The following is a 56135-nucleotide window of genomic DNA, read 5'->3' as shown; positions in this document are numbered from 1 at the left end:
AATAATTCAAGTGAATTTGTTTGAAAGAAGAACTTTAAAAGCTTTATTTTCACCCGATAAAATACCCATAAAACAAGAGGAAGCACAAATGAGCTTCCTCTTGTGAAAAATTGTGGGACAGCAATGGCTTCAGCTTCCTTTTTTATTGACTGCAAAGTTAGTAAAAGATAGATGCCAGTACATGACAGTAAAGCTGAAAGTAGATAGTCTGTAAAACAGGAAATAAAACGATAAACAGTATAAGGACAACCGAATGCTTGCCTACGATGCCGATCTAGAATTATTCCGCGACAATTTTAAACGCTTTATGAATGAACATGTCGCACCGTATTATCAACAATGGGAGCACGAAGGCCTGATGCCACGTTCAGTCTGGAATGCACTTGGTGAAAATGGTTTCTTGTGTGTCGATGTTCCGGAGGAATATGGCGGCTATGGGGTGCCAACCGATTATTCATTGATGCTGATTGAAGAGTCTGCACGTGCCGGATACAGTGCCATTTCTACAGGATTGTCCTGTCATTCGGATATTGCTGCACCCTATATCTTGCACATTGGAACTGAAGAGCAGAAGAAACACTGGTTGCCGAAAATGGTGAGCGGTGAAGTGGTCGGTGCGATTGGTATGACCGAGCCAGGTGCCGGCTCAGACTTGCAAGCCATGCGTACCAGTGCCATCTTGCAGGATGATTACTATGTATTAAATGGCTCAAAAACCTTTATTTCCAATGGTCAGCATGCCGACCTGGTGGTACTGGCAGTCAAAACTGATCCGCAAGCGCGTGCCAAAGGCGTTTCTTTGTTACTGGCCGACACGCATCTGGAAGGCTTTAAAAAAGGCACTAATCTGGACAAGATTGGCCTGCATGCGCAAGATACTTCGGAACTGTTCTTTGACAATGTCAAGGTGCCGAAAGACCAGTTACTCGGTCAACCGGGGCAGGGTTTTGCTTATTTGATGCAGGAATTACCGCGTGAGCGTACCGCCATCGCAGCAACAGCCTTGGGTGCAATTCGTGGTTCTATTGATGTGACCACGCAATATGTGAAAGAGCGTCAGGCTTTTGGTCAGGCCATCGGTCAATTCCAGAATACTCGTTTTGTTTTGGCACAAGCGAAAATTGATGAATTGGCGACCGCAGCTTTTTATAACCAGAATCTTGAGCTTTATATGCAAGGGAAACTGGATGTCGAAACTGCAGCGGCATTGAAAAGTTTTTCTACCGATATGCAGATGAAGATTGCTGACAATCTGCTTCAGCTCTTTGGTGGTTATGGCTACATGACTGAATATCCAATTTCACGCTTCTTTGTCGATGCCCGTATTCAACGGATTTATGGTGGTACCAATGAAATCATGAAAGAAATTGTAGCGCGTGGTCTGTTAGGACGTTAATTTATTGATAAAAAAAAGAGTCCTGTTAAGGACTCTTTTTTTACAGGCAAAGTATAGCAAAGAGACAGTGATTCTGTTTTAAATTTTATGATTTTAAGACATTCAAACATTCATGAATAAAAATGGGCAAATCGTTGGGCAGGCGCGATGAGATCAACTGGTTATTATCATTCACCAGTTCTACATCATAATAGGTTCCACCCGCATGCTGTACGCGACTCGCATGCGCCCGGATACTGGTAATAATCCGATTTTTCAGCACATCTGCTTCACACAGTAATAAGGATGCATCACATAAACTGAAAATAGCTTTTTTGGCCTGATTGAAGGCATGGATGAACTGTAGCACCCGAACATCGGTAGAGAGAGAAACCGCAGATTCGCCCCCTGGAATCAGCAAGGCATCAAAGTCATCAATACTGATTTGTTCGATGCCACGGTCGATGGTCACGGCAGAACAGCCATGCAGCCCATAGACCACTTTGCCTGCGTTAAGTTCGATATTGCAGACGCTATGATGGGCAGCCAGCAAGGCAGCCACTGGCTCTAGGTATTCTTGGTCTTCAAAATTATTTGTTATAAGTACTGCTATTCTTTTTGGCATGATTGATCCCGCCAACTCATGATTTAAATTAGACTAGCTGTTAAAGGTTGAAAAAACGTCTCTGCTTTGTAACAGAGTAGTAATTTCATGTAAAAAATTTAGGAAAATCAATATTAAATAAGAAAAATGAGCGTGAGGAGCGTGCATTTTATTGTGAAAGATATCTCAGATTTTAATAGGTCAAAAAAGACATGTACAAAGCTATTATTTTAATTTTCTTATGCTTAAAACCGCTATATAGATTAAGAAATAGTGATATTTCATATTCATTAAAATCAGTTAAGATGGACAGGCTAAGTTTACAATTTGATAATGTAAATCAAGCCAAAATGCTGAACTAAATGTTACCAGATATGACTAAAAGCGATGAGTGGTTAAAACCAACTGTCTGTTTTTAAGACTTAATCTAGCAATGTCATATTGCGTAACATTTTAAAGCTCACTATTGTTATACTGAACAGATAAGGTTTATGAAGGGCGACATAACAATGATCAACGACGATCAAAACACCACGACTTCTCTTGATTTGGCAAAAATTCGTGAGGATATCGATTCTGTTGATCAGCAAATCCAGCAATTGATTAACCGCCGGGCACGTTTGGCTGAAGCAGTTGCAAAAGCAAAGTTTGCTTCAGAAGAAAGTCCGCTGTTTTACCGCCCAGAACGTGAAGCACAGGTGTTGCGCAATGTCATGGAGCGTAATGAAGGGCCATTGTCCGACACCACCATGGCACGTCTGTTCCGTGAAATTATGTCCGCTTGTCTTGCGCTTGAAGCTCCGCAAAGTATTGCGTTTCTAGGGCCAGTCGGAACCTATACCCATTCTGCGGTACTCAAGCACTTTGGTCATGATGCGGTGGTTCGACCTTTACCGACGATTGATGAAGTCTTCCGTGAAGTCGAGGCGGGCAGTGCCCATTATGGTTTGGTGCCGGTGGAAAATTCCTCTGAAGGTGTAGTCAATCATACCCTGGACTGTTTTAAAACTTCGAACCTGAATGTGATTGGCGAAGTTGAATTGCCGATTCATCATCAATTTCTGATTTCTGAAAATACCCGTAAAGACAGTATTAAACAGATTTATGCACATCAGCAGACTTTGGCGCAATGTCGTAAATGGCTAGACGCGCATTATCCGGGTGTAGAACGTGTGGCTTTAAATTCTAATGCTGAGGCTGCGCGCCGTATTCAAAATGAATGGCATTCTGCTGCGATTGCTTCTGAAATTGCATCAAGTATTTATAATCTTGAAATTATGCATGGCAATATTGAGGACAATCCGGAAAATACCACACGTTTCTTGGTGATTGGCCGTGAAAAAGTGCCTCAAAGTGGCAATGATAAAACCTCATTACTGATTTCTGCACATGACCGTGCTGGTGCATTGCTGGAAATTCTGGCGCCATTTGCCAAGCACAATATCAGCTTGACCAGTATTGAAACGCGTCCAGCACTTCCGGAAAAATGGGCTTATGTGTTCTTCATTGATCTTGAAGGTCATATTGAGCAGGAACATGTCAAAGCTGCAATTGCAGAAATTCGTCCTTTAGTTAAAGAAGTTCGCGTGCTCGGTTCATATCCTGCAGCTGTACTTTAAGTCAGCTATCCGTGGTCAGGGCGAGGGTGCTGACCACTGTTTTATACCTAAAATTGGAAGTCTAAAATGTCGTTTGTTCCAGCCAATTCAGGCATCTCAAAATTAAAGCCATATCAGCCAGGTAAACCGATCAGTGAGCTTGAGCGTGAGTTGGGTCTTACCGATATCGTCAAGCTGGCATCCAATGAAAACCCGCTGGGTTGTTCAGATAAAGTCAAAGAAGCAGTCGCTGCGGAAATTGCTGAAATTGGCCGTTATCCAGATGGAGGTGGCTTTATCCTGAAAGATCAGATTAAAACTCAGTTTGGTTTTAATCATGATCAGATTACGCTGGGCAATGGTTCAAACGACTTGCTAGAAATGTTTGCCCGTGCCTTCGTTTCTTCAAGCGATTCTGTGGTATATAGCCAGCACGCATTTGCGGTTTATGCACTGGTCACTCAAGCCATTAATGCACAAGCGATTGAAGTACCTGCCAAAGGTTTTTCACATGACCTTGAAGCGATGGCAGCAGCAATTCAGGACAATACCAAACTCGTCTTCATTGCCAATCCGAACAATCCGACCGGAACCTGGTTCGAAGAAGCCGAATTTGAAGCTTTCATGCAAAAAGTCCCTGCAAATGTAATTGTGGTGCTAGACGAAGCGTATGTGGAATATTTCCCGGAAAATTTCAATAGCCTGAAATTCCTGCAACAATATCCAAACTTAATTGTTAGCCGTACTTTATCGAAGTGCTATGGTCTGGCTGCACTGCGTGTCGGTTTTGCCTTGGCATCGGTTGAAGTGACCGATTATTTAAACCGTATTCGTCAGCCATTTAACGTCAATCATTTGGCCATGGTCGCTGCGGTGGCTGCACTGAAAGATGAAGACTTTATCGCGCGTTCTCGCGAAGTAAATAAAGCCGGTATGGCGCAACTTGAAGCAGGTTTTAAGGCTTTGGGTCTGAACTATGTGCCTTCTCGTGCTAACTTTATTCTGGTTGATGTACAGGCAGACCCCGCAGCAACCTTTAACGGTTTGCTGAAACAAGGGGTCATTGTACGTCCGGTCGGTATTTCCAGCCACATTCGTGTATCGATTGGTACTGAAGCAGAAAACGCGAAATTCTTAAGCGCGCTTGCTACAGTATTGGGTTTAGAGGCAAAAGCTTAATTCATGTCGCAGCCATTGTTTGAAAAAGTTGCATTTATCGGGCTTGGACTGATTGGTTCAAGTCTGGCGCGTGTCATTCAAGCCGAGCACTTGGCCAATGACATTGTGGCATCGACACGTTCGTCCAAAACTTTGGAAGATGCCAAGGCACTTGGTCTGATTTCTGAAGGCTATGCCGATCCTGTAGATGCAGTCAAAGGTGCAGATCTGATTGTTCTGGCTTTGCCGGTACGTGCCACACAAAAAGTACTTGAGCTGATTCAGCCGTATTTGACAGAAAATGTCATTATTACTGATGTGGGAAGTACCAAAGGTAATGTGGTCGATGCGGCTAAAGCGGTCTTTGGTGACCAGCTTCCAGCAGGTTTTGTGCCGGGTCATCCGATTGCAGGTGCAGAGCATACCGGTGTACATGCAGGAAAAGTCGATCTATTTGCCAATCACAAGGTAATTTTGACGCCACTGCCAAGCAGTAGCGATTGGGCCGTGGAGAAGCTGATTCAACTGTGGCAAGCGGCCAAAGCCGAAGTGATTTGCATGGATGTGGACAAGCACGATGAAGTGCTGGCACATACCAGTCATCTTCCGCATTTAATGGCGTTTAATCTGGTCGAACAACTGGCCAAACGTGAAGACAACTTAGACATATTTCGTTATGCTGCCGGTGGCTTCCGTGATTTCTCGCGGATTGCCGCCAGTGATCCACAAATGTGGCATGACATCTTTTTTGCCAACAAAAAAGCAGTTCTGAATGCCGTAGATGGCTTTGAACAGCAGCTCGCGATTATTCGCAAATTGATCGAAGATGAAGATTCCCAAGCATTGATGGGCTTATTGGGTCATGCGCAGGCAGCTCGCCAGCATTTCAACCATATGCTCGCCAAGAAACCTTTCATGGAGAAAAATAAAGTGACACAACAATTTACCATTCAGCCGGGTGCCAAGACATTTCAAGGTAAATTTACCGTGCCAGGTGACAAATCTGTGTCACATCGCTCGATCATGTTTGGTGCCATCGCTGAAGGTACAACACACGTGACTGGTTTCCTTGAAGGTGAAGATGCACTGGCAACTTTGCAGGCTTTTCGTGACATGGGCGTCAGCATCGAAGGCCCTAAAAATGGTGAAGTCACCATTCATGGCGTCGGTATGCATGGTCTTAAAGCGCCACAGTCTGCCATTTATATGGGCAACTCAGGCACTTCAATGCGTTTGCTGTCCGGTATGCTGGCAGCGCAGAAATTTGATTCAGTGATGACCGGTGATGCATCCCTATCTAAACGCCCAATGGAACGTATTGCCAAGCCTTTACGTGAAATGGGTGCACTGATTCAGACCACGGGTGAACGTGGAACTCCGCCTGTCTCGATTACAGGCAACCAGCAACTACAAGGCATTCAGTACGATTTGCCAATGGCATCAGCGCAGGTAAAATCAGGTATTTTGCTGGCGGGCCTATGGGCAAATGGCGAAACCGCAGTGACTGAACCTGAACCAACCCGTGACCATACTGAGCGTATGTTGCGTGCATTTGGTTATGAGGTGAAAACCGAAGGCAATCGTATTTCATTACAAGGTGGTGGAAAGCTGGTCGGAACCAATATCCAGGTGCCATCTGATATTTCTTCTGCGGCCTTCTTTATGGTCGGCGCTGCGATTACTGAAAATTCGGATGTGACCTTAGAGGCTGTTGGTATCAACCCGACCCGTACTGGCGTGATCGAAATCCTGAAACAGATGGGTGCGGACATTACCGTTGAAAATGAACGCATTGCTGGCGGTGAACCGATTGCAGATATCCGTATTCGTGGTACGCGTACGCTTAAAGGCATTCATATGCCTGAAGATCAGGTGCCATTGGCGATTGATGAATTCCCGGCGCTGTTTATTGCTGCTGCCTGTGCCGAAGGTCAGACGATTTTGACCGGTGCTGCCGAGCTTCGCGTAAAAGAATCGGACCGTATTCAGGTGATGGCAGATGGCCTGCAAACCATGGGCATTGACTGTACCCCAACTGAAGATGGCATTATTATCGAAGGGAAGGGCAAATCAGGTGACTGGTCGCCAATCTTTACCGGTGGTGAAATTGAATCGCATCATGATCATCGCATTGCAATGAGTTTTTCGATTGCCGGTTTACGTAATTCGGAGCAGATCAAGATTGTCGGTACGGAAACGGTAGCCACCAGTTTCCCGACCTTTACAGAACTGACCTCAATTGCAGGTTTGCCTATTCAAGTTTCAGAATAATTTTTAAAATTATGTGAAACAGCCAAGCTTTTGCTTGGCTGTTTTGTTTATATTGCTTATGCTAAACCCATACAAGAAAAAAGCCATTAGGATGTAGCGATGCGAAAATTAAAATTCATGGCCAATACACAAAGCCAGCAACCCCGGGATGGTCAGGAAACCCAGGAATATGTAGCGCATTTTCTTGCCGAAACATTAGGTAAACATGGCTTTCAGACCTTAAGTCAAAGTGGTGCTCAGGTTGCGGTGAGCGTGGATGAACATGCATTGCCCTTATCTGTGAGTTGTGAAACCAGAGATGAACAAGGGCATCTGGTCTGTGAAATTGCCTCATATCCTGAAGAAGAACAGGACTGGCTGGATCGTATCACCGAAAGAAGTTTGCTTAATCAGCTTGCACAGGCAGTGGAAACCTCTCTAAAAGAGCAGGAAAGCTTTAGCGAGTTTGAATGGAAGAGCTAATTCAACAGACTCAATCAGCTTTGCCTACATTGCAAAGTAAACGCCTGATCCTGAATTGTTTTAAATCAGCCGATGCCAAAGAAACTTATGCTTCAATTACGCCGAGTCTGACACGTTTTATGGCGTGGGACCCACCAGAATCTGAACAGGAATTTGCAACAGTCTGGCAAAATTGGCTGGAAAATATGACCGATTATAAAGAATATGTATTTGTGATCCGTCATATTGAAACACAAGAATTTATTGGACTATGTGGTTTACATCGACTTCATGATGAAATACCTGAAGTCGGTATTTGGATCCGTGAAAATGCGCATGGTCATCATTATGGACATGAAGCAGTGCATTGTATTGTGGCCTATGCTTTCAATACATTAGGGCTTCAAGTCTTAAGCTATCCGGTAGCAGAAGAAAACTGGGCTAGCCGTAAAATTGCAGACCGCTTGGGCGGAAAAATTATCCGTTACATCGATAAGCCTAAATATCGGGCTGTGATGTATGAAATTTTTGCAGACGATTTTGTCTTTTAATAAAAAACCCATCATCTGACGGGTTTTATTATCTAGCCAAGCGCTAAGTAGCGAGTCATTGCAATCCGCAATTGCTTTAAATAGCCAGTAAAGAAATGATTGGCACCAGGCAATACGGTCACTAAATGACGCTGTGGTTTTGCCCATTCAATCATATCCGACAGCAGGGTTACTTCATCACCCTCACCATGAATGAACAGAATATCACCTTTAATTGCTGGCGTAACATAATGGCGAATACCGGCAACTGTTGCAGTTGGCAGTCCACATAAAATAGTTTGTTTGGGTTGCAGTTCTACAGGTAAGGCTGCATAGCTCTTTGCCATGACATGCGCACCAAAACTAAAACCGCCCGCATAAAAAGACAGCCCAATATGCTGACTGCGAGCAAACCGAATGATTTCTAATACATCATCCGTCTCACCGAAGCCCTCGTCGTGTATACCTTCACTTTGACCAGAACCGCGAAAACTCGGACGATACACAACACAGCCACGTTCCATATACATTTGTGCCAATAGAACGGGAACCTTGTGTTGGGGCGTACCACCTTGCAAGGGATGGGGGTGACAAACTACCGCGAATCCTTTCACTTCACCCTGAGGATAATCCACAAAAACTTCAATCTGACCCGCAGGTCCTTGAAGGAAAATTTGCTCGGACATATAAATACCGATGATTAACAGGAGAATCGCGCATTTTAACGATTATGGTGAATAAAAACATGAATTGGAATTAAAATAAGCAGACTGATATAGTTTGATTAATCATTTTTTGACCAGGTTGCCATGCTCGCTTTAATTTCTCCAGCCAAAACGCTCGATTACGATACCCCATTACCCACTGACCAATTTACTCAAGCCAGATTATTAGAACATTCGCAGGATTTGATCAAAGCTTGTCGCACACTTTCTGCAACAGAAATTTCCAGTTTGATGAGTGTCAGTGAAAAAATTGCCAATTTAAATACAGCACGTTTCCAGGACTGGCAACCAGATTTTAATTTAGCCAATGCACGTCAGGCTATTTTTGCCTTTAAAGGAGATGTCTATACCGGTCTGGATGCTTATAGCTTAAAGCAGGAAGATCTGCACTTTGCACAACAGCATTTGCGTATGTTGTCTGGTTTATATGGGCTTTTGCGTCCCTTGGATCTGATGATGCCCTATCGTCTGGAAATGGGAACCAAATTGGCCAATTCTCGCGGGCATAACTTATACGACTTCTGGGCACATCACATCACTGATCTGATCAATCAAGATTTAGCCGCAGCCCAGTCTGAGATCTTGGTGAATATTGCTTCTGATGAATATTATAAATCGGTGAACGAGCGCAAAATTCAGGCAGAGATTATTAAGCCAGTATTTCTGGATCAGAAAAATGGCAAATATAAAGTGATTAGTTTCTATGCTAAAAAAGCACGTGGTTTGATGGCACGTTTTATTGTTGAAAATAGAATTGAACATGCCGAAGAACTCAAAGCATTCAATACCGATGGCTATTATTTTGATGCCGATAGTTCACTTAAAGGTGAATTGGTATTTAAACGTGATGAACAAATCAGTGCATAAATAACGTTATTCCGCTACCGCATAGAATAATTGGTTTCTAGGCGGTATTGGGAGCTATGAGTATTGAAATTTTATTTATCCAGCTTTAATCGTTTTTTAAATATTGAGTGCCAGGGGAGTTGATTGGCTGCACTTCGGTACAAATGTGGTTTTTAGCGTCTTTCCCAAATTTTAAGTTAGATAAAAAATTAGAATTATCGCTGAACTCATTGAAATAATGCGTAAAATCTCATCTATTGAATTGTTTTTTACAGAAAATTGAAACTGATATTTCTGGGAAAAGCTGAATAAAATAGCTCAAGTTAATATATTTTAAATCAGGGAATTTTCATTAATTTTTATATTTTTCTTTCCAATAGAAATTTTTATTTAAATAAATAAGTATTTAATATTCAAATATTTAATTTATTAACTTTAGGGAGTATTTAGCGCAAGAGATTTTTTGAGAAAGAATGAAAAATTAATTAAGTAATAATAAATAAAACGATAGAAAAATATCGCTAAACGGTTTAAGAAGTGCATTCTATCGGGTTAAATGTAAAGTAAGTCACAAGTTTATTAGGTTTTTTGTTAGCATAATTGCACAGTGTTACAAAGCAGAATAATAAAAATGAAAATACATGCTATTCCTGTTTTTGTGTTAATGGTCAGTGTATTAGGATTCTGCGTGCATAAACAGGCAGAAATCAGAAAATACGAAAAAATCCGTCATGTCTTGAATGAAGCGCGTGACTCCAGCAAATTGTTAGACTCTAATCGGCATCGACATTAACACATGCATCAATTTTCTTTTTTTTCAATTTAGCGTAATTAATAAAATTAACTCAATAATAAATATAATAAAATATTAAAAATATTCGAATTAAATAGATTGATTTTAAATAAAGTATAAAATCAAAGAAGCAATCAGAAATCAATGTGTTATAATTTGCCACCTATAAAGATGAAGCAAACTTCATCTTTCTAAGCATTTGATTTATATCATTAAATAGAGCTGCATAAAAGTTATGCAGCTTTTTTGTTTAGATTTTTTGGGGTTTTTATAGCATAGCCCTGGGGCTGTAAGCTGTTCAAACATTTGAACCCGTCAAATGGCTATACTGGCATATTCGTTGCTAACACATCCTCAAAATAAATGAATTTTTTGTGAAATTTCATTTATTTGACGGCGTGCTTGAAGCATAAAGTTTACTCAATAGGGGCTAGGTCATGACGACTCCTAATCCATCTTCAGAAAATATGCTTGAACGTCTGTTTAAACTGAGTGAAAACAAAACCAGTTTCCGTACAGAAGTTCTGGCTGGTGTAACTACATTCTTAACCATGTGTTACATCATTATTGTCAATCCAATGATCTTGTCCGAAACAGGGATGGATCATGGGGCTGTCTTTGTAGCAACCTGTCTTGCAGCTGCGATTGGCTGTTTAGTCATGGGCCTGATTGCGAATTATCCAATTGCGCTGGCACCAGGCATGGGCTTAAATGCCTTCTTTACCTATTCTGTATGTCTGGGAATGGGGGTGCCTTGGCAAACCGCCTTGGGTGCAGTTTTTGTTTCAGGTCTGGTCTTTATTGCCATTAGCCTGTTTAAAATACGTGAAGCCATTGTCAATGCAATTCCAATGTCGCTCAAGCTCGCGATTGGTGGTGGTATTGGCTTGTTCCTGGCATTGGTTGCACTGAAAAATGCCGGAATTATTGTGGATAATCCAGCCACACTGGTGGGCTTGGGTGATCTGAAACAACCTTCTGTATTATTAGCACTTTTTGGCTTTTTGTTGGTTGTGGTAATGCACCAGTTTAAAGTCCGTGGTGCGATTATCATCAGTATTCTGGTGGTGACTGCCATTGCAACGGCACTAGGTTATAACGAATTCCAAGGTGTAGTGGGTCATATTCCATCGCTGGCTCCAACATTCATGCAAATGGATTTTGAAGGCCTCTTTACTGCCAGTTTAATTGGAGTGATTTTTGTTTTCTTCCTGGTCGATCTGTTTGACTCTACCGGGACGTTGGTCGGTGTTTCGCATCGTGCAGGTCTGTTAAAAGACGGGAAATTACCACGTTTGAAGAAAGCCTTATTTGCTGACTCATCAGCGATTGTTGCTGGTGCGGCACTGGGTACTTCTTCAACTACGCCTTATATTGAATCTTCTGCGGGTGTGGCAGCAGGTGGCCGTACCGGTCTAACCGCCGTGGTGGTTGGATTGCTGTTTATTGCCTGTTTATTCCTGGCACCGCTTGCACAATCAGTTCCGAGTTTTGCCACTGCGCCAGCATTGTTATTTGTTGGTGTGTTGATGATTCAGGGTATCGTCCATATTGACTGGGAAGATATTACTGAGGCAGTACCGGCATTTTTAACCATCGTATTTATGCCATTTACCTATTCGATTGCGGATGGTATTGCGATGGGCTTTATCAGCTATGCACTGATCAAGTTGTTGACTGGTAAGGCTGCGACTGTACCGTATATGGTCTGGATTATTGCTGTTCTGTGGACGCTTAAATTCGCACTGTTTGGTGGCTAATTTTTCTACATTCAGAAAGGGTGTAAACTGAGTTTGCGCCCTTTTTTATTATTTAAAGGTTTCACGAGGAGAAGTGATGAACCGTCTTGAGTTGATTCGCGCTTTGCCAAAAGCCGAGCTTCATGTTCATATTGAAGGCACTTTTGAGCCTGAGCTAATGTTTGCAATCGCTCAGCGTAATCAGATTGACATCCCGTATAAATCTGTCGAGGAAGTTAAGCAGGCTTATAATTTCCATAATCTTCAGTCCTTCCTGGATATTTATTATGCCGGGGCCAATGTACTGATCCATGAACAGGACTTTTATGACCTGGCTTGGGCCTATTTTGAAAAATGTGCCGAAGACAATGTGGTGCATACAGAAATGTTCTTCGATCCGCAAACGCATACCGACCGTGGAATTGCTTTTGCGACCGTCATCAATGGCCTGCAAAAAGCCTGCGATGATGCCAAGGCCAAGCTTGGAATCAGCTCACATTTGATCATGTGTTTCCTGCGTCATTTAAGTGAAGAGGCGGCCTTTGAAACGCTGGAGCAGGCATTGCCCTATAAAGACCAGATTATTGCGATTGGTCTGGATTCAAGTGAAGTCGGGCATCCACCTTCTAAATTTGAACGTGTCTTTGCCAAAGCGCGTGAAGTAGGGTTTTTGGTCGTAGCACATGCGGGCGAAGAAGGCCCGGCAGAATATGTCTGGGAAGCTCTGGATTTACTGAAAGTTAATCGTATTGATCATGGGGTGCGTTCAGAAGAAGATTCTGAGTTAATGCAACGGTTGATTCGCGAAAAAATGCCCTTAACGGTGTGCCCGCTGTCAAATCTGAAGCTTTGTGTGGTCGAGGATATGCAGCAGCATAATATCCGTCGTCTCTTGCAGCAGGGTGTCCATGTTACAGTCAACTCAGATGATCCATCCTATTTTGGTGGCTATATGAATGACAACTTTATTGCCATTGCTGAAGCGCTAGACTTGAGTAACGAGGAATTAAAGCAGTTGGCAACGCACTCCTTTGAAGCGTCGTTTATTCCAGAGGCTGAAAAAGAGAAATGGATCAACCAGATCCGTGCCTTGGTTTAAGTTTTTACAAAAGGCAGAGTTCGCTCTGCCTTTATCATTTTTATAGGCCAATATGAAATTGAAAAGTTTACTTCTGATCCTCAGCATATTGTTGATTTCTGCCTGTTCTAGTGCGGATATGACATTGACACAGCGTACTTTAAAACCTTTGATTGAATATCAATGCAGTAAAGAGCTGCAAAATTCCAAAGTTTGGAAAGTTTCGACCTACTTAATGCAGGACACCAGTAAAGTTGAACTTGAGAAAAATGTGTGTTCATGTGTAGGTGAGCATGCGTTAAAAGATGTGCCTGCCAAAACTTTGTTAAAAGCCACAGTTGATGAAGCAGCCAAAAAAGAACTGACGCAAAAAGCGATTGCAAACAGTCTCAGAAGTTGTCTCAAGGAATTTATTTAATGAAACAGCCTGCAAGCACAGACTGGGAACATTATTTAGCCCATATTAATGGTCTAACTATTTATCCTGTTGGGTCATACTTTTTAATACATGATCTTTATCGATAAAATGATGTTTAAAGGCTGCGGCAATATGGCCAACCAGTAGAATGCCGACTGCCCAGGAAAGCCAGATATGCAAGGGCTTAACAATAGCGGTCACAGCCGAGTTTTCGGCAATGAGGGGTGGCAGGTTAAATAAATACAGCACCGGTGCTGGATAACCCAAACTCCAACTATACAAACAACCTGTAAGGGGTAGGGCAATCAGCATGAAATACAGCGCCAGATGACCAGCATGTGCCAACGTTTTCATCCGCGGTGACATACTCTCAGGCAGTGACGGCGCCGGATGGGTATAGCGCCAGAAAATTCGAACAACGAGCAGGAAAATAATGGTGGTTGCAATATTTTTATGCAGTGAAATCACATCACCCTTAAAGCTGCCATCAACCTCATAACTTAAAAAATTACCACTATAAAAACCGATGAGCCAGGCCGCAATAAAAATAACCGCCATGATCCAATGCAGCCATTGCGCTGTTCGTGTGTAATACAGTGATTTATTCATCTAGATATTCCGTTGCTCTTCAATAAGGCCGAACCTTAGCAAAGGGTGAATCAATTCAGCAATTCCAAATCTGCAACGCTATGGTGGCTTTCATGCAACATCTATTAAATTGGTTGGCTGTAGATTAAACATGCTTAGTGATTTTTAGATTTCTTATTCAGGTGAATTTCGGCACAATAGCGACAGTCTTCATCTATGAGTGAATAAGGAATATATCTGTGAAAAAATTATTGGCTGTACTTGCGCCACTGACTCTGGTTTTATCAGCGTGTACAGCGACAGGCACTTCTGATGCGCCAAGTACCACTCAACAACTGGGCGGCACTGCGCTTAAAATCGCGATCAATGCAAAATGCACCACTGAACTGAATAATATTCCAGCGTGGCAAACGGCAACACGTCTAATGACCACAACACAAAAGCAAAATATCCAGTCTGAAATTTGTGGCTGTGTCAGCGAAAAAGCACCGCAAAATGTGACAGCGGTTGATTTGGCGACTGCTGCGATTGATCCGGTGGCACGTACCACAATCGTGGGCAATGTGGTTGCAAAAACCATTAACGCTTGTGTGGCTGAAGCTGTAAACTAAGCCAAGATTAAATTGAAATAGGCTGACAGGTTCAGCCTATTTTTTATGGGAAATGACATGAAAATTGCTGGTGTAGATGAAGCAGGGCGTGGACCGCTGGTCGGTTCAGTGGTGGCGGCCGCGGTAATTTTAGATCCAAATAACCCGATTGAAGGTTTAAATGACTCTAAAAAACTGACTGAAAAGAAACGTGAAAAACTTTTTATCGAAATTCAGGAAAAAGCGCTGGCTTGGGCAATTGCTGAGGCGTCAGCAGCAGAAATTGATGAGCATAATATTCTGCAGGCATCCTTACTGGCAATGCGCCGTGCTGTAGAAGCTTTAGCGATTCAACCTGAGCATGTGCTGGTCGATGGCAATAAAGTCCCTCAGGGGCTAACGATGAGCTGTGACGCGATCATTGGTGGCGATGCTTTGCATGCAGAAATTTCTGCTGCTAGTATTCTGGCCAAAGTTACCCGTGATCATCAAATGATTGAGATGGATCTAAAGCATCCACAATTTGGTTTTGCCAAGCACAAGGGCTATCCAACCAAAGCACATTTTGAAGCGATTGCCTTGCATGGGGTGATTGATGAGCACCGTCGTAGTTTTGGGCCGGTAAAAAAGGTAGTTGCAGCATTGCTGGAACAGCAGGGCGCAGAACTTTAATTCTTATTTAATTTAAAGGTTCTGAATATTGAAATGTGTATTCATTAAAGTATAGATCAATTAAAAGCGGCTTCAAAGCCGCTTTATGATTTACACAAAAATTAACGGTTAAAGTTATTTTGTGTTTGGTTTTCATCTTCATACGAAGGTTGGAAATCCTGATCGATATGCTGAAGATGTTCATGCATTGCACGTTCATGCTGGATACGCTGGTAAATCTCTTCACGGTGCACAGAGACTTCTTTCGGAGCATTGACCCCAATACGAACCTGATTACCTTTTACACCAAGCACAGTCACGCTGACTTGGTCTCCAATCATTAAAGTTTCCCCGACACGTCGAGTCAAAATCAGCATGTTTCTCTCCTTGCAAAATGCAAAACCTGCAATCTATTGAATATAAAACAAAAACACAACCAAAAATTAAAAAATAAAATCTGGATAGAAATTCTGTCATCTGGGTGAAAGATTTTAATCTATCTCAGTTTTTTAAAAATCCTCAGGCTTAATATAACAGAGCCACTATAAAAAAAACTATAGTGGCTCTGAATTTTTGTAGAGATTTATAGAATACTGTCAAACAATGACAATATTTTGTCATTCCTCTTAAGCGCGTACGCTTGATTCACCTTGTTCGCGGTCTAGACCGAAGGCGGTATGCAGTGAACGAACTGCAAGTTCCAGATAGTTTTCTTCAATAATCACTGAAATTTTGATTTCAGAAGTAGAGATCATCAGGATGTTAATACCTTCAGCTGCCAGTGCGGTAAACATTTTGCTTGCAACACCTGCATGTGAACGCATGCCTACACCGACGATAGAAACTTTGACGATATCTGAACGGGTAGCGACTTCACGTGCACCAATTTCCTGAGCGGTTGCTTCGAGAATGGCTTTGGCCTTGTTCAATTCGCTGCGGTTGACTGTAAAAGTAAAATCAGTCGTACCATCTTCTTCAACGTTCTGGATAATCATATCCACTTCAACATTGGCATCACCAATCGGGCACAAAATTTTAGAGGCGATGCCCGGTTCATCAGGTACACCTAAAATCGTTAATTTTGCTTCGTCACGGTTAAATGCGATACCGGAGATAATTGGCTGTTCCATATTGTCTTCCAATTCAGTCGTAATAAGTGTACCCACGTTTTGCTTAAATTCTTCGTCGAATGCGCCATCATTGTCATTGTCGAAGCTGGATAATACGCGTAAAGGTACTTGATATTTACCGGCAAATTCAACTGCACGAATTTGCAGGACTTTTGAACCCAGTGACGCCATTTCAAGCATTTCTTCAAAGGAAATACGGTCAACTTTCTTGGCTTTGGGTGCAACACGTGGATCAGTGGTATATACGCCATCAACGTCTGTATAAATCTGGCATTCATCGGCTTTTAGTGCAGCAGCAATCGCGACACCTGAAGTATCAGAACCGCCGCGGCCTAAAGTGGTGGTATTGCCATGCTCGTCAAAACCCTGGAAACCTGCAACTACAAGTACACGGCCAGCATCCAGATTCGAGTTCAGGACTTCAGTATCAATTGATTCGATACGTGCCTTATTGAATGAGCTGTCGGTTTTCATGCCAACCTGGCGACCTGTCAGTGATTTTGCTTCAACGCCAATAGAGTTGAGCGCCATCGCTAACATAGAAATCGTAACCTGCTCACCCGTAGAGACCATCTGGTCTAGTTCACGTGGGTCAGGGGTTTCGGTAATGGCTTTCGCGAGAGCAAGCAGACGATTGGTTTCGCCACTCATCGCTGATACAACCACAACCACCTTGTGGCCATGGTCATGCCAGCGTTTCACACGACGAGCAACATTTAAAATGCGCTCGGGAGTACCCATAGAGGTACCGCCATATTTTTGAACGATTAGTGCCATAGTTGTTCCATATAAGCCATGACCCTGATAGTCCTATCAGGGTCAGTTACACAAAATTGAAGTTTTATTTTGCTGCCAGCCAGGCAGTTAAATCTGCCATCACCGGAGCAAACTTCTCGTTAAGTGGCGCGCCACCTTGTGCCAAGTCAGGTTTACCACCACCTTTACCACCCAGCTCGGTTGCCAGATGTTTGATGATGTCACCCGCTTTTATAGATGCAGTAAAGTCTTTTGCTACAGATGCGATCAAGCTCACCTTGTCACCCTCTACACCTGCAAGCACAATGACTGCATTTTCTAATTTTGATTTCACACCGTCATGCAGGTTGCGTAGTGCTTTCGCATCCATATTTTCAACGGTTGTAATCAAGGTTGCACGACCTGCAATGGTTTGAACTTGGCTTAGAAGTTCACCGGCTTGCAGGCTAGCAAGTTTCTGATTCAGTTGTTCGATCTGTTTTTGCAAGCTCGATGCAGTATCAACTAACGCTTCAACTTTTTCTAAAGTCTGGTCTTTTTGCGCTTTGAGCAAACCGTTAATCGTATTGATGTCACGATCGGCTTTTTGTGCAACTTCAACTGCTTTGGTGCCTGTCACTGCTTCAATACGACGTATACCTGCTGCAACACCACCTTCAGAAGTGATCTTGAACAGACCGATGTCACCGGTACGTTTTACGTGAATACCACCGCAAAGCTCGATGGAGAAATTTTTCTCTTCAATCACTGAACCCATCGACAATACACGGACTTCGTCACCGTATTTTTCGCCGAACAGCATCATCGCGCCTTTGGCTTTGGCAGATTCAATATCCAGCAGTTCAGTAGACACCGCAGTATTGGCAATTACTTCAGCATTGACCAGACGTTCAATTTCTTGCAGCTGTTCAAAGCTAACCGGTTGATCATTGGCAAAGTCAAAACGTAACACATCAGATGCGACCAATGAACCCTTTTGTTGTACATGTGAGCCCAGAATTTGACGCAGCGCAGCATGTAGTAGGTGAGTTGCAGAGTGGTTGCGTGCAGTTGCTGCACGAATCTCGGCTTGCACTGTTGCTTCTACATTTTGAGTAACTTTCAAGTTACCCATGGTCACGATGCCTTGATGTACAAATGCACCACCAGATTTTTTCGTGTCCTGAACTTCGAAAATCCCGGTATAGTTTTTGAAAATACCTGTATCACCGATTTGACCACCGCTTTCTGCATAGAAAGGAGTCTGGTTGAGTACGATTAAAGCTTCGTCGCCTTCAACGACTTCATCTACTTGCTCGCCATCTTTATAGATTGCGATGATTTGGCCTTCGCCTGCAGTTGCATCATAACCATCAAATTGAGTTTCGCCTTCAACTTTGACAACACTGTTGTAATCGATCGCGAATTTACCTGCATCACGCGCACGTTGACGCTGTGCTGCCATTTCAACTTCAAAGCCAGCTTCGTCAATGCTTAAGTCACGTTCACGTGCGATATCCGCAGTTAAGTCCGTCGGGAAACCGTAAGTGTCGTAAAGTTTGAAAACCACTTCACCCGGAATCACAGAACCTTTTAATTGTGCCAATTCGCCTTCAAGCAATTTCAAACCTTGCTCAAGTGTTTTGGCAAATTGTTCTTCTTCTTTGAGCAGTTGAGCTTCGATACGTGCTTGTTGTGCTGCAAGTTCTGGATATGCTTCGCCCATCACTTCAATAAGCGGCTGCAACATTTTATGGAAGAATGAACCGGTCGCACCCAGTTTGTTACCGTGACGCACTGCACGGCGGATGATACGACGCAGTACATAACCACGACCTTCATTTGAAGGATTAACACCATCAGCGATTAAAAATGAACATGAACGTGCATGGTCAGCAACCACTTTAAGTGAAGCAGGGTATTGTACAGGTGTGCCTTTTTCAGCCGCTTCAGCTTCAAGTGCAGTAGTGTCTAGACCAATAATCTCAGCCGCAGATTTGAGTAAGTGCTGGAACAAATCAATTTCGTAGTTTGAGTTGACATGCTGTAAAACTGCAGAAATACGCTCAAGACCCATACCAGTATCTACGGAAGGCGCTGGAAGCGGATGAAGTACGCCATCACTCGTGCGGTTAAACTGCATGAAAACGTTGTTCCAGATTTCAATGAAACGGTCGCCATCTTCTTCAGGTGTGCCCGGCAGGCCACCCCAGATGTGATCGCCATGGTCAAAGAAAATTTCAGAACATGGGCCGCAAGGACCGGTGTCGCCCATCGCCCAGAAGTTATCTGATGCGTATTGACCACCTTTGTTGTCACCAATACGGATAATGCGAGATGCATCTAGGCCGATTTCTTTGTTCCAGATGTCGAATGCTTCGTCATCGGTATGATAAACAGTGGCATAAAGCTTATCTTTAGGTAGCGCTAACCAGTCATCGCCCGTCAAAAAATCCCAGGCAAATTTGATCGCATCACGTTTGAAGTAATCACCAAATGAAAAGTTACCTAACATTTCAAAGAAGGTATGGTGACGCGCGGTATAACCGACATTATCCAAGTCGTTGTGTTTACCACCTGCACGTACGCATTTTTGTGATGATACGGCACGGACATAATCGCGTTTTTCTAGACCTAAGAAGCAATCTTTAAACTGGTTCATACCCGCATTGGTGAACAGTAAAGTTGGATCATTGGCGGGTACTAGTGAACTCGACGCGACACGTGTATGCCCTTGCGATTCAAAGTAACGCAAAAATGCTTCACGAATTTCAGCTGATGTCATAAAACGAGTACTCACAACCAAGTCACTCCATAATTTCCGATTTGGCTAAAACACCACAGTCTGACAAGCACATGAGAGCTCTGCTGCAATGCGGGGCTTAAAAATTTAAAACGCCAAATTATAACGGAAAAAGCGGTATGCACCAATCATTTTAAAACCAATTGCCAAGGAATTATTGACTCGGGTTTAGTGCTGAATTCATAAAATGAATTTTCTATTCAGAACAATTCGGTTATATCCATCTATTTACACAGCATCAGAATTTTAAAAGATCTGAATATTGGGCGATGTATCAGAAATAAAATAATCGAAAATCAGTATTTTCACTGAAGTTTTTCATGTACTGCGCAAGAAATCCTTTAACATAGAGGAGTTTTAAAATAGGCATATAAAAGGTTGAGTCATGCAACGAGTGGCAATCAATGGATTTGGGCGTATTGGACGTAATGTATTGCGTGCCTGGTTTGAAAATCCGAAAGATTTTAAATTTGAAATCGTTGCCATTAACGATATTGCTGATGTTGAAACCTTAATTCATCTGTTTAAATATGACTCAACCCATGGCCGTTTTCCGGGACAGGTAGACGTCAGCTATGATGCCGAACATATTTATCTGCATATCAGCTATCAGGATGCCAGCTTAAAAGTTCAGGTTTTGTGTGAAGCCAACCCGGCGCAGCTTCCTTGGCAAAAACTTGAAGTAGATGTAGTGCTGGAATGTACCGGGCTGTTCCGTTCCCGTGCAGCTGCGACCCAGCATATTGAGGCAGGGGCGAAACGGGTGATTATTGGAGCAGCACCCTTTGATACTGTCGATGCTGCGATTGTGTATGGTGTCAATCATCACGAAGTTAAAGCCACCGACCAGATCATTTCCAGTGTGTCCTGTACCACTCAGGCCCTAGTACCGCTGGTCAAAATTCTCGATGATGCTTTTGGCATCAGCAGTGCGTTAATGACCGAAATCCATGCGGTGACCGCAGATCAATCTGTGCTGGATCAGGCGCATCGCGATCTGCGTCGTGCACGGGCAGCAGGACACAATATTATTCCCACCACATCCAGTGCGCTGGGTGCATTAAAGCGGGTTATGCCAAAAATGGAAGATCGGATTGACGGTTATTCAATTCGGGTGCCGACCATTAATGTCGCAGCAATTGACCTGACCTTTGTTTCCCAGTCACCGATTACCGATCATAAACTGAATGAAGTGTTAATTAAGGCGGCGCGACAGGATTTTGCCGAAATCATGTCAGTGACGGATGAACCTTTGGTGTCGAGTGATTTTAATCATTCTCCTTATTCCTTGATCGTTGACCTGACCCAAACCCTAGTGGTGGGACAACAGGCCAAGGTCTTTGCCTGGTATGACAATGAATGGGGTTATGCCAACCGCTTGCTGGATTTATGTGAATCTTTTCATTAAGTTTGACTTTGCTAAGCCTGAAAAGTGCCGATATACGGTGCTTTTTTTGCTTTAAACATTCTTGATATGCGTTGTTTTAATAGAATTTGCGCGTAATTGATCGAAAAGCAGCGTGAGTGCTTGAATTATTTGCATCATCTGCATGATTTTTCGTTAAGATAAAGCCAATAAAATGAAATAAGAGCAAGCATATGATGTTGGTTTGGGGATTTATTATACTGCTCACATTGGCAGTGATTTTTCTAATCTGGCTGCAGTTCAATCAGAATGATGGTTCAGGTGTCGTGGAGGGCGTGCCGGTAGAAGAGAAAGTCGCGCATCTGGAAGAAAATTTAAAAAAGACCCTGGAAATTATGCAGGACTTGGCTAAAAAAATGCATGTACAGCAGGAAGTGCTGGATCAGACCACAATCAAACTGCAGCAGGTCGAGTTGCAAAATGCAGAGCTGGTCAGCCTGCTCACCAAGGTCGTAGACCCACAGAAATAAACAGAATCCCTTTAGAAATCATATAAAGAATTCTGTTTGAGGGCTAGACGAGAAGAGTTCTTAAGACGGCTGCAGACACCATGCTGATGGCAACTGTGGGGAGCAAGCCAAAACGCGTAGCGGCAAACAGAGTTAAAGCCAAAGCGATCAGATCTGCAGGGTTGTCGCGTACAAAATACGGTGCGATGACTGAAATCAGGACACAGCCGGGTACAACGTCCATGATTTTACGCTGACGTTGTGTCAGCGTCTTATTTTTTAATAAGACATAGCCCAGAATCCGGGTCAGATAGGTGGTTGCCGCAATCAGCAGGATGGCCAGCAATGTACTCATCTCAATCATGCTTCCTCCTCACCAATCAAGAAAAAAGCAGACACAATGCCGGCTAGGGCACCCATCGGCACATACCAGCCAGCAGGCAAATATAAATAAGCCAGAGCAGCACAGATCAGGCTTACTAGCCATGGCCGGGCTGCATTCAAGCCTTTCCACATGCTTCGCATCAACACCAGAAATACAGCAGGAAAGGCCATATCAAAGCCCCAGCGGTTGATATCGCCTAAAACAGGTCCAAGCATCGCGCCCAGTGTGGTAAAACCGACCCACATCAGATAAAGACAGAAACATAAACCGGCATAGTAGGGCATGCTAAAAGCAGCCCGATAACCCCACTGCGCCTGTTTTCTTTGCGCATCCGCCAGACTTAAGGCCCAGCTTTCATCAACCATAAAAAACAGGGCCGGCAATACTTTGCGATTCGGGAGATGTTTTAAATACGGGACTAGGCTTGCACCCATCAGCAAATGCCGGCTATTCACCAAAAAGGTAATAAACAGCAGCATGAATAAATTGGGTGGACTGGTCCAGACTTCCAGAATGGCAAATTCAGAACCGCCGGCAAAATTGAGTCCAGTCAGCAAAGGCACTTCCAGCACACTGAAATTTTTCTGAATCGCAGTCGCACCTAGCACCAAAGCAAAGGGAATAATTCCTAAAAGCATAGGAATAGAATCTTTCATACCGCGCTGAAATTCGCTGAAATCTGTATGCGCGAGCGCGGGCGTGCTGCTTTGTCTGAGCAAAAGCATGTCAGTGACCTGAGGACTTCAATATTGAACCGTATTTTATAGCGATAATCGGGCTATTTGCTGTTGTAGTGCATACAATTTAAATTTGATTTGGAATTAAATTGCGCTAAATTGGCTTAAAGGGGTTTTAAATACTAAAGTAACAAGATGGATCAAATTGATAAACGCATTTTGCATGAACTGCAAAAGAACGGAAAATTGCAAAATAATGAACTGGCTCAATTAATTGGCTTGTCGCCGTCCCCCTGTTTAAGAAGAGTCAAGCAACTAGAAGATGATGGGGTCATTGAGCAGTATGTCGCCTTACTCAATCCGCAAAAAGTCAATCTGGCAATGAGTGTATTTGCACGGGTTTGGCTTAAATCTCAAGAAGCCGCCGTGGTCGATCAATTTGTTGAAGCCATCAAGGAGATGCCGGAAGTGGTGGAATGCCAGTTAATGGCGGGAGATTGTGATTTCTTTTTAAGAATTGTGGTGGCCGATCTGGATGCCTATCGTAAATTTCAGATTCATCATTTGACTCAAATTCCCTGCATCCAAAGTGTAAAAACCGAAATTCCATTGCAAACGGTAAAAAGTACCACCGCATTGCCATTGGTCTAAAATGATTTTTTGTTTATAGCGCGTGTTGGTCATACACGATAAAACGCTGATAGTTGACGCAATTGTGGCTCATTGCATAAGAGAGTAAAAATTATAAAATTTTGCGATGCACAGCCAAAACTATCGTGCTAGACTAGGAGAAATCGGGTGTGCTCCCGATTTTTTTATGCGGATTCGTTCCGCGCTGACAAGAATTTAGGTTTACAACATGCCCATTTCAGAGACATGGTTATTACCTGATGGTGTAGCTGATGTATTACCAGAACAAGCGCAAGTCATTGAAAGTTTGCGCCGTAAATCACTGGATTTCCTTGCATCTCGAGGTTATCAGTTGGTGTACACGCCATTCATTGAGTACATCGAATCTCTCTCTTCTCTCTCAGAATCGAATCAAGATTTAGACTTAGCCACTTTTAAAGTCATCGATCAGCTTTCTGGTCGTTTGCTTGGTGTGCGTGCCGATATGACACCACAAGTGGCGCGTATTGATGCACATGTACATCCAGTGGAAGGTGTGGCGCGTTACTGCTATGCAGGTACCGTTCTGCATACCAAACCACGCGGTTTTAATACCTCGCGTGCGCCTTTGCAGTTAGGCGCCGAACTGTTTGGTTCAGACAGCATCGATGCCGATGTAGAAATGGTCGATTTAATGATCAGTCTGATTCAGGAAACAGGTCTGGCAGACGGAATCCATCTGGACTTGGGTCATGTCGGCTTATTCCGCAGTCTGGTGGCTCAAGCAGGTTTGAACAAAGTTGCTGAACGTAAACTGTCTGATTTATACCAACGTAAGGCCTTGCCAGAGTTGGAAGAATTTACGGCAGAACTGAAATTTGGTCAGGACTTTTATGCACTGGGCCGCTATGCCAGCGATCTGGACGCATTACAGGCAAATTTAAGTGCTGAAGTGTTGGCGAATCCAGCCTTCAAGCAAGCTTTTGATGCCTTACAAATTACCAAAGATCAGGTTCAAGCCCGTTGGCCAAACTTGAGTATTGGGATTGATGTGGTTGAATTGCGTTCATACCATTATCATACTGGTCTGATGTATGCAGTCTATGCACCGAACCGTGCAGCAGCACTGGCACAAGGCGGTCGTTATGATGGCATTGGTGAACATTTCGGTCGTGCGCGTCCTGCCACAGGTTTCTCTTGTGACTTATATGCGTTAAGCGCAGGTCAGTTTGACGCAGTACAGGTTGTGGTTGCACCTAAAGGCACTGATGCAGAACTTCTGAATGCGATTCAGAACATTCGTGCACAAGGCTTAAGTGTAATTCAGTTACTGGGTAATGATGATTTAAACTCGATTCCATATGCGACGCACCAGCTGGTGAATGCGAATGGTGAGTGGACAGTCAAAACGATTTAACTGCTTGGCTCAGTGTTCATGTCGCTGAGCGGGGCTTTCAACTTTAACAGCATGATGTAATGAGGCTATTATGGGCAAGAATGTTGTGGTACTTGGTACCCAATGGGGCGACGAAGGTAAAGGTAAAATCGTCGACCTGCTCACAGATCAAGCGGCAGCGGTAGTTCGTTATCAAGGCGGACATAACGCAGGTCACACTCTTGTGGTTGGTGGTAAGAAAACTGTCTTACACCTCATTCCATCAGGTATTTTACGTGAAAACGTATTGTGCTTAATTGGTAACGGTGTTGTTCTTTCTCCTGAAGCGCTCATCAAAGAGATGGATATTCTTGAAAAAGAAGGCGTTCCTGTTAAAGAACGTTTACGCATTTCTCCAAACTGTCCATTGATTCTTCCGAACCACATCGCACTTGATCAGGCGCGTGAGAAAAAACGTGGTAATGCGAAGATTGGTACGACAGGTCGTGGTATCGGTCCTGCATACGAAGACAAAGTAGCGCGTCGCGCAGTACGTGTTGCTGACCTGGTACGTGGTGGTGAACATCTTACTGCTCAGTTAACTGAACTTCTGGATTACCATAACTTCCAGCTTACTCAATACTATGGTGTTGAAGCAGTTAAGCTAGAAGACGTACTGGCACTTTGCGACGAATGGCGTAAGGTTGTTGCGCCGTTGGTTGTAGACGTAACAACTGAACTGCATAACTACCGTAAAAACGGTGACAACATCATGTTTGAAGGCGCGCAAGGTTCACTTCTTGACGTTGACCATGGTACATACCCGTATGTGACATCTTCAAACACCACTGCTGGTGGCGTAAGCTCAGGTTCAGGTCTGGGTCCTTTGCACCTTGATTATGTACTGGGTATTACCAAAGCGTACACTACGCGTGTCGGTGCAGGCCCATTCCCAACGGAATTGGTTTATGACGCTGCAAACGATGTGGGTGATGCGGTTGGTAAACACCTGGGTACCATTGGTAATGAATTTGGTGCGTCTACTGGCCGTCAACGTCGTTGTGGCTGGTTCGATGCTGAAATTCTACGTCGTTCAGTAGATGTAAACTCACTGTCTGGTATTTGCCTGACTAAACTTGATGTTCTTGATGGTTTAGAAGAAGTGAAAATCTGTGTCGGTTATGAAGCTGCAGATTCTGGTTGTGTCGGTTCTTCCGATGCGCTTGCATTCGAAACTTTAAAACCAATTTACGAAACAATGCCAGGCTGGTCTGAGTCAACTTTCGGTGCAAAATCGCTGGATCAGTTGCCACAAGCTGCATTGAACTATGTAAAACGTCTTGAGCAACTGATTGAATGTCCAATCGACATCATTTCAACCGGTCCAGACCGTGAAGAAACTATCGTTCTTCGCCACCCGTTTGATGCTTGATCTTCATTTGATTAAAGCTTGAATGATAAAACCCATCTCCGGATGGGTTTTTTATATCCAAAAACTATAAATTTGGCTCAAGACTAAAGTTGCATCGGTGCTGTGACAAAATGTGCTTTAACATAGCCATATATAAAGAAAGAAAAAATGAGTGAAAGGATGCAAAAAAATATATCGGCGACCATGTTTTATTCATTGTTATTCGCGATGGGCGGGGCGCCAACAATTGCCATGATGATTATTCGCGCGCAAACCCAAAATCCTGAGGTGATTTATGCGGCGCTGATTGGTCTGAGTGTCATTATCGCCTGTATATTAGTGCCTATTATTTTATTGCAAAACGCCTATTTATTTTTTAAACGTAAAGATGAAATTCTGGAACAAAAAATAAAACCCTTAAGTCAGGTTTATCTGGGCTTGAACATTATCTGTCTGATTTATTGGCTGGCGATACAGTACTTGGCTTAAAAATTACAGAATTTATAAGAAGATGGAGTAATTAAGCGTTTAGCTCCTGTATGCTTTCACTTATAATTTTTACAATGTAAATTAAGCTTGGGCTAAGGTAGAGTTGATTATAATGAAGAATAAATTTTTATTGGGTATGGCGGCTGCCGCAGCCGTGACATTGTCGGGTTGTACCACTATTGCGGATATTGCTGGGGCTGATTCTGCGACCTTAAATGCATCTGCGACACAAAGCTATAATGCCATGGTGACTGATGCCAGAAATAAAGGTCAACTGGACACCAGTTCAGCGACCTATAAACGTATTAATACCGTATTTAACCGTTTAAAGCCGATTGCGAACCAAATGAACCAGACTGGTACAGCATTCCAGTGGCAATTGGCTGTGCTCAAGTCCGATCAGGTTAATGCCTTTGTTGCACCGGGTGGTAAAGTGGTATTTTATACCGGTATTGTGAATAAGCTGAATCTGACCGATGCTGAAATTGCAGCAATTATGGGTCATGAAATGGTACATGCCTTAGAAGAGCATTCTAAGCAGAAAATTGGTGCCCAGGCGCTCACCGACCTGGCTTTAGGCATTGGTCTGAATGCAGCTGGTGTGGGCCAGGGTGGCGCAGCAGCAGCGCAATTAGGAAGTCAGATCGGGATTGGCCTGCCATACTCGCGTAATCTGGAAAGCCGTGCTGACCAGGGTGGCTTGATGCTGATGGCACGTGCAGGTTATAACCCGAATGCAGCGATTACCTTGTGGGAAAAAATGAACAAACTCGGTGGCAGCAATGGCGCAACCTTCCTGTCTACGCATCCATCGAACAGCCAGCGTATTGGACAAATGCGTCAACAGTTACCAGCAGCCATGCAGATTTATAATCAACGCAAATAATCCAGCGATTATTCTCTAAAGGGATCTCTTGATCGGATTGAAACAGCAGGGCCATGGTCCTGCTTTTTTATTCTCCATTTTAAAATGAATATTTTGGCGGCAATAAAAAAGGCAAAGTTTTCACTTTGCCTTTTTTACACTCGATCAGAAGATCTTAGTGCTGGTGACCACCTGCACCGTGTACATGACCGTGATCTAATTCTTCTTGAGAAGCTTCACGAATCGATACAATTTCAACTTCGAAAGTCAGGTCTTGACCAGCAAGCGGGAAGTTCGCATCTACAACAACATTGTCGCCTTCAACTGCTTTAACAGTTACGATTTGCACGCCGTCATCAGTTTGAGCTTGGAACTGCATACCTGCTTGAATGTTGTCTACGCCTTGGAACATTTGCGCAGGAACTTCTTGTACGAGGTCAGGGTTATATTCGCCATAACCTTCAGCAGCAGGAACATTAACAGTGAATTTTTCACCCACAGTTTTGCCTTCTAACGCGTTTTCTAAACCTGGGATGATGTTACCTGCACCGTGCAAATAGGCAAGTGGTTCACCTTGAGATTGGTCGAGAGTTTCACCCTCTGCGTTAGTCAATGTGTAGTGGAAAGAAACCACGAGGTTATTTGCAATAGCAGTCATGTGAATTGATCCATTCAATTTTTTAAGGGTACATCATAAAGTGAAATTGCATTTTTGTAGACTAAAATTAGCAAAAAAACGCAATTTGACAATTTTATTGACGATTTTTTCATTGATTGGGCCAAATTCTGGAATTTCAATGCAATTTCAGCTTTGGAGAGATTTTTCGTGTAACTAAATCTTTTGCAGTCAAAATACCGGCATGGGCATAACCATGAATGGCCGCCTGATGAATCCGGTATAAAGAGACATACATGGTTTTGGCGACAAAGCCTTGCACATTGACCTGACCCAGCAATTCCCCCACAGCTTTATTCTGACTTAAGGAAATCAGTGAGCCCTTGTCAGAAAATTTAAACATCGGCAAATAGCTATCTCCATTGACATGGGCTTTTAAAGCATTGGCCAGAAAGCTGGCTTGCTGGCTGGCCACTTGAGCTCGTGGGCCCAAGACGGGTTGATCTGCCGCAGGCTGGCAATGCGCACAATCACCAAATGCAAAAATACTTGGATCAGATTTGGTTTGCAGGGTGGCATAAACTTTGAGCCGATGAATATGGTCTTTTTCCATATCGTCGAGTTGTGCCAAGACTTCCGGCGCTTTGATCCCTGCGGCCCAGACTTTGATTTCAGCATCCAGACTGGAACCATCGGCAAAATAAATCTTGTCTTCATCGACCTTGGCCACTCGATGACTGGTCAGGACTTCAATACCGAACTGTTCTAACTGTTTCATGGTATTTGCAGCAACTTTAGGCGAGAGTGCAGTCAGAATACGATCCGCGGCTTCAATCAAGGTGATTTTGACTTTGTTGGGATCGACCTTGTTTAAGCCATATTGAAAGAAATTCTGTTTGGCTTCTACCAGCTCCGCTGCCAGTTCTACCCCAGTCGCACCGGCACCAATAATAGCAATATTCAGCTCACGACTTGAAGTCTCATGTTGAGCATTTAAATACAGGTGCAGCAGATCCTGCTGAAAGATATCTGCCTGCTGACGGCTGTCGAGAAAATGACAGAACTGTTTGACCCCTTCGGTATTAAAGTCATTTGAGGTTGAACCTAAAGCCAGTACCAGTGTGTCATAGCCAATACGCTGATTTTTCTTGGGCTCACTTTTTTTAGAGAAATATTCTGTTTCGACGATGATCTGTTTCGCTTCGCGATCCAGACCTGTGAATGTCCCCAAAACAAACTCATAATGATGTGCGGCAGAATGGGCAAAATAATTGGTTTCTTGCTGATGTGGATTTAAGGTACCTGCGGCGACTTCATGTAGCAGCGGTTTCCAGAGATGTGTCAGTTTTTGATCAATCAAAATAATTTGGGCTTTGCCGTTTTTACCCAGGCTATCACCCAGTTGTGTCGCCAGTTCCAGACCACCAGCGCCACCACCCACAATCACGATTTTATGTACTGTCATGCGTTCTTAACCTGTTTATTTTTTTAATAAAAATAAGAGAAATAGAGAGAAAATATACTATGGCATGTGCTAAATCGCGTCTTGATTAAAATTGTTATACACATTACAAAACGTAGCAATTCTGTGAGAGCGGGTAATAATTGCTGCGTTTCGGGCGGGGTGCCTCATTTGGGATAGATCATGAATCAGCTAGAAGGCTACATCAGCGCTTCTAGCTTGAAGAATTACTTGATATTGAGAGGATTATTGATCTAGAGGATACAGTTTTACGCCGGGTGTTGAGTCTGAAAAGAAACTGAATAAACCTTGCAGCCAGCTAAAGAACTTCTGCAACGGGTTGGCTTCTTCAATTTCGACATGATCTTCAATTTGAATGGTGCGAATTAACTGATTATTTTGATAAATCTGAATCGTGGCCAAAGGCATCATGCTGGCTAAAGGCGCAATGAGTTCAGATGCCTTCATTTCAACATTGATATGGGTCTGGGTTTCTTGAAGTGGCTCGATACTTTTTAAAGCGCCATCACCTGTATTTAGCATGACACGCTGATGCGCCTGATCAAACTGATTCAGGTCAATGCTATAGCTCTGATCATAAAGCGAGGTAGTAATAATCTGCGGCTGCTTGGTTTGCACTTTAAACATTTTTAAAGTGGATTTAATCACAGGCAACTCAGCCAACAGTTGCTGATCTTTGATCGCGACTTCATTGCGGGTATAGGTATAAGCCAGATTCATCAGTTTATGCGATATCTCAGCGCGCTTTGTGGCGCTTTTAGTGCCTAGCACTACCACAATCAGACGGCGCTTCGGCATTTCAAAGTCTGCTGTAACACGATTGGCTGTCAGCGCCAGGTTATAACCGGCCGCACGGGTAAAACCGGTTTTTAAACCATCTACGCTTGGGTCGACCTGAAGTACACGGTTGGTGGCACGATGAAAATGCTGGTTATAAGTGAAACTTGGCTGTTTGGAATAATACAGATAATCCGGGGTTTCATTCACCACCGCCATAGAGAGTCGGGCCAAATCGGCAGCAGTCGAATAATGCTCGGGCATGGTAATGCCGGCCGGATTCTGGAAATTGCTATGCTGCATGCCCAGTGCTTTGGCTTCCTGATTCATCCGCTCTACAAACTGGGGAACACTCCCCGAGATTTTCTCAGCCAGCGTCAACGCTGCATCATTGGCAGACATGATAATCAAACCCGCCAGAAGCTGATCGACTGTAATCAGATCACCTTCTTTCAGATACATCTGTGACTCATCCCACATGACATTTTTAACCACAGATGTGGCAGTTAAAACTTCATTTTTATCTAATTTTCCGGCCTCAATTTCCTTTAAGGCAATATAAGCCACCATCATTTTGGTCAGCGAAGCCGGCGCACGTTGCACATCGGCATTGTGTTCTGCAATGACTTGACCAGACTGTGAATCCAGAATAGTCCAGGCTTCAGCTTCAACGCTTTCAGGCAGAATATTGAGTAAGGCAGCATGTGAAAATGCAGAAATAAATAAGCTGAATACCGCAATCAGTGAGATGATGTATTTCAAGGATGTTCCTTAATAACCCGTCGGGCGTTGAACGATTAAATTTTCAGGCATGCTATGCCTTTTTTATACAGATAGCTAGTCGTAAATGTAGACAAATAAGACAGCTAAACCATCTTGGCTTAAAAAATGCTAAGCTAAGCTATACCTCATTTATTTTCATTTTATATCGCCCATTATGTTGCATTATCAAATCGAATTTGACGATTATCGTCAGCACCTTATTCACGTGACTGTTCGCTTTCTGGCAGACCCGACGCAGATCTTATCATTACCGACCTGGATTCCGGGAAGTTATTTGATTCGAGAGTTTTCCAAACACATTGAGGCGGTCAAAGCTTATGATGAAGATGGACGTCAACTGCAAATCCAGAAATTTGAAAAGAACAAATGGCGTTTATTCAATACCGATCATGAGCTGATTACGGTTGAATATGATGTCTATGCCTACGACCTGTCTGTTCGTGGTGCATATGTGGATCAAAACCGTCTCTATGTCAACCCGGCCTGTGCATGCTTGGGGCTAGAAGGTCAGGAAAATAAAGAGATTGAATTAGAAATCTTCCTGCCAGATGAGTTAAAGCATTTCCAACTGGCAACCGGCATGCAATCCAAAAGTCTGGTCAAGGGCCGTTTCACCCTGAAAGCCAAAAACTATGCTGAATTGATTGATGCACCGTTTGAACTGGCAGAGCAAACCCGTTTCAGTTTTGAAGCGAATGGTATTCCGCATGAGTTTGTGGTGTCCGGCAAGCATGCGATGAATGCAGCACGTATGCAGCAGGACATTGAGAAAATCTGTAGCACAGAAATCTCCATGTTCGGTTCAGCGCCATTTGCTGACTATACTTTTATGACCATGGCAACCGGAAATAGTTATGGTGGTCTGGAACATCCAAACTCGACCAGCCTGATTTCACCGCGCGATGACTTGCCGAAGGCCAATGAGCCTGAAGAACCTTCCAAAGATTATCAGCGTTTCCTCGGCCTATGTAGCCATGAATATTTCCATTCTTGGTTGGTGAAATTTATTCGCCCTGAAAATTTTGTCAATTATGATTTGAACCGTGAAGGCTATACGTCTTTGCTGTGGATCTTTGAAGGCTTCACTTCTTATTATGATGATTTGATTTTGCTACGCAGTGGCGTGATTAACCAGAAATCATATATTGCTTTATTAAAAGCGCAGATTGATCGTTACTTGCAGAATCCGGGTCGTGCGATTCAGTCGGTGTCTGAATCCAGTTTTGATGCCTGGGTGAAATTCTACCGTCAGGATGAAAACTCGAATAATGCCGGCACCAGCTATTACAACAAAGGTTGTTTGGTTGCATTGTGCCTAGACTTAGGTTTGCGTTTACGCGGTTCAAGTCTGGATGCCTTGATGCGCCGTTTGTATGAAAATGCACAAAAGGGTGTTCAGGTACATGAGCGGACGATCTTTGAATTATGCAAAGAGCTGACCGGTGATGATTGGTCAGAGCAGATTAATCACTTGATTAATACCACAGATGAATTGCCACTGGATCAGTTATTGCCTGAGTTTGGTATCGGTTATAACCTGAAAAATGACAAGTCATTGCCTTTCGGTTTAAAACTGGTAGATAAGCCGGAAGGTGTACTGGTTCAGTCGGCGCGTCGTGATAGTACTGCTGTAGTAGCTGGCCTTTCTGCCAATGATGTGATTATTGCCGTTGATGGTTTAAAAGCAACGATGAAGTTAATAGAAAGTTATGCAAAACAGGAAGGTGTTTATACCATGCATGCTTTTCGTCGTGACGAGCTAATGAGTTTTGACGTTCAGGCAGGCGGTTCTGAACTGACCGAAGTTGAATTGAAAATTGAAGATCAGGCTAAAGCTGAACAATGGTTGAAAGCCTGATTAAGAGTGACTCACTTAAACGACCGGTGTTGATACACCGGTTTTTTATTGTATCAAGTTTTGAAAATTATCTGATGATCAGTCGAGAGGTACCGCGGAACTCTGCCACAATTTGATCATGCTGATTTATCACCTGAATATCGTAAATTCCGCTACGGCCACTGCTGGCCCTATGTTCTGCTACAGCAGTCAATGTATCGCCAAGAACTGCCGGTTTTAAGTAATGAATTCCACAATGCTGACCAACAGCCGGATGTTCACCTGTATTACAGGCAATGGCAAATGCCGCATCTGCAAGCGCGAAAATCACTGCGCCGTTACAGGTCTGGTGACCCTGTAAATGTTGTTCAGTGACTTTCAGCGAAATTTTTGCGTGATTGTGACTATAAGCAACAAGGTGTGCACCAAGATGCTGGATTAATCGATCCTGATTAAACATCTGGTTGACTTGCTGATCCATTGCAAAGCTCCTTGTTTGAGATACGTTTTATTTTTAAATTCATTTAATATGAGTCATGAATAGCATTTCAGCATAAGAATAACAAGTAAAAGAATAAGGCCCAATAAGATGGGCCTTAAGTGAAAGAGCTTAGTTACCGCGATAAGTCGAATAACCATAAGAGCTCAATAACAGTGGAATATGATAATGCTCTAAAGCACCATCAATCATAAAGACCACCGGTACTTCAGGGAAGAATGTCCGCTGATTATTGGCCTTAAACCAGTCACCCGTTTTAAAGGTCACTTTATAAATACCCTTTTGCAGATTGGTATCTTTTGGATATAGCTCTTTAATACGGCCATTTTGATCTGTTTCAGCTTCATTCAGCTTGACCCATTTCTCACCTTGCTGTGCTTCCAAAGTAACTGCAATATTTGCGGAAGGTAAACCTGTTTCCTGATTCAGAACATGCACACTAAGTGGATTCTGTGCAAAGGAAAGCGTGGCTGCGGTGCTCGCAAGGGTTGCTAGCAGGATTTTTTTCATGTTGTATTCCTCAGTAGATAGAATAAAAGAAACCAATAAGACTTATTTAAATAGATTAAAGCTGTTTTAAAGTGCTTTGAATGCCGCTATTGGCACATTGATGATCCTGTTCCGAACCGCCTGCACCCGCAACACCTACAGCACCTAAAATATGATTCTGGTACATAACAGGTACACCGCCGCCGAGTAATAGCAGTTCAGGTAGGCTATTCAGGTTCTGTGCGTCCGGATTGTTCTGGGCATTGCGCATAAAATCCAGCGTGCTGGTTTTCGTTGAATACGCGGTAAAGGCTTTGCGTTCTGCTGCGATCAGGTTGTGAATGCCGACAGATTCATGGCGTTGACTAGCCAGCAGATTACCACCCTGATCCAGAACCACGACTGCTGCGGGCTTGGCCTGTTTCTGGCAGGCCAACATGACATTGCTGGCCATAAGCTTTGCTGCTTCTAGCGACATGACTGGTGCTGTTTTTAATTCTGCATGTGCCAGTGAGCTGAGTAGTAATGAGCTGCTGAACAAGGCTAGGGTTGTTTTGGCGATTGAATTTTTCATACTTGTCATTCATGCAATTGAATACTGTTGCTATTGTAGAAAGAAATACGCCAGTGCAGCATGACAATCAGATTACCAATTTGTAATCTAGGCATAGCTAAAAACAGCTAAACTACTGACATGCATATTTTAATTGTAGAAGATGAAGTCAAGATTGCTGAATATCTGGCAAAAGGACTGAGTGAGTCAGGTTATAGCACGGCCATTGCTGAAAATGGCGTGTTGGCATTGGCCTGTTTGCAGCAACAGTCATTTGATCTGGTACTGCTGGATGTAATGCTGCCAGATCTGGACGGCTGGCAGGTATTACAAACCTTGCGAACTTTTAGCCAGATTCCGGTATTGATGCTCACTGCACGCGATCATGTGCTAGATCGGGTAAAAGGCCTGGAGCTTGGCGCCGATGATTATCTGACCAAGCCTTTTTCCTATATTGAGTTACTGGCCCGGATCAAAAGTCTGTTGCGCCGTGTGCCGCGACTGGAGCAGGAGGCCTATCAGGTTGCAGGTCTGGTATTGAACCGCCTAAGGCATGAAGTATATCGTAATGAACAAAAGATCGAATTAAGCCAGAAAGAATTTGCGCTGTTGCAACTGTTGATGGAGCATCAGGGGCAGGTGATGACCCGGAGCCAGATTGCCTCCATGGTCTGGAATATCAATTTTAATACCGATACCAATGTGGTGGATGTGGCCATTCGCAGGCTGCGGAGCAAAATTGATGATCATTACACGCCAAAACTGATTCATACCGTACGCGGTATGGGTTATAAACTTGATGAATACCCATGAACAATCCTATCTTATTACCGCTGGCAACACGCTTGAGTATTGCGTTTGCATTGGTGTCCTGCGTGGTTTTTTTGAGTGTGGCGTTACTGTCTTATCAAAATATGCAACAGATGATTCAGGCTCAGCAGGATCAGGCACTGGCTGCACGTATTTCCCGAATTGAAATATTTCTTGAAGATGCCCAGAGTTTTGAGCTTTTGGTTCAGCATCCCAAATTATATGAAAACATGCTGGGGCAAGAAGATAATCTACTGCTGCTGCAACATCAGAATAATCGCTTGATTGAAATCAATCCTTTGCAGATTCATATTCCGGCATTGCACTATACCTCTGCCTTACAGTTTCAGAATAATCAGGCTGAACAGCCTTCGACACGACTGGCTTTTAAACAGGTGCAGTTTGATGGTCGCAGTTATCAACTGGTGGCTGGTAAGCAGCTGGCAGAGGGACAAAGGATACTGGCAAGCTATTTATCAAAACTGGTGCTCTATAGTCTGCTTGGCATACTGCTCTCGACCTTGATGGCCTGGCTGGCAGGACGCTATATTCTCAAGTCCATGCGCCAGTTGATGCTGGCTACAGCACAGGTCAATATTCAGCAGCCCAATCAGCACATCGATGTTCAGAGTAATACGCTTGAGGTTCAAGAGCTGCGTCAGGCCATGAACGATATGCTCGCTAATATTCAGGCTGCGTATCAGCAGCTGGCACGTTTTTCTGAGGATATTTCACACGAACTTCGCACCCCATTAAACAATTTAATCGGGCAGACACAGATTCTGTTATCGCGGTCGCGCGAACCTGCTGAGCTGGAAAATCTGCTCTATTCCAACTTGGAAGAATACGAACGCCTGAGCCAGATGATTGAAAGTATGCTGTTTATCGCCCGGGTAGAACATGGCGGATATGCGATTGAAAAACAGCGTTTCAATCTAAATGACATGCTGCAAGAATTGCTTGAGTACTTCAGCTTTCTGGCCGAAGAGAAGCAGATGCATTTAAAAGTGGATGTTCCACCAGATTTAAGTCTGACAGCCAGCACCGTATTGTTACAGCGCGCAGTCGCCAATCTGATCAGCAATGCCATTACTTATGGTCAGCCTGGGAGTGAGATTATTGTGTCTGCACAGCGACTCAACCACAGGATTAAAATATCAGTGTTGACGCCAGAAGTCTGGATTGCAGAGCAGCACCATCCGCATTTATTTGAGCGTTTTTATCAGATCGATGACAGCCGGCACGAAAAAGCCCAGACGGGTGGTCTGGGCCTTGCCATTGTACAGTCGATCATGCAGCTCCATCAGGGGCAGACAACTGTAGAAAATACACCGTCTGGCGTGATCTTTAGCCTGTCCCTACCTGATGAGCAGACTGGGTTTTAACCACGACCGCGTCCGCGACCACGAGGTGCTTTGGTATTTGGACGAGTTGTACCATTGGTACGACGTTTCGGCTTTTCGCTTTCGTCCATTTGCCAGATACGTTTGGTACCTGATTTTTTCACTGAACCATCTTTGTTCTTGCGAACCATTGGCTTACCACCCGTACCACCCGGTTTTTTCACATAAGAACGTGAACGGTATGGCTCTTCAGCAGGAACATTCTGGAAATCTGGATAAAGTAAAGGTTCAATTTCTTTGGTTTCACCCGGTTTAATATCCATACGTACAAGGTCAATATCACCAATTTTAGTACGGATTAAACGCAGTGTAGGGAAGCCCACCGCAGAGGTCATACGACGAACCTGACGGTTACGGCCTTCACAAATTGAAATCTCAACCCAAGACGTTGGGACAGATGCACGGAAACGTACAGGAGGATTACGCTCCCACAACCATTCCGGTTCAGATACTTTTTCAGCTTTGGCTGGAAGGGTCATGCCATCTTTAAGTTCCACACCTTTACGAAGCTGCTCAAGTGCTTCTTCGGTGACATCACCATCAACCTGCACCATATAGGTTTTAAACTTTTTATTGGCAGGATTGGTGATGTACTGGTTCAGACCACCGTGATCTGTTAAAAAAACCAGACCTTCTGAGTCCATGTCCAGACGACCAGCAAGACGTAAATCTTTGTCGTCGATGAAATCAGCCATGGTTTGGTGTTTTTCATCTGGGCGGAATTGGGAGAGGACGTCATAGGGTTTGTTTAAAATGACGATTTTCATAGGAAATAACTTCTATAATTACATAAACTTAAAAAATGTAGAGGCTTATTTTAAAGGGAAATTTGGTTATTTCCCGTATAAATCTCAAAAACAACGAATCTGGATTAGAATATTATGCGTTAAGAACAGTTGAAAGTATTGCCTAATTGGCAATTATTTTTAGGTTTGTCAGTAGCATTCGGAAAAATATGAAGAATAGAATATCAAAAGATCGTAGTACCTGCGGATGGTGCCAAATTACCGTTAATGCAAACCTGTCCCTCAACCTAGCAAATAATCCAATTGTCCCATGTATCAAAGGGAATGAAATTGGTGCTGATATTACACCAACGATGCAGGCTGTGGTAGATGTTGCAGTTTAAAAGCATAGAGTAGTAAGCCCTCAAATGCTTGGATCAGATAGATATCGAATCTGTCAGAAGTAAAAAAGGTTATCAAGTTAATCAAAGAGAAAAAATGGACATGACTAGAATCACCTTGAACTAAATTGTGCGTTAAACATGAACTACTAGAAAGAAGTCCTGACCTGATCATAAAGAAGATTTTAGCTATAAAAATAGCCAAAGAGCGAACATTCACGCAGTCTTGCGCTGGAGGTCAAGCGCAAGACTGCGAGCTTTTTTTGAATTTGATCATCCTACTATTGCAGATATACTTAACTCATTAAAGCCTGATTCTCCTAATTAAAACCTATATTAATCGCAGGTTTCTCAGGGGGGATTAAATTTTCTTAAATTCTGATTGATAAACGCCCAAAAGTTAAAATGAGTATCAAGCTGCAACTTTGCGTAAAGATTGTAGTGAGCCAGAACAGGATTTGTTCTGAGTTGAATCACTTAGCCAACCTATTATTACATTGACGTATTTGGATACAGCTCGATGATTGGCATATTTTCCAAAAACGTTAGAGTGATCAATGGAACTTCCAGTGATAGAGACGTTTCTCCGAAGGAGTACATAATATGGCCAAATCTAAAGCGAAACATAAGCAGGTCCAACAAAAGGACAAGCAGGACAGCGCTCAGAATGAAGAGCAACAACAGCAACAACCAGCCAAACCCTCCCGTGCAAAAAAACGTAAGTAATTCCTAGCTACCTTCCATAACAACGCCCTTACATAAGGGCGTTGTTATATCATTGATTTTATAAAAATATCATTCAAAAAATTACAAGATTACGACTTTAAATTGTGCTGTTCTGCTTAAGATAAAAACCATCTTTCTAAAATAAATGCGAATAATATTGGTGAAATTTTTTCGGATTTTAAGCTTAATTTTATCTGTATGCTTTGTCTTGACCGCCTGTCAGCCACCACCTTCAGGTGAAGCAGCAGGATGGAAAAGTCCTTATCTTTATTGGCAACTGAAAAAGACTCAATTAGAAGCACCGTTACAGATTCCGGTCGAAGGTATTACAGTCCGTCAAATTAATGATACGTGGGGAGCCGCGCGCAGTGCAGGCCGTAAACATGAAGGGACAGATATTTTTGCTCGACGTGGCACACCTGTCTTAAGTGCCACCCAAGGGATTGTACGTAAAATTGGCACCAATAATCTGGGTGGGAAAGTTATCTGGGTGACAGGGCCTGATATGAGTCAGCATTACTATGCGCATCTGAATGATTATGCTGAGCATATTCAGGAAGGCGACTGGGTGGAAGCGGGCGAAGTGATTGCCTATGTCGGCAATACTGGAAATGCCAAAAATACTCCGCCACATCTACATTACGGGATTTATCTGAGCGGGCAAGGGGCGACCAATCCATATCCTTATTTCGTGCCTTCTCCTTGAGCAGAAACTGGATGGGGTTGTGTTTCAGGAGTGAATCTGGCAGGACGGGTACACCAGAATAATTGCAATGTTCCTAATAAAAGAACAAATGCAGCTAATATGAACTGTTGATGATAGCTCAAACCAAAATATTGCAGCGCACTAAAACTGAGTCCGCCAATCAGCTGAACAGAGGCGAAACACAAGGTGGCAATGCTCCAGAGTTTTTTATACGCCAGCCCATACAGTTGCAAAATGGTATAAGAGGTCAGGAAGACCACAGCAGGGTTTAGCATGCCGGTCAAAAAGGAAGAGCTCAACGTGAGCAATGCTTGGCCCTCTAGAGTCGCAATAAAAATAGCCACAATATAAAGACTATAAAGAATTTTTAGGGCAGCAAAATTACCGAATTTTCTGGCCAGTGCATAAGCACTGAAGGCACCTAAAGCACTACCAAATCCATAAAGAATCCAGTTGAAGTTAATCCAGAACAAGCTCAATTCCAACTGCTGGCTTAAATAATCAATCCAGAAGAGCGAATGCGGTATATAGGCAAAGGCGCTACACGCGTAGACAGCCAGTAAGCTATAAAAGACGCTACTCAAAGATATCTTGGAGGTAGTCGAAGGTACTTGTACGGACAAATAAGGCTTAAATTTTTGGATAAGTCCACTTAAACATAGACAAATGAGCAGGGCAAAGCCACATAAGATCAGCCAGGCAGTCTGTATGGAAATCTGATCAAGATAAGGCAGAAACAGGGTTGCAATTAATACACCTAATCCGATTCCGCTAAAACCGATAAAGTTGATTTTAAGACGATCCTGAAGCTCACAGCACTGCGCGACTACACTCGGCGATAAGATCATCATCAGCCCGCCGCTGATTCCTGAAATCACGCGCCAGACGATATACCAAACTTCAGAGAAACCAGAAAATGCACAGCACATCAGACTGAACATACCGGCAAAAGCTGAAATTTGAATATACCTGCTCATACTGCGGTCTTGAGGCAGACGCATGGCGGTATAGGCACCGATTAAATAGCCCAGTAAATTGGCACTGCCCAAAAGCCCGGCAAAATCTGTACTCCAGCCAAAGGCTTCTCGTGTACCCGGTAACAGCGCAGTATAAGAGAAACGAAGAATGCCAATCCCCAAGCACATACTAAGGCAGAGAAACAGGCTGAGTTTAATTGTGTGTGAGGACATCCGTGTACTCATAAAGTTTTATATTTGGTTAAAAAATAACATGAATCTTCGTGATTAAGGAGAAATCACTTGATAAGAAACCATTGAGTGCAGGAATTTGTGCTTCAGGAAGTCTTTGTACTTTTTAAAATGTTATAAGTCGAAACTTTGAATATGGAGAGAAATAAAAAACCGCATTCAGAAATGCGATTTTTTTATGTTGTCTATTTCAGGAATTAACGCATCTTGGCCAGGAAACGGCCAACACGGGTAAGGGCTTCACGCAGTTCATTTTCAGCCGGCAGGAACACCACACGAAAATGATCCGGTGTCGGCCAGTTAAAGCCTGTACCTTGAACCAGAAGTACTTTCTCGGCACGTAACAAGTCCAGCATCAGCTTTTCATCGTCCTGAATTGGATAAACGTTCGGATCCAGTTTCGGGAAGCAGTACATCGCACCCTCAGGCTTGACACAGGACACCCCAGGAATCTCATTCAGCATTTCCCAGGCGATATTGCGCTGTTCATACAAACGGCCACCCGGACGAATCAGGTCATTAATGGACTGATAGCCGCCCAGCGCAGTCTGAATTGCATATTGCGCCTGATGGTTGGCACACAGGCGCATAGATGCCAGCATGTCCAGACCTTCGATATAGTCTGCTGCACGTGTTTTATTGCCGGTAATGGCCATCCAGCCAGAACGGAAGCCAGCAATACGATAAGCCTTTGATAAACCGTTAAATGATACACAAATCTGATCACCTGCCAAGGCAGCTACAGCGACATGCTCGATACCGTCATAGATGATTTTGTCATAGATTTCGTCAGCAAATAAAATCAGGTCATACTTCTTGGCCAAGTCCACGATCTGTTGCAAGACATGACGCGGATAAACCGAACCGGTCGGGTTGTTTGGATTAATAATCACAATACCACGGGTATTTGGCGTGATTTTGCTTTCCATATCGACAATGTCTGGATACCAGTGATTTTCTTCATCACATTTATAATGAATCGCCGTACCGCCAGACAGATTGACTGCCGCAGTCCAGAGTGGATAATCTGGCATTGGAATCAGCATTTCATCGCCATCATCCAATAGACCCTGCATGGCCATGACAATCAGTTCAGAGACACCATTACCGATATACACATCATTGACGTGCATATCCAGAATGCCTTTTTGCTGGTAATACTGGCAGATCGCCTTACGTGCCGGGAAAATCCCTTTAGAATCTGTATAGCCAATGGCATTTGGCAGATTTAAAGCCACATCATTGATGATTTCTTGTGGTGCTTCAAAACCGAATGGGGCGGGGTTGCCGATATTCAGTTTGATAATCTTATGACCCGCTTCTTCCATCTCGATGGCCGCTCGTAACACAGGCCCGCGAATGTCGTAGCAAACATGCTCGAGCTTAGACGATTTCTTAATTTCGCGAGGGGTTTGGAGAGTGTTCGGCATTTTGATGTTCTCGGAAAGAGTGGAGGTCACTTTTGCATAACGGTATAAATAACTTTTAAATGTCTCAGTTGTTACCAGATCGAGATGATGTTCATCTCTGAGTAAAGCAACAATTCTTTCATGGGTAAATCCTAGCTGTTGATACTGTTTGATCACAGGAAGTAAATTCTGAAAAATTACGCTCTTTTTTTGCGACATTTTTTAATCCTGAGCAAGAATATGACTAAGCTTAACACTAAATTTGCTCACTAAAAAACATTTAATGTAAGAATTGCTTACTTTTATTTTTATATTTGCTTTCTTTTTGCTTTTTTAGGCATTATATGTCTTTTGTAAAATGTTGAATAAAGACTAGAATTTTTAAAATGAATCACGTAAATATAGGATTATCCTATTTTAAATAGCAAGATAAAAAGGTATGTGATCATGGGAAAACTCAATAAATCAGACCGGGAATGGCAAAGAGAGTTATCACCTGAGGAGTTTCGCATTACGCGCGAGAAGGGAACCGAGCCGGCATTTACTGGAAAATACTGGAATACCAAGCAAGATGGCACCTATGTATGCCGTTGCTGCGGCACGCCACTGTTCTCGTCTGAGACCAAGTATGACAGCGGCTGTGGCTGGCCAAGTTTCTACCGTCCCGTCAGCAGTTCGGTGGTAGAAGAATTACCTGATACTTCACACGGAATGGTCAGAACTGAGATTGTTTGTCATCATTGTGACGCACATTTAGGGCATGTTTTCCCGGATGGTCCAGAGCCGACGGGCTTACGTTATTGTGTCAACTCGGCTTCTTTGGACTTAGAAACACAAGAAAAAAATGATGAGGAAACCTATCCATGACCAGCATTTATCAGTTTGAAGCTGAATTGTTAGATGGTAAAAGCAAACAGCTTGCAGATTATGAAGGCAAGGTACTTTTAATCGTGAATACAGCAAGTAAATGTGGCTTTACCCCACAATTCTCAGGATTAGAGAAGCTTTACGAGAAATATAAAGATCAAGGTCTGGAAATTTTGGGATTTCCATGCAATCAGTTTGGTGGTCAAGATCCGGGTTCCAATGAACAGATTGGTGAATTTTGCCAGAAGAATTACGGGGTATCTTTCCCGATGTTTTCCAAGGTGGATGTCAAAGGCCCTGAAGCGCACGCCATTTTTCGCTATTTAACCAATAATTCCAAAGGTATTTTAGGCAATGGAATTAAATGGAATTTTACCAAATTCCTGATCGGCCGTGATGGCAAGGTATTGAACCGTTTTGCTCCGACCACCAAGCCTGAAGAGCTTGAAGATGAAATTGCAAAAGTGTTGTAAGACTCTGTGTTATTTTCTCAGTATGAGATAAAAATAGAACTCATCTGATTTCAAGTAAAAAACCCACTTTAAACCAGTGGGTTTTTTAGTTTTGATTAAAACTTAGAGGATGGCTTTCAGGCGTTGAATGACTTCTTCACATTGCGCCAGATCGGCCACAAGTGCTAGACGTACATGATTTTCACCCGGATTACCCTGTTCAGTATCGCGGGATAAATAACGACCCGGAAGTACTTTAATATGTGCTTCTTCCATCAGGCGTTTAGCAAAGGCTTCATCATTGTCAACTTTTAACCAGTAATAGAAACCTGCATCCGGTTTTTTGAGTGGCAATAAATGTCCGAGTTCCTGTTGAAATAAATCAAACTTGGCACGGTATTGCACCCGGTTTTCTTCCACATGCGCTTCATCATCCCAGGCAGCGATTGAAGCCAGTTGATGTTGTACCGGCATCGCTGCGCCGTGGTAAGTACGATATTGCAAATAAGGTTTTAACAGGCTGGCATCACCGGCAACAAAACCTGAACGCATACCCGGAAGGTTAGAGCGTTTAGACAGTGAATGGAACACCACGCAGTTTTTATAGTCATCCCGGCCGATTTCAGCACAAACTTCCAGTAAACCTACAGGTGCCTGATCAAACCACAGCTCCGAATAGCATTCGTCTGAAGCAATCACAAAGTTATATTGATCCGACAGGGCAATCAGTTTTTTAAACTGTTCTTTAGACAGCACTGCACCGGTTGGATTGCCCGGAGTACAGACAAATAACAGTGCCGTTTTTTCCCAGACTTCTGCCGGAACAGCATCAAAATCACCAAGGTAGTTATTTTCTTCAGTACAGTTGATGAAATATGGTTTTGCACCTGCGAGCAGTGTTGCACCTTCATAAATCTGATAAAACGGATTCGGCATCACCACATAAGGTGCCTCTTCACGATTTACCAAAGCCTGTACAAACGAGAAAATCGCTTCACGCGTACCAGAAACAGGCAGGATATTGCTGTCTGCACTGATGCTATTTAGCTTAAAACGGCGCGTCAGCCATTGAGCAATACTTTCGCGTAGCTCAGGCAGGCCTTTACTATTTGGATACGTCGATAAATGTTTAAAGTTATCGATAATCGCTTGTTTCACAAACTCCGGTGCAGGATGCTTCGGTTCACCAATCGACAGGGGAATTAAAGGCATATTTGCAGGCTGGATATCCGCAAAAAGCTGATTTAACTTTTCAAACGGATAAGGATGCAGTAGAGACAAGCTAGAGTTCATGAATAAGTAACCGCGTTTTAATGTGAGTGTTGACTACAAACCTGATGAGAGGCTTCATCCAGCGCAGTTTTAAGTGCAGCTGCAAATTCAGCAGATTCTCCAGGTGTCATAGGGTTGCCATCTTTTTTAGTGACAAAGAAAATATCTTCGGCACGTTCGCCCAGTGTGGCAATTTTGGCAGAGTGGATGTCCAGGCCTTGCATCATAAATAAACCACCGATTTTGGCAAGTAAACCAGGGTGATCAAGGGTCGCAATTTCGACCATATTCTGATTCAAGGCAGGATTGACACTAATCTCGACTGTATTTTCAATATCGAAATGACGTAGTTGACGTGGAATCCGGCGCTGCATCAAGCCCGGATATTCATCAGAATGACTCAAGGCATCTTTAAGGGCTTCAATCACTGTGGCTTCGCGTTCAGGATCAGTCAATAAAGTACCAAAACGGTCCAATACCACGTAGGTATCCAGACTGAAAGCTTTAGTGGCAGTAATAATTCTTGCGTCTTGTACATCCAGATTCATGCGATCCAGAATAGCCACCGTAGTGGCAAAAAGGTTGGGTTGATCCTGCGTATAAATAAAGATCTGTACCGCATCCTGCGCATATTTACGGTGCGCCCGCATCAGCACCAGTGGAGCAGGATTGTCGCCGTGCTGTAAGATGGCACGGGTATGCCAGGCAATTTCATCTGCTGTTTCTTTTAGGAAATAGTCATCACCAAGTTCCTGCCAGACTTTTTCTACTTCATCCAGTGAAAAGTCCTGAACCAGAAGTTCGCTGGCCGCAAATTTGGTATCTTCAATCAGCATTTGATAATCAACCGGACGACCCAGACCGGAACGGATTACATCGCGCGCCTGAGTATAGAGCTGGCGCATCAGGGAAGCGCGCCAGGTATTCCACAGCTTCGGATTGGTGGCGTTAATATCGGCTACCGTCAGGGTGTATAAATAATCCAGATGCTCCATGTCGCCCATTTTTTCTGCGAATTCTTTGACCACATCCGGATCGGAAATATCTTTTTTCTGGGCGGTGACAGACATTACCAGATGATTCTGGATCAGCCAGGCCACCAGGTTGCTTTCACGTTCGGTAAAACCGTGACTACGGCAGAATTTAATCGCATCGCTGGCACCAAGTTCACTATGATCACCGCCACGACCTTTGGCAATATCATGAAAAAGAGCTGCCAGATATACAATGTCACGACGGGTCAGGCGCTGGAACACTGAACTGACCACAGGAAATTCCTTGGCAAATTCAGGTGCTTTAAAGCGATTTAAATTGCGTAGCAACAATAAGGTATGTGCATCGACCGTATAGATATGGAACAGGTCATATTGCATTAGGCCCAGAATTTGCCCAAAGGCCGGGATGTAATTACCCAGTACGCCATAACGCTTCATCGTCACCAGGGTGTCGTAGAGTCGATGCGGTGAGCGGATAATCGCCATAAACAGCGCCTGATGCACCGGATTATCACGAAAATCCTGATCAATGCGTTTTCCTGCCAAGGTCAGCAGGCGTAAGGTACGCGCACGAATGCCCTGAATTTCAGGACGATTGGCCAACAGGTAGAAAATTTCCAGAATCGCGCTTGGATTTTCCGAGAAAATCTTGTGATGCTGAACTGCTAACTTGCCATCGACCAGTTTGAAATTTTCATTAATTTCCTCAATCTGGCGTTCATATTGCGGTAAACGTGGGGTAATCACAGATTCATTGAAGTAGGCCAACAGCATTTCATTGAGTGTAGAGACTTGCTGTGCGCTGCGATAATAGCGCTTCATGAACTGTTCAATTGGATAGTTCGGATGATGCGCCTCATCACGCACATAGCCGAATTTAGCCGCAATATCACGCTGATAATCAAACAATAAGCGGTTTTCATCGCGCTTGGTCAGGCGGTGCAGATGATGGCGAATTTCCCAGAGAAAACTTTCAGCTTCTTCGAGCACGCCCAGTTCAAATTCAGAAATAAAACCCAGATGTACCAGATCATAAATCCGGTTGACGCGGAAATGTCGTTTGGCAATCCAGCCGATCTGGTTGATGTCGCGGATACCGCCCGGTGCATTTTTAATATCCGGTTCCAGATTGCTTTCGGTATTGTTGTGCTGAGCATAGCGTTTATGCTGCTCATCCATTTTGGCATCAAAGAAGGTTTTATCGGTCCAAGTGCGTGACACGATGCGCCGTGGCCATTTGCACAGGTTCTCATTGCCAATAATCAGGCGTGCTTCGATTAGCGTAGTGGCAACGGTGAGATCACTACTGGCCTGACTGACACAATCATTGATGGTACGCACGCTGATCCCCGGTTTGAAATTACCGACATCCCAGAGTAATGAAATGAAGGTAGAAATCAGCTGTTCCTGCTCTGGACTAATCTCGTCTTCTGACAGGATCATGAGGTCGACATCAGAATAAGGCAGCATTTCACGGCGACCATAACCTCCGACAGCAAACAGGGCCAAATCGGTTTGATCCAGTTCGGCATATTTCCAGAGAAATTGCAGTGCTTCATCAATCAGATTGGAACGTGCCAGAATAATATCCCGAATCGGCTGTCCATTTTCAAAACTCTCCTGTAGCTGATTTTCGACATCACTACGCCATTGATTGATGGCTTTAATGTCATGGTTACTTTTAATGTAATTCAGCAGAGGTAAGGTATTGATCATGAACAGTGGTCCGTTGGTATTTCAGCTTAGTTTTGATTAATGCTAACTTGATTTGCGACCTGAAGTGCCAGTTCGCGTGCCTGTTCAATGCTTTCAGCACGTGCAGTCGCAACGCCCATGCGACGCCGTTCGAAGCCTTCAGGTTTGCCAAACAGGCGCAAATCAGTATTGCCGTCTGCTAAAGCAAGATTCAGGCCAGAAAATGAAAGATTACGATCATCTACCCCGGCATAAATCACCGCGCTGGCAGCCACACTATGCCGTGTGGTATTGACCGGCAGGCCTAAAATCGCACGTGCATGCAATTCAAATTCGCTTTGGAATTGAGAGGCAAGTGTTACCAGTCCGGTATCGTGTGGACGAGGAGAAACCTCACTAAACCATACTTGGTCGCCTTTGACAAAGAGTTCTACACCAAAGATTCCGCAACCACCCAGTGCTGTGGTGACTTTGTGGGCAATGCGTTTAGATTCCTCTAGCGCTGCCGGAGTCATCGGCTGAGGTTGCCAGCTTTCGACATAATCGCCCGAGTCCTGACGATGTCCGATCGGATCGCAATAAGAGGCTTCGATCTCGCCGGTTGCCGGATTTTTTGCACGAACAGTCAATAAGGTAATTTCAAAATCAAAGTCAATTTGCGATTCGACAATCACCGTACCCTGATTGACGCGTCCACCAGTTTGCGCATATTCCCAAGCCGCGTCTACCTCTGCAAAGCTTTTTACCCGAGACTGGCCTTTGCCAGAAGAGGACATGACCGGCTTGACAAAATTTGGATAGCCGACATCATCACAGGCAGCACGGAAGGACTCTAAACTGTCAGCAAATCGGTACGCTGAAGTTGGCAGCCCCAGTTCTTCTGCGGCCAGACGGCGAATGCCTTCGCGGTTCATGGTCAGATTGACCGCTTTAGCCGAAGGAATGACGGTCGCAATATTTTGTTCTTCAACGTCAACCAGTACTTGTGTGGCAATGGCTTCAATTTCAGGAACGATTAAATGTGGCTGGATTTGATGGATCAATTGTTTTAATTCTTCAGCATCGGCCATATTCAAGGTATAGGAATAATGCGCGACTTGCATGGCAGGTGCATGCTCATAACGGTCAGCAGCATGAACTTCGACCCCAAGACGTTGTAGTGAAATCACCACTTCCTTGCCCAGTTCACCAGAACCCAATAATAGAACTTTATAGGCAGAAGCTTGCAGGGGAGTACCAATAGTCACGCTCATGTGTGTCATCCATGCTTGATTTTATGGACTTTTAGCATAGCAGAACTGAGCCGGCAGTTAAGCCAAGATTCATACAAAATTGTGATATTGTCCAACAGTTTTATTTATAAAGTTTTTCTGGATGTAAGTAAGGCGTAATTGTCATGTCACTGATCTGTCAGACTGATTTGAAGACGGTATATCCTGTTTTGGCAATAGCTTTTTTCTATCTACAACTGGTCGAGTATTAAAAAAGTATAAAAGAATACGGAAATGATTTTATTTGAGCTTTTTCTTTCAGGAAAAATGATAGGGATCAGCTAATTATTTTTATATAATAAAGACCTATACTATTCCATAAGCATAAGTCTTTATCTTGATTGATCAGTCAGTTCAAGCTTAAAACGTCATCGGCACATAGGTATAAACCAGACCATAGGTCAGTGCTGCGGTCAGGGTCGCCATCACGATGCGTTTGAATTTAAAGTACAACGCAGTGAGTACGATAAATCCGACCAGCATCGCAATACTTTTATTCGGTGTTTCTAATAATGGCGGTAAGGTAGCAACTACCAGCATGGAGCTGATTGCCGCAATGCCGATTGAACCCAAGGCAATTTTTAGCCACAATGCTCCGCGTTTTTGTGAGCCTTGCTGAAATTTCTGAATCACAAAAAAAGGCCCGAAGCGTGAGACGAAATTGGCGATCCCGACGACAATGCCGACCAGAATAATCTCTAGATTCATGCTTGATCTCCTGCATGTTCAGGATCTGGCTGTTTTAAGATATAGTGCTTGAACAGGCCGGCAAAAATACCGGAACTGATACCAATGAAAATCGCGGCAGACAGATCAATAAAGTAACAGGCCACAGCAGAAACCAGAATGGTGACAGTCACAACAAAAGTATGTTTCTTCTCAAAAGCAGCCAAGAGGAAACTCAGGAACAGCGCAGGTAACAGGAAGTCTAGAGCCGCTTGCAAGAATTGCGGCAGATTGCTGACCTGATCGGCAAATAAACCACCGAGAAAAGATCCCAATGCCCAGGACATCCAGCTAAACAGGCTTAAACCCAGCATCCAGGATTCAGACCATTCCTGACGCCGTTGCGAGAGCTTGATCATGCCGGAAGCAAAAACCTCATCGGTCAGACCCCAAGACCAGATCGCAGTTTTCTTTAAATTCAGCCGGTCTTGAATCAGGTTTTGCAGCGCAGGGCCATAGAGCAAATGCCGAATGTCTAGGGCAATCACCGTTAATGCCGTCATCCAGATAGATGTGCCACTGCCTAAAAGTGCGACTACAAGGAACTGGCTGGCACCTGCATACATCGAGCAGGAAAGAAACAGCGCTTCCCAAGCCGTAAAGCCAAACTGAGTGGCTGAAACGCCAAAAGCAAACGACACTGGTAAATAAGTGAAGATGATCGCTTGGCTATCTTTTGCACCTTGCCAGAAGCCAGCAGGTTGCGTAGCGAGTTGATTCTGTTCAGACACGACACACCTTGAAGGAGAGTTGAACGATGGGTCAAATGAAGATTGTGTATTCTACGTGAATTTAATAGCATAGTGCCGAAATGTTTAAATTGGCGAGCCTGATATGTGGATGTTCAAGACACGTACGATGCTGACAGCTGCTTTAATGAGCACTGCATTGTTGTTACAAGCGTGTGGGAATGACAGTCAATCGACTGATAAGCCAGAAATTAAACCGGCACCTAAACTGACGAATGATGCGACCACCTATGCCAATGCGGCATGGCAACTGATCAATAAAGTCGATCCACTGGTTTATAATAAAGAAGTGGATCAGCTGGAAACCCAGGTGCGTCAACCGGCACGTAAGCTGAGCACAGACTGGCGTATTAATGTCAAAATGACCGATTCGGTGACTGAAGGTAAATATGCTCTGTGTCGTAAAGCCTTAACCAGTCTGGAAATCTGGGCGCGTACCGTGATCGACAATGGCAGCAGTCTGGAACAAAAGCAGGTGGATTATGAGCGGGATAAACTGCAATGTCAGAATGCGATTGATAATCCTGAATTGGGAAATACTGATCCCAAACAAAAAGGCACCGCGATTGCTAATATGCAATAAACCTTTAGCCATTTAGTTATAAGCATAAAAGCCAGTCATTCAGACTGGCTTTTTTAGGATGAGACAACAGCAAGACTCTAAAAAGAGGGTATCCACACATGTTCTAATAAAATCACAAATACACCACAGATCAGGAGTGTGCTGCCAATTATGCGCTTAATCAGAATAGGTGTAGACATGGTCGATCTCCTTAAATATTTAAAGCTAAAGCGTGTTCAATGCTTCCAGATAACGACGATTTACTTCTTGCCAGTTCACGACATTGAAAAAAGCCGAGATATATTCCGGACGACGGTTTTGATAGTGCAAATAATAGGCATGTTCCCAGACATCCAGACCTAAAATGGGAATATTGCCATGCATCAGTGGAGAGTCCTGATTGACGCTGCTTTCTACAATAAGTGTTTTATCTGGCGCAACACTCAGCCAGGCCCAACCGCTACCAAAATGGCTCAGTGCTGCCTGGGTAAAGGTGTCTTTAAATGCCTCGAATCCGCCTAATTCATGTTCAATGGCCTTTGCAATTTCAGCTTCTGGATGGCCGCCACCGTCTGGACTCATGACTGTCCAGAACAGGGAGTGATTGGCATGTCCACCGGCATTATTGATCACGTTCTGTTTTAATTGCTGCGGTACTTCATTGAATTTGCTAATTAAGGCTTCGACCGATAAATCTTCCCATTCGGTTCCTGCGATCCCTGCATTGATATTATTAATATAGGTTTGATGATGCTTGCTATGATGAATTTCCATGGTCTTGCTATCGATATGAGGCTCTAGGGCATCATAGGGATATGGCAGTACAGGCAGGGTATAGCTCATGGTCAGGATTCCTTTACTAGAATGAAGTCATGTTATTTTTCATTAGATTTAACATACGCCTGAATTTAATATTTTTATATGAGAATAATTATCATTATTGTTAATATGTGTGAATTATGCGTTGCCTGTAAGTTTTCTACGCTCGGTCATCTTATTTCCTAGGCCATAAAAAAGCCCCAGATGGAGCTTTTTCATACAGCAAATACTTAGACGTTAAAACGGAAATGTAAAACGTCGCCATCCTGAACGATATAGGTTTTACCTTCTAGACGCCATTTACCGGCTTCTTTTGCACCCGCTTCGCCGTTGTACTGCACGAAATCATCATAAGCAATACATTCTGCGCGGATAAAGCCTTTTTCAAAGTCGGTATGAATTACACCAGCGGCTTGCGGTGCAGTTGCACCAACTTTCACAGTCCAGGCACGAACTTCCTGTACACCTGCGGTGAAGTAAGTTTGTAAGCCAAGTAGTGAATAACCTGCACGAATCACCACGTTTAAACCAGGTTCTTCCATGCCCATCGCTTCCAGGAATTCAGCACGGTCTTCATCTTCAAGCAATGAAATTTCCGCTTCAATCTGGTTGCAAAGAGGTACGACAATTGCATTTTCTTCAGCAGCCAATTTTCTCACTGCATCCAAATGCGGGTTATTTTCAAAACCGTCTTCAGCAACGTTGGCAATATACATGGTTGGTTTAAGCGTCATTAAGCCAAAGCCACGTACCAGTTTACGTTCGTCATCATCCAGATCCGCTGCGCGAGCCGGTTTGCCTTCATCGAGTAAAGGCTGGATTTTTTCTAATACTGCTTTAGTAGCAATTGCTTCTTTGTCACCACCTTTGGCAGATTTAGTCAAACGGGTAATCGCTTTCGCCACCGCGTCGAGATCTGCAAGCGCGAGTTCTGTATTAATCGTGGCGATATCATCCAGTGGATCAATACGACCATTCACATGAATGACGTTTTCATCTTCAAAACAACGTACCACGTGAGCGATTGCATCAGTTTCGCGGATGTTGGCCAGGAACTGGTTACCTAAGCCTTCACCTTTAGAAGCACCAGCGACCAGACCTGCGATGTCCACAAATTCCATAGACGTTGGAATCACGCGCTGCGGTTTAACAATTGCTGTCAATTTGTCTAAACGTGGGTCAGGAACAGGCACGATGCCGGTATTTGGTTCAATGGTACAGAACGGGAAGTTTTCTGCAGCAATAGCAGCTTTGGTTAAAGCATTGAAAAGTGTAGATTTGCCAACGTTCGGCAAGCCGACAATACCGCAATTAAAACCCATGAAATAACTCACAAAAGCGTTATATAAAAATTGCCCCCGATTTTACATGAAAGCACGGCTAAAGTCAGGTCATGCACTTGTGGTTTATTGCAATCAAATGCTTCTTATAACTTAAAAGCTCCGCTGAGCTTTCCCGGATTTATTATGAGTCCGCCGAATATAGAGGAATAATCAGCCAGTATTGTACTTTTGGATAAAAATCACATTGTTTTTCTAAAATTGAGTGACTAAAGTATCTGAATAAAACAGCGGCCTATACGCCCTGATCCAATAACGATAAACATGGAGCATGCATGCGAACTTTATACCAGTTTCCTTTATCTCACTTTTGCGAAAAAGCACGTTGGATGCTGGACCATAAAGAGCTGTACTATGTTGCTCACAACCTGATTCCCGGCGTACATCGGGCTTTTGCCCGACTGAAAACAGGACAGAATCGTCTGCCTATTTTGCGCGATCAGGACAAATGGATTGCAGATTCAACCCAGATTGCGCTTTATCTGGATGATACTTATCCAGAACATCGTTTATTGTATGCTGAAGGACATTTTCGAAATAAAGCCTTAGAAATTAATGAAATTACTCTGGAGCTGGGTCGTCATGTCCGCCGCTGGATGCTCTCTCAAGCGCTGACTTCCGATCATGAATCTCTCGATATTTTAATTGGTGAGCAGGGCTATTTGCGCCAGTTTGAAAAATTTTCTAAACCTTTATTAAAAGCGATGGTCGCCAAGGGTTATGCATTGAATGAGGAAACCGTGGCGGAATCCAAACAGCATATTGATGTCACTGTACAGCAACTCAATCAGATGCTGGTTAGTCAAGGTGGATATTATTTTGTCGGAAATCGTTTAGGTCTGGCGGATATTGCTGTCTGTTCTATGCTTGCTCCATTATTGGCGATTCCGGGGACGCCGTGGGAAAAAGAAAATTTTGAAACCTTGTCCGAAGAATATCGTGATTATCAGCAGCATTTAAATGCGTTGCCTCTGGGTGAATATATTTGTCGTATTTACCGAACCGAACGCAATGCGCGAGTAGACTGGCGTGGTGTATAAGCTTCAAGGCAAATCCTAAAATTAAAAACGCGCATTTGCGCGTTTTTAATGAGATGATGATTAACCCCAAGGATTATTTGGGTCGATATCAATATTTTTACTAAAGTGATTGAACAGTGAACCAAAATCAAAGCTGGATGAACCACCACCACTGCTGATATTTTGAATCGTATCTTGAATGTCAGGCAGAATAGCAGACAAGTCAATATTGGAATCTGTGGCACCCACATCTTGGACCAGATCACCTGGATCGGGTAATTCAATCGAAGAGCTATTATCAATCAATTGCCCAATGCCTCCGGCAATGCTCCCTGGATCAAACCCGTTTGAAGCAGAGGAAATTCCTTCGATCAGAGTACCCAGATCCAGATCACTATCTAGATTGAGATGACCCAATAATCCTCCTAAATCTATGCCATTTGAGCCATTCGCGATCAGGCCGCTGAGTAAATCGGTAAAGCCATCGAGATCAAAATCCCCCGCTGCATTCTCACCGACAAAACCGCTAATTAAATCTGTGATAGCACCGATATCAAAATCATTGCCTGTATTGCCGCCGATTAAACCGCCGATCAGATCTGCAATCGCGCCGATGTCGATATCACCTAGTGCACCAGACCCACCAACCAGCTGAACGATTTGTGCAATATCAATCTCGCCATTACTGCCGATGAGGTTGCTGACCAGATCTGCAATCGCAGCAATGTCGATGTTGCTTGAACCACCGATGAGACCACTCACCAGTTGGGCAATTTGCGCAATATCAATCTCGCCATTACCACTGATGAGGTTACTGAACAGATCTGCAATTGCAGCAATGTCGATGTTGCTTGAACCACCAATGAGACCACTCACCAGTTGGGCAATTTGTGCAATATCAATCTCGCCATTACCGCCGATGAGGTTACTGACCAGATCTGCAATTGCAGCAATGTCGATATTACCTAAGTCGCCAGAACCGCCGATTAGACCACCAACCAACTGAATGATTTGTGCAATATCAATCTCGCCATTATCACTGATGAGCTTGCTGACTAGATCTGCAATTGCAGCAATGTCGATGTTGCTTGAACCACCGATGAGACCACTCACCAGTTGGGCAATTTGTGCAATATCAATCTCGCCATTACCGCCGATGAGGTTACTGACCAGATCTGCAATCGCAGCAATGTCGATGTTGCTTGAACCACCGATGAGACCACTCACCAGTTGGGCAATTTGCGCAATATCAATCTCGCCATTACCACTGATGAGGTTACTGAACAGATCTGCAATTGCAGCAATGTCGATGTTGCTTGAACCACCAGAACCGCCGATTATACCACCAACCAACTGAACGATTTGTGCAATGTCAATCTCGCCATTACCACTGATCAGGTTGCTGACCAGATCTGCAATTGCAGCAATGTCGATGTTGCTTGAACCACCGATGAGACCACTCACCAGTTGGACAATTTGAGCAATATCAATCTCGCCATTACCACCGATGAGGTTGCTGACCAGATCTGCAATTGCAGCAATGTCGATATTACCTAAACCACCAGAACCGCCGATCAGGCCGCTGACCAGCTGAACGATTTGTGTAATATCAATCTCGCCATTACCGCCGATGAGACCGCCGACGAGTTTGGAAATAGCACCAATATCCAGATTGCTGCTATTGTTCGCCATTAGGCCATTCAACAAGTTGGTGATCTGGCCAATATTAAAACTGCCTCCATTGGATTGGGTTAAGCTGCTGATCAGACTCTGAATATCTAACTTCGAAGCATTTGAACCAGACAACTGAATTAATAAATTGCTCATATTTGCGCTGTTCAGACTATGTCCAGAGAGAAGGCTGTTTAATAATGAGCTCACGGAAGGTTGTGAATTAGAGCCGTTTAGACCGCCAATGAGATTGCTAAGCGTACCTGAGGCTGTTCCAGCGAATAAGCCACCTAACAGGCTTTTAGTTTGTGTTTCAGCCGTTAAGACAGGACTCACCTTGGTTTTAATCAAACTTAAAATTTTAGAAGCCATGAGCATTCCTTATTTAACCCGAATCCTGCTTAAGCCGATGATTCCTTAATTTGAATTGTTGGCTTATTTCGATGGGTTAATTGATATGCACATAGTGAGGCGTAAATTCCACTCAGAAATCCATGAAGACTACGTGCTTTA

54 protein-coding genes and 2 pseudogenes are annotated in these 56135 nt (G+C 43.6%); 30 read left to right on the top strand and 26 right to left on the bottom strand.

Annotated elements, in window-relative coordinates:
* The first annotated feature begins 253 nt into the window (after positions 1 to 253).
* Positions 254 to 1396: an acyl-CoA dehydrogenase family protein gene (locus FTT75_RS11710; protein ID WP_180001318.1), complete on the top strand. Its 1143-nt coding sequence runs from the start codon at positions 254 to 256 to the stop codon at positions 1394 to 1396.
* A gap of 85 nt (positions 1397 to 1481) precedes the next feature.
* Here FTT75_RS11710 and FTT75_RS11705 read toward each other — a convergent pair whose 3' ends face one another.
* The gene (locus tag FTT75_RS11705) at positions 1482 to 2000 is read right to left on the bottom strand and encodes a DJ-1/PfpI family protein (protein ID WP_005097462.1); all 519 of its coding nucleotides are present in this window, start codon (positions 1998 to 2000) and stop codon (positions 1482 to 1484) included.
* 488 nt (positions 2001 to 2488) lie between these two features.
* Between FTT75_RS11705 and pheA the strand changes: the two genes are divergently transcribed.
* From pheA to FTT75_RS11680, 5 genes are all read left to right on the top strand, one after another.
* Entirely contained in the window at positions 2489 to 3598 is a 1110-nt protein-coding gene (gene pheA / locus FTT75_RS11700) for a prephenate dehydratase (RefSeq protein ID WP_005170229.1), read from the top strand.
* 66 nt (positions 3599 to 3664) lie between these two features.
* A complete protein-coding gene (gene hisC / locus FTT75_RS11695; RefSeq protein ID WP_005170231.1) occupies positions 3665 to 4756 on the top strand; it encodes a histidinol-phosphate transaminase in 1092 nt (363 codons plus the stop codon).
* Positions 4757 to 4759: 3 nt separating this feature from the next.
* Entirely contained in the window at positions 4760 to 7006 is a 2247-nt protein-coding gene (locus tag FTT75_RS11690; RefSeq protein ID WP_074383308.1) for a bifunctional prephenate dehydrogenase/3-phosphoshikimate 1-carboxyvinyltransferase, read from the top strand.
* 99 nt (positions 7007 to 7105) lie between these two features.
* Entirely contained in the window at positions 7106 to 7468 is a 363-nt protein-coding gene (locus FTT75_RS11685; protein WP_005170233.1) for a hypothetical protein, read from the top strand.
* Positions 7456 to 7998: a GNAT family N-acetyltransferase gene (locus FTT75_RS11680; protein WP_005170234.1), complete on the top strand. Its 543-nt coding sequence runs from the start codon at positions 7456 to 7458 to the stop codon at positions 7996 to 7998. The genes FTT75_RS11685 and FTT75_RS11680 overlap by 13 nt, the downstream gene beginning before the upstream one ends.
* 32 nt (positions 7999 to 8030) lie before the next feature.
* Here FTT75_RS11680 and FTT75_RS11675 read toward each other — a convergent pair whose 3' ends face one another.
* Complete coding sequence (locus FTT75_RS11675; protein WP_005097454.1) at positions 8031 to 8663, bottom strand: alpha/beta hydrolase; 633 nt, start codon at positions 8661 to 8663, stop codon at positions 8031 to 8033.
* A gap of 123 nt (positions 8664 to 8786) precedes the next feature.
* Here FTT75_RS11675 and yaaA point away from each other — a divergent pair, with 123 nt between their 5' ends.
* The 5 genes from yaaA (at position 8787) to FTT75_RS11650 (ending at position 13576) form a co-directional block, all read left to right on the top strand.
* Positions 8787 to 9569 carry a peroxide stress protein YaaA gene (gene yaaA, locus FTT75_RS11670; RefSeq protein ID WP_159516051.1) on the top strand — a complete coding sequence of 261 codons (783 nt, stop codon included), beginning with the start codon at positions 8787 to 8789 and terminating at the stop codon, positions 9567 to 9569.
* A 610-nt stretch (positions 9570 to 10179) separates the two neighbouring features.
* A complete protein-coding gene (locus tag FTT75_RS11665; RefSeq protein ID WP_005097451.1) occupies positions 10180 to 10341 on the top strand; it encodes a hypothetical protein in 162 nt (53 codons plus the stop codon).
* A 437-nt stretch (positions 10342 to 10778) separates the two neighbouring features.
* Positions 10779 to 12101 carry an NCS2 family permease gene (locus FTT75_RS11660; protein ID WP_005097450.1) on the top strand — a complete coding sequence of 441 codons (1323 nt, stop codon included), beginning with the start codon at positions 10779 to 10781 and terminating at the stop codon, positions 12099 to 12101.
* 76 nt (positions 12102 to 12177) lie between these two features.
* The gene (locus FTT75_RS11655; protein ID WP_180186455.1) at positions 12178 to 13179 is read left to right on the top strand and encodes an adenosine deaminase; all 1002 of its coding nucleotides are present in this window, start codon (positions 12178 to 12180) and stop codon (positions 13177 to 13179) included.
* A gap of 52 nt (positions 13180 to 13231) precedes the next feature.
* Positions 13232 to 13576 carry a hypothetical protein gene (locus FTT75_RS11650; protein ID WP_005097448.1) on the top strand — a complete coding sequence of 115 codons (345 nt, stop codon included), beginning with the start codon at positions 13232 to 13234 and terminating at the stop codon, positions 13574 to 13576.
* Between the two features lie 57 nt (positions 13577 to 13633).
* On the opposite strand, the gene FTT75_RS11645 is transcribed toward FTT75_RS11650, so the two are convergent.
* Positions 13634 to 14185 carry a cytochrome b gene (locus FTT75_RS11645; protein WP_074383302.1) on the bottom strand — a complete coding sequence of 184 codons (552 nt, stop codon included), beginning with the start codon at positions 14183 to 14185 and terminating at the stop codon, positions 13634 to 13636.
* Between the two features lie 218 nt (positions 14186 to 14403).
* Between FTT75_RS11645 and FTT75_RS11640 the strand changes: the two genes are divergently transcribed.
* Positions 14404 to 14775 carry a hypothetical protein gene (locus tag FTT75_RS11640; RefSeq protein ID WP_159138601.1) on the top strand — a complete coding sequence of 124 codons (372 nt, stop codon included), beginning with the start codon at positions 14404 to 14406 and terminating at the stop codon, positions 14773 to 14775.
* 57 nt (positions 14776 to 14832) lie between these two features.
* A complete protein-coding gene (rnhB, locus tag FTT75_RS11635) occupies positions 14833 to 15426 on the top strand; it encodes a ribonuclease HII (RefSeq protein WP_005170243.1) in 594 nt (197 codons plus the stop codon).
* 101 nt (positions 15427 to 15527) lie between these two features.
* On the opposite strand, the gene csrA is transcribed toward rnhB, so the two are convergent.
* The 3 genes from csrA to alaS form a co-directional block, all read right to left on the bottom strand.
* Positions 15528 to 15782 (bottom strand): carbon storage regulator CsrA, encoded by a 255-nt coding sequence (gene csrA, locus FTT75_RS11630; RefSeq protein ID WP_005097444.1) that lies wholly within the window; start codon positions 15780 to 15782, stop codon positions 15528 to 15530.
* Positions 15783 to 16031: 249 nt separating this feature from the next.
* The gene (locus FTT75_RS11625; protein ID WP_005097443.1) at positions 16032 to 17312 is read right to left on the bottom strand and encodes an aspartate kinase; all 1281 of its coding nucleotides are present in this window, start codon (positions 17310 to 17312) and stop codon (positions 16032 to 16034) included.
* Between the two features lie 64 nt (positions 17313 to 17376).
* Positions 17377 to 20070, bottom strand: a complete 2694-nt coding sequence (gene alaS / locus FTT75_RS11620; protein WP_171294231.1) for an alanine--tRNA ligase — start codon at positions 20068 to 20070, stop codon at positions 17377 to 17379.
* A gap of 388 nt (positions 20071 to 20458) precedes the next feature.
* On the opposite strand from alaS, the gene gap reads away from it, so the two are divergent.
* Positions 20459 to 21481: a type I glyceraldehyde-3-phosphate dehydrogenase gene (gene gap / locus FTT75_RS11615; RefSeq protein ID WP_180186453.1), complete on the top strand. Its 1023-nt coding sequence runs from the start codon at positions 20459 to 20461 to the stop codon at positions 21479 to 21481.
* A gap of 191 nt (positions 21482 to 21672) precedes the next feature.
* The gene (locus tag FTT75_RS11610) at positions 21673 to 21969 is read left to right on the top strand and encodes a hypothetical protein (protein WP_005097440.1); all 297 of its coding nucleotides are present in this window, start codon (positions 21673 to 21675) and stop codon (positions 21967 to 21969) included.
* A gap of 43 nt (positions 21970 to 22012) precedes the next feature.
* Here FTT75_RS11610 and FTT75_RS11605 read toward each other — a convergent pair whose 3' ends face one another.
* Both FTT75_RS11605 and FTT75_RS11600 read right to left on the bottom strand, forming a co-directional pair.
* Positions 22013 to 22312: an AzlD family protein gene (locus FTT75_RS11605; RefSeq protein WP_005097439.1), complete on the bottom strand. Its 300-nt coding sequence runs from the start codon at positions 22310 to 22312 to the stop codon at positions 22013 to 22015.
* Entirely contained in the window at positions 22309 to 23058 is a 750-nt protein-coding gene (locus FTT75_RS11600) for an AzlC family ABC transporter permease (RefSeq protein ID WP_180186451.1), read from the bottom strand. Before FTT75_RS11600 ends, FTT75_RS11605 begins: the two co-directional genes overlap by 4 nt.
* A gap of 147 nt (positions 23059 to 23205) precedes the next feature.
* Between FTT75_RS11600 and FTT75_RS11595 the strand changes: the two genes are divergently transcribed.
* The 5 genes from FTT75_RS11595 (at position 23206) to FTT75_RS11575 (ending at position 27780) form a co-directional block, all read left to right on the top strand.
* Positions 23206 to 23661, top strand: a complete 456-nt coding sequence (locus FTT75_RS11595) for an Lrp/AsnC family transcriptional regulator (RefSeq protein ID WP_004645552.1) — start codon at positions 23206 to 23208, stop codon at positions 23659 to 23661.
* Between the two features lie 208 nt (positions 23662 to 23869).
* Positions 23870 to 25036 carry an ATP phosphoribosyltransferase regulatory subunit gene (locus tag FTT75_RS11590; RefSeq protein WP_180001311.1) on the top strand — a complete coding sequence of 389 codons (1167 nt, stop codon included), beginning with the start codon at positions 23870 to 23872 and terminating at the stop codon, positions 25034 to 25036.
* A gap of 70 nt (positions 25037 to 25106) precedes the next feature.
* Positions 25107 to 26426, top strand: coding sequence for an adenylosuccinate synthase (locus tag FTT75_RS11585; protein WP_005170258.1), 1320 nt, complete (start codon positions 25107 to 25109; stop codon positions 26424 to 26426).
* 159 nt (positions 26427 to 26585) lie between these two features.
* Positions 26586 to 26894, top strand: coding sequence for a hypothetical protein (locus tag FTT75_RS11580; RefSeq protein ID WP_100355850.1), 309 nt, complete (start codon positions 26586 to 26588; stop codon positions 26892 to 26894).
* 112 nt (positions 26895 to 27006) lie between these two features.
* Positions 27007 to 27780 (top strand): M48 family metallopeptidase, encoded by a 774-nt coding sequence (locus FTT75_RS11575; RefSeq protein ID WP_005097433.1) that lies wholly within the window; start codon positions 27007 to 27009, stop codon positions 27778 to 27780.
* 154 nt (positions 27781 to 27934) lie between these two features.
* Here the strand turns inward: FTT75_RS11575 and slyD are convergent, their stop codons facing one another.
* From slyD to FTT75_RS11560, 3 genes are all read right to left on the bottom strand, one after another.
* The gene (gene slyD / locus FTT75_RS11570; protein WP_005097432.1) at positions 27935 to 28417 is read right to left on the bottom strand and encodes a peptidylprolyl isomerase; all 483 of its coding nucleotides are present in this window, start codon (positions 28415 to 28417) and stop codon (positions 27935 to 27937) included.
* 136 nt (positions 28418 to 28553) lie between these two features.
* Positions 28554 to 29840 (bottom strand): NAD(P)/FAD-dependent oxidoreductase, encoded by a 1287-nt coding sequence (locus tag FTT75_RS11565; protein ID WP_159138598.1) that lies wholly within the window; start codon positions 29838 to 29840, stop codon positions 28554 to 28556.
* Positions 29841 to 30083: 243 nt separating this feature from the next.
* Positions 30084 to 31397, bottom strand: coding sequence for a D-alanyl-D-alanine carboxypeptidase PBP6B (locus tag FTT75_RS11560; protein ID WP_005170266.1), 1314 nt, complete (start codon positions 31395 to 31397; stop codon positions 30084 to 30086).
* A gap of 175 nt (positions 31398 to 31572) precedes the next feature.
* On the opposite strand from FTT75_RS11560, the gene FTT75_RS11555 reads away from it, so the two are divergent.
* Complete coding sequence (locus FTT75_RS11555) at positions 31573 to 33276, top strand: M61 family metallopeptidase (RefSeq protein WP_180186449.1); 1704 nt, start codon at positions 31573 to 31575, stop codon at positions 33274 to 33276.
* A gap of 67 nt (positions 33277 to 33343) precedes the next feature.
* On the opposite strand, the gene paaI is transcribed toward FTT75_RS11555, so the two are convergent.
* The 3 genes from paaI to FTT75_RS11540 form a co-directional block, all read right to left on the bottom strand.
* On the bottom strand, positions 33344 to 33736 hold the full coding sequence (paaI, locus tag FTT75_RS11550; protein WP_005170269.1) for a hydroxyphenylacetyl-CoA thioesterase PaaI: 393 nt from the start codon (positions 33734 to 33736) through the stop codon (positions 33344 to 33346).
* A 129-nt stretch (positions 33737 to 33865) separates the two neighbouring features.
* On the bottom strand, positions 33866 to 34264 hold the full coding sequence (uraH, locus tag FTT75_RS11545) for a hydroxyisourate hydrolase (protein ID WP_100355846.1): 399 nt from the start codon (positions 34262 to 34264) through the stop codon (positions 33866 to 33868).
* Positions 34265 to 34319: 55 nt separating this feature from the next.
* On the bottom strand, positions 34320 to 34817 hold the full coding sequence (locus FTT75_RS11540) for a heme-binding protein (protein WP_100355845.1): 498 nt from the start codon (positions 34815 to 34817) through the stop codon (positions 34320 to 34322).
* A gap of 120 nt (positions 34818 to 34937) precedes the next feature.
* Between FTT75_RS11540 and FTT75_RS11535 the strand changes: the two genes are divergently transcribed.
* Positions 34938 to 35609 carry a heavy metal response regulator transcription factor gene (locus FTT75_RS11535; protein WP_180186447.1) on the top strand — a complete coding sequence of 224 codons (672 nt, stop codon included), beginning with the start codon at positions 34938 to 34940 and terminating at the stop codon, positions 35607 to 35609.
* The gene (locus FTT75_RS11530) at positions 35606 to 36991 is read left to right on the top strand and encodes a heavy metal sensor histidine kinase (protein ID WP_100357729.1); all 1386 of its coding nucleotides are present in this window, start codon (positions 35606 to 35608) and stop codon (positions 36989 to 36991) included. The genes FTT75_RS11535 and FTT75_RS11530 overlap by 4 nt, the downstream gene beginning before the upstream one ends.
* Here the strand turns inward: FTT75_RS11530 and FTT75_RS11525 are convergent.
* Positions 36988 to 37776 (bottom strand): rRNA large subunit pseudouridine synthase E, encoded by a 789-nt coding sequence (locus FTT75_RS11525; protein ID WP_005170277.1) that lies wholly within the window; start codon positions 37774 to 37776, stop codon positions 36988 to 36990. The genes FTT75_RS11530 and FTT75_RS11525 overlap by 4 nt on opposite strands.
* Positions 37777 to 37971: 195 nt before the next feature.
* On the opposite strand from FTT75_RS11525, the pseudogene FTT75_RS15890 reads away from it, so the two are divergent.
* The 3 genes and pseudogenes from FTT75_RS15890 to FTT75_RS11520 all read left to right on the top strand — a co-directional run.
* A pseudogene (locus FTT75_RS15890) lies at positions 37972 to 38135 on the top strand (NADP-dependent isocitrate dehydrogenase); the annotation flags it as partial.
* A 603-nt stretch (positions 38136 to 38738) separates the two neighbouring features.
* Positions 38739 to 38861 (top strand): hypothetical protein, encoded by a 123-nt coding sequence (locus FTT75_RS15885; protein ID WP_257224402.1) that lies wholly within the window; start codon positions 38739 to 38741, stop codon positions 38859 to 38861.
* 145 nt (positions 38862 to 39006) lie between these two features.
* Positions 39007 to 39567, top strand: a complete 561-nt coding sequence (locus tag FTT75_RS11520) for a M23 family metallopeptidase (RefSeq protein ID WP_074383288.1) — start codon at positions 39007 to 39009, stop codon at positions 39565 to 39567.
* On the opposite strand, the gene FTT75_RS11515 is transcribed toward FTT75_RS11520, so the two are convergent.
* Both FTT75_RS11515 and FTT75_RS11510 read right to left on the bottom strand, forming a co-directional pair.
* On the bottom strand, positions 39546 to 40757 hold the full coding sequence (locus FTT75_RS11515; protein WP_180186445.1) for a YbfB/YjiJ family MFS transporter: 1212 nt from the start codon (positions 40755 to 40757) through the stop codon (positions 39546 to 39548). The two genes, FTT75_RS11520 and FTT75_RS11515, sit on opposite strands and share 22 nt — an antisense overlap.
* A 215-nt stretch (positions 40758 to 40972) precedes the next feature.
* On the bottom strand, positions 40973 to 42403 hold the full coding sequence (locus FTT75_RS11510) for a pyridoxal phosphate-dependent aminotransferase (protein ID WP_180040831.1): 1431 nt from the start codon (positions 42401 to 42403) through the stop codon (positions 40973 to 40975).
* Between the two features lie 228 nt (positions 42404 to 42631).
* Between FTT75_RS11510 and msrB the strand changes: the two genes are divergently transcribed.
* Together msrB and FTT75_RS11500 are read left to right on the top strand one after the other, a co-directional pair.
* Positions 42632 to 43051: a peptide-methionine (R)-S-oxide reductase MsrB gene (msrB, locus tag FTT75_RS11505; RefSeq protein ID WP_004645533.1), complete on the top strand. Its 420-nt coding sequence runs from the start codon at positions 42632 to 42634 to the stop codon at positions 43049 to 43051.
* The gene (locus FTT75_RS11500) at positions 43048 to 43524 is read left to right on the top strand and encodes a glutathione peroxidase (protein ID WP_180186443.1); all 477 of its coding nucleotides are present in this window, start codon (positions 43048 to 43050) and stop codon (positions 43522 to 43524) included. The genes msrB and FTT75_RS11500 overlap by 4 nt, the downstream gene beginning before the upstream one ends.
* Before the next feature lie 102 nt (positions 43525 to 43626).
* On the opposite strand, the gene dapC is transcribed toward FTT75_RS11500, so the two are convergent.
* From dapC to FTT75_RS11475, 5 genes are all read right to left on the bottom strand, one after another.
* A complete protein-coding gene (dapC, locus tag FTT75_RS11495) occupies positions 43627 to 44796 on the bottom strand; it encodes a succinyldiaminopimelate transaminase (protein WP_004278945.1) in 1170 nt (389 codons plus the stop codon).
* A gap of 17 nt (positions 44797 to 44813) precedes the next feature.
* Positions 44814 to 47486, bottom strand: coding sequence for a [protein-PII] uridylyltransferase (gene glnD / locus FTT75_RS11490; RefSeq protein ID WP_159516039.1), 2673 nt, complete (start codon positions 47484 to 47486; stop codon positions 44814 to 44816).
* Between the two features lie 26 nt (positions 47487 to 47512).
* Positions 47513 to 48727, bottom strand: coding sequence for a formate-dependent phosphoribosylglycinamide formyltransferase (purT, locus tag FTT75_RS11485; protein ID WP_180186441.1), 1215 nt, complete (start codon positions 48725 to 48727; stop codon positions 47513 to 47515).
* Positions 48728 to 49096: 369 nt separating this feature from the next.
* A complete protein-coding gene (gene ygaH / locus FTT75_RS11480; RefSeq protein ID WP_005097402.1) occupies positions 49097 to 49444 on the bottom strand; it encodes an L-valine transporter subunit YgaH in 348 nt (115 codons plus the stop codon).
* On the bottom strand, positions 49441 to 50193 hold the full coding sequence (locus FTT75_RS11475; protein WP_005097401.1) for an AzlC family ABC transporter permease: 753 nt from the start codon (positions 50191 to 50193) through the stop codon (positions 49441 to 49443). Before FTT75_RS11475 ends, ygaH begins: the two co-directional genes overlap by 4 nt.
* A gap of 103 nt (positions 50194 to 50296) precedes the next feature.
* Here FTT75_RS11475 and FTT75_RS11470 point away from each other — a divergent pair, with 103 nt between their 5' ends.
* Positions 50297 to 50794, top strand: a complete 498-nt coding sequence (locus tag FTT75_RS11470; protein ID WP_180186440.1) for a hypothetical protein — start codon at positions 50297 to 50299, stop codon at positions 50792 to 50794.
* A gap of 204 nt (positions 50795 to 50998) precedes the next feature.
* On the opposite strand, the gene FTT75_RS11465 is transcribed toward FTT75_RS11470, so the two are convergent.
* A complete protein-coding gene (locus FTT75_RS11465) occupies positions 50999 to 51616 on the bottom strand; it encodes a superoxide dismutase (protein ID WP_180186438.1) in 618 nt (205 codons plus the stop codon).
* A gap of 206 nt (positions 51617 to 51822) precedes the next feature.
* Positions 51823 to 52914 carry a redox-regulated ATPase YchF gene (gene ychF, locus FTT75_RS11460; RefSeq protein WP_005097395.1) on the bottom strand — a complete coding sequence of 364 codons (1092 nt, stop codon included), beginning with the start codon at positions 52912 to 52914 and terminating at the stop codon, positions 51823 to 51825.
* A gap of 293 nt (positions 52915 to 53207) precedes the next feature.
* Between ychF and FTT75_RS11455 the strand changes: the two genes are divergently transcribed.
* On the top strand, positions 53208 to 53972 hold the full coding sequence (locus FTT75_RS11455; RefSeq protein WP_005097394.1) for a glutathione S-transferase family protein: 765 nt from the start codon (positions 53208 to 53210) through the stop codon (positions 53970 to 53972).
* Positions 53973 to 54032: 60 nt separating this feature from the next.
* Here FTT75_RS11455 and FTT75_RS11450 read toward each other — a convergent pair whose 3' ends face one another.
* Both FTT75_RS11450 and FTT75_RS11445 read right to left on the bottom strand, forming a co-directional pair.
* Positions 54033 to 55994 carry a hypothetical protein gene (locus tag FTT75_RS11450; protein WP_180186437.1) on the bottom strand — a complete coding sequence of 654 codons (1962 nt, stop codon included), beginning with the start codon at positions 55992 to 55994 and terminating at the stop codon, positions 54033 to 54035.
* Between the two features lie 29 nt (positions 55995 to 56023).
* A pseudogene (locus FTT75_RS11445) lies at positions 56024 to 56135 on the bottom strand (IS982 family transposase); the annotation flags it as partial.

Source organism: Acinetobacter sp. YH01008, assembly GCF_013420435.1.
GTDB lineage: Bacteria > Pseudomonadota > Gammaproteobacteria > Pseudomonadales > Moraxellaceae > Acinetobacter > Acinetobacter pseudolwoffii.
The sequence above is the reverse complement of the archived record's forward strand: the minus strand, read 5'-3'. Positions and strand labels throughout refer to the sequence as shown.

Coding starts and splice junctions, on each gene's coding strand:
- FTT75_RS11710 (WP_180001318.1), top strand. CDS start 254: ATGCTTGCCTACGATGCCGATCTAGAATTATTCCGCGACAATTTTAAA.
- FTT75_RS11705 (WP_005097462.1), bottom strand. CDS start 2,000: ATGCCAAAAAGAATAGCAGTACTTATAACAAATAATTTTGAAGACCAA.
- pheA (WP_005170229.1), top strand. CDS start 2,489: ATGATCAACGACGATCAAAACACCACGACTTCTCTTGATTTGGCAAAA.
- hisC (WP_005170231.1), top strand. CDS start 3,665: ATGTCGTTTGTTCCAGCCAATTCAGGCATCTCAAAATTAAAGCCATAT.
- FTT75_RS11690 (WP_074383308.1), top strand. CDS start 4,760: ATGTCGCAGCCATTGTTTGAAAAAGTTGCATTTATCGGGCTTGGACTG.
- FTT75_RS11685 (WP_005170233.1), top strand. CDS start 7,106: ATGCGAAAATTAAAATTCATGGCCAATACACAAAGCCAGCAACCCCGG.
- FTT75_RS11680 (WP_005170234.1), top strand. CDS start 7,456: ATGGAAGAGCTAATTCAACAGACTCAATCAGCTTTGCCTACATTGCAA.
- FTT75_RS11675 (WP_005097454.1), bottom strand. CDS start 8,663: ATGTCCGAGCAAATTTTCCTTCAAGGACCTGCGGGTCAGATTGAAGTT.
- yaaA (WP_159516051.1), top strand. CDS start 8,787: ATGCTCGCTTTAATTTCTCCAGCCAAAACGCTCGATTACGATACCCCA.
- FTT75_RS11665 (WP_005097451.1), top strand. CDS start 10,180: ATGAAAATACATGCTATTCCTGTTTTTGTGTTAATGGTCAGTGTATTA.
- FTT75_RS11660 (WP_005097450.1), top strand. CDS start 10,779: ATGACGACTCCTAATCCATCTTCAGAAAATATGCTTGAACGTCTGTTT.
- FTT75_RS11655 (WP_180186455.1), top strand. CDS start 12,178: ATGAACCGTCTTGAGTTGATTCGCGCTTTGCCAAAAGCCGAGCTTCAT.
- FTT75_RS11650 (WP_005097448.1), top strand. CDS start 13,232: ATGAAATTGAAAAGTTTACTTCTGATCCTCAGCATATTGTTGATTTCT.
- FTT75_RS11645 (WP_074383302.1), bottom strand. CDS start 14,185: ATGAATAAATCACTGTATTACACACGAACAGCGCAATGGCTGCATTGG.
- rnhB (WP_005170243.1), top strand. CDS start 14,833: ATGAAAATTGCTGGTGTAGATGAAGCAGGGCGTGGACCGCTGGTCGGT.
- csrA (WP_005097444.1), bottom strand. CDS start 15,782: ATGCTGATTTTGACTCGACGTGTCGGGGAAACTTTAATGATTGGAGAC.
- FTT75_RS11625 (WP_005097443.1), bottom strand. CDS start 17,312: ATGGCACTAATCGTTCAAAAATATGGCGGTACCTCTATGGGTACTCCC.
- gap (WP_180186453.1), top strand. CDS start 20,459: ATGCAACGAGTGGCAATCAATGGATTTGGGCGTATTGGACGTAATGTA.
- FTT75_RS11610 (WP_005097440.1), top strand. CDS start 21,673: ATGATGTTGGTTTGGGGATTTATTATACTGCTCACATTGGCAGTGATT.
- FTT75_RS11605 (WP_005097439.1), bottom strand. CDS start 22,312: ATGATTGAGATGAGTACATTGCTGGCCATCCTGCTGATTGCGGCAACC.
- FTT75_RS11600 (WP_180186451.1), bottom strand. CDS start 23,058: ATGCTTTTGCTCAGACAAAGCAGCACGCCCGCGCTCGCGCATACAGAT.
- FTT75_RS11595 (WP_004645552.1), top strand. CDS start 23,206: ATGGATCAAATTGATAAACGCATTTTGCATGAACTGCAAAAGAACGGA.
- FTT75_RS11590 (WP_180001311.1), top strand. CDS start 23,870: ATGCCCATTTCAGAGACATGGTTATTACCTGATGGTGTAGCTGATGTA.
- FTT75_RS11585 (WP_005170258.1), top strand. CDS start 25,107: ATGGGCAAGAATGTTGTGGTACTTGGTACCCAATGGGGCGACGAAGGT.
- FTT75_RS11580 (WP_100355850.1), top strand. CDS start 26,586: ATGCAAAAAAATATATCGGCGACCATGTTTTATTCATTGTTATTCGCG.
- FTT75_RS11575 (WP_005097433.1), top strand. CDS start 27,007: ATGAAGAATAAATTTTTATTGGGTATGGCGGCTGCCGCAGCCGTGACA.
- slyD (WP_005097432.1), bottom strand. CDS start 28,417: ATGACTGCTATTGCAAATAACCTCGTGGTTTCTTTCCACTACACATTG.
- FTT75_RS11565 (WP_159138598.1), bottom strand. CDS start 29,840: ATGACAGTACATAAAATCGTGATTGTGGGTGGTGGCGCTGGTGGTCTG.
- FTT75_RS11555 (WP_180186449.1), top strand. CDS start 31,573: ATGTTGCATTATCAAATCGAATTTGACGATTATCGTCAGCACCTTATT.
- paaI (WP_005170269.1), bottom strand. CDS start 33,736: ATGGATCAGCAAGTCAACCAGATGTTTAATCAGGATCGATTAATCCAG.
- uraH (WP_100355846.1), bottom strand. CDS start 34,264: ATGAAAAAAATCCTGCTAGCAACCCTTGCGAGCACCGCAGCCACGCTT.
- FTT75_RS11540 (WP_100355845.1), bottom strand. CDS start 34,817: ATGAAAAATTCAATCGCCAAAACAACCCTAGCCTTGTTCAGCAGCTCA.
- FTT75_RS11535 (WP_180186447.1), top strand. CDS start 34,938: ATGCATATTTTAATTGTAGAAGATGAAGTCAAGATTGCTGAATATCTG.
- FTT75_RS11530 (WP_100357729.1), top strand. CDS start 35,606: ATGAACAATCCTATCTTATTACCGCTGGCAACACGCTTGAGTATTGCG.
- FTT75_RS11525 (WP_005170277.1), bottom strand. CDS start 37,776: ATGAAAATCGTCATTTTAAACAAACCCTATGACGTCCTCTCCCAATTC.
- FTT75_RS15885 (WP_257224402.1), top strand. CDS start 38,739: ATGGCCAAATCTAAAGCGAAACATAAGCAGGTCCAACAAAAGGACAAG.
- FTT75_RS11520 (WP_074383288.1), top strand. CDS start 39,007: ATGCGAATAATATTGGTGAAATTTTTTCGGATTTTAAGCTTAATTTTA.
- FTT75_RS11515 (WP_180186445.1), bottom strand. CDS start 40,757: ATGTCCTCACACACAATTAAACTCAGCCTGTTTCTCTGCCTTAGTATG.
- FTT75_RS11510 (WP_180040831.1), bottom strand. CDS start 42,403: ATGTCGCAAAAAAAGAGCGTAATTTTTCAGAATTTACTTCCTGTGATC.
- msrB (WP_004645533.1), top strand. CDS start 42,632: ATGGGAAAACTCAATAAATCAGACCGGGAATGGCAAAGAGAGTTATCA.
- FTT75_RS11500 (WP_180186443.1), top strand. CDS start 43,048: ATGACCAGCATTTATCAGTTTGAAGCTGAATTGTTAGATGGTAAAAGC.
- dapC (WP_004278945.1), bottom strand. CDS start 44,796: ATGAACTCTAGCTTGTCTCTACTGCATCCTTATCCGTTTGAAAAGTTA.
- glnD (WP_159516039.1), bottom strand. CDS start 47,486: ATGATCAATACCTTACCTCTGCTGAATTACATTAAAAGTAACCATGAC.
- purT (WP_180186441.1), bottom strand. CDS start 48,727: ATGACACACATGAGCGTGACTATTGGTACTCCCCTGCAAGCTTCTGCC.
- ygaH (WP_005097402.1), bottom strand. CDS start 49,444: ATGAATCTAGAGATTATTCTGGTCGGCATTGTCGTCGGGATCGCCAAT.
- FTT75_RS11470 (WP_180186440.1), top strand. CDS start 50,297: ATGTGGATGTTCAAGACACGTACGATGCTGACAGCTGCTTTAATGAGC.
- FTT75_RS11465 (WP_180186438.1), bottom strand. CDS start 51,616: ATGAGCTATACCCTGCCTGTACTGCCATATCCCTATGATGCCCTAGAG.
- ychF (WP_005097395.1), bottom strand. CDS start 52,914: ATGGGTTTTAATTGCGGTATTGTCGGCTTGCCGAACGTTGGCAAATCT.
- FTT75_RS11455 (WP_005097394.1), top strand. CDS start 53,208: ATGCGAACTTTATACCAGTTTCCTTTATCTCACTTTTGCGAAAAAGCA.
- FTT75_RS11450 (WP_180186437.1), bottom strand. CDS start 55,994: ATGGCTTCTAAAATTTTAAGTTTGATTAAAACCAAGGTGAGTCCTGTC.